This is a genomic window from uncultured Clostridium sp. (assembly GCF_937920395.1).
Taxonomy (GTDB): domain Bacteria; phylum Bacillota; class Clostridia; order Clostridiales; family Clostridiaceae; genus Clostridium_AD.
In genome coordinates this window covers 1-57671 of sequence record NZ_CALEVF010000036.1, presented here as the reverse complement: position 1 = coordinate 57671, position 57671 = coordinate 1, and the positions used below count along the sequence as shown (strand labels likewise).

50 protein-coding genes and 1 riboswitch (1 of these 51 running past the window's edge) are annotated in these 57671 nt (G+C 31.0%); of the genes, 12 read left to right on the top strand and 38 right to left on the bottom strand.

Annotated features, from left to right (window positions below; genetic code table 11):
• Window positions 1–111, bottom strand: the 5' portion of a protein-coding gene (locus Q0649_RS02725) for an enhanced serine sensitivity protein SseB (RefSeq protein ID WP_298836977.1). It extends 657 nt beyond the left edge of the window; 111 of the gene's 768 nt are visible here — the first part of the coding sequence; the start codon lies at window positions 109–111; the stop codon falls past the left edge of the window.
• A 271-nt stretch (window positions 112–382) separates the two neighbouring features.
• Here Q0649_RS02725 and Q0649_RS02720 point away from each other — a divergent pair, with 271 nt between their 5' ends.
• The 8 genes from Q0649_RS02720 (at window position 383) to Q0649_RS02685 (ending at window position 10343) form a co-directional block, all read left to right on the top strand.
• Window positions 383–1069, top strand: a complete 687-nt coding sequence (locus tag Q0649_RS02720; protein WP_298836975.1) for a response regulator transcription factor — start codon at window positions 383–385, stop codon at window positions 1067–1069.
• On the top strand, window positions 1066–2457 hold the full coding sequence (locus Q0649_RS02715) for a HAMP domain-containing sensor histidine kinase (RefSeq protein WP_298836973.1): 1392 nt from the start codon (window positions 1066–1068) through the stop codon (window positions 2455–2457). Before Q0649_RS02720 ends, Q0649_RS02715 begins: the two co-directional genes overlap by 4 nt.
• Before the next feature lie 228 nt (window positions 2458–2685).
• Window positions 2686–4833: a glycosyltransferase family 39 protein gene (locus tag Q0649_RS02710; protein ID WP_298836971.1), complete on the top strand. Its 2148-nt coding sequence runs from the start codon at window positions 2686–2688 to the stop codon at window positions 4831–4833.
• Window positions 4834–4939: 106 nt separating this feature from the next.
• Window positions 4940–5200, top strand: a complete 261-nt coding sequence (locus Q0649_RS02705) for a hypothetical protein (RefSeq protein ID WP_298836969.1) — start codon at window positions 4940–4942, stop codon at window positions 5198–5200.
• A 21-nt stretch (window positions 5201–5221) separates the two neighbouring features.
• Window positions 5222–6373 carry a hypothetical protein gene (locus Q0649_RS02700; RefSeq protein ID WP_298836967.1) on the top strand — a complete coding sequence of 384 codons (1152 nt, stop codon included), beginning with the start codon at window positions 5222–5224 and terminating at the stop codon, window positions 6371–6373.
• 528 nt (window positions 6374–6901) lie between these two features.
• Window positions 6902–7987: a glycosyltransferase gene (locus Q0649_RS02695; RefSeq protein ID WP_298836965.1), complete on the top strand. Its 1086-nt coding sequence runs from the start codon at window positions 6902–6904 to the stop codon at window positions 7985–7987.
• A gap of 229 nt (window positions 7988–8216) precedes the next feature.
• The gene (locus Q0649_RS02690; protein WP_298836963.1) at window positions 8217–9107 is read left to right on the top strand and encodes a collagen-like protein; all 891 of its coding nucleotides are present in this window, start codon (window positions 8217–8219) and stop codon (window positions 9105–9107) included.
• 207 nt (window positions 9108–9314) lie between these two features.
• Window positions 9315–10343, top strand: a complete 1029-nt coding sequence (locus tag Q0649_RS02685; protein ID WP_298836961.1) for a glycosyltransferase family 2 protein — start codon at window positions 9315–9317, stop codon at window positions 10341–10343.
• 214 nt (window positions 10344–10557) lie between these two features.
• Here Q0649_RS02685 and Q0649_RS02680 read toward each other — a convergent pair whose 3' ends face one another.
• From Q0649_RS02680 to Q0649_RS02670, 3 genes are all read right to left on the bottom strand, one after another.
• Complete coding sequence (locus Q0649_RS02680; protein WP_298836960.1) at window positions 10558–11847, bottom strand: homoserine dehydrogenase; 1290 nt, start codon at window positions 11845–11847, stop codon at window positions 10558–10560.
• 51 nt (window positions 11848–11898) lie between these two features.
• Window positions 11899–13389 (bottom strand): threonine synthase, encoded by a 1491-nt coding sequence (thrC, locus tag Q0649_RS02675; protein ID WP_298836958.1) that lies wholly within the window; start codon window positions 13387–13389, stop codon window positions 11899–11901.
• Between the two features lie 62 nt (window positions 13390–13451).
• Window positions 13452–14669 carry a cofactor-independent phosphoglycerate mutase gene (locus Q0649_RS02670; RefSeq protein ID WP_298836956.1) on the bottom strand — a complete coding sequence of 406 codons (1218 nt, stop codon included), beginning with the start codon at window positions 14667–14669 and terminating at the stop codon, window positions 13452–13454.
• 317 nt (window positions 14670–14986) lie between these two features.
• A riboswitch (SAM riboswitch) is annotated at window positions 14987–15095 on the bottom strand.
• A gap of 147 nt (window positions 15096–15242) precedes the next feature.
• Between Q0649_RS02670 and Q0649_RS02665 the strand changes: the two genes are divergently transcribed.
• Together Q0649_RS02665 and Q0649_RS02660 are read left to right on the top strand one after the other, a co-directional pair.
• Window positions 15243–15905 carry a vitamin B12 dependent-methionine synthase activation domain-containing protein gene (locus Q0649_RS02665; RefSeq protein WP_298836954.1) on the top strand — a complete coding sequence of 221 codons (663 nt, stop codon included), beginning with the start codon at window positions 15243–15245 and terminating at the stop codon, window positions 15903–15905.
• Window positions 15886–18267 carry a homocysteine S-methyltransferase family protein gene (locus tag Q0649_RS02660; RefSeq protein ID WP_298837105.1) on the top strand — a complete coding sequence of 794 codons (2382 nt, stop codon included), beginning with the start codon at window positions 15886–15888 and terminating at the stop codon, window positions 18265–18267. The genes Q0649_RS02665 and Q0649_RS02660 overlap by 20 nt, the downstream gene beginning before the upstream one ends.
• A gap of 164 nt (window positions 18268–18431) precedes the next feature.
• Here Q0649_RS02660 and Q0649_RS02655 read toward each other — a convergent pair whose 3' ends face one another.
• The 19 genes from Q0649_RS02655 to Q0649_RS02565 form a co-directional block, all read right to left on the bottom strand.
• Window positions 18432–18806 (bottom strand): DUF956 family protein, encoded by a 375-nt coding sequence (locus tag Q0649_RS02655; protein ID WP_298836952.1) that lies wholly within the window; start codon window positions 18804–18806, stop codon window positions 18432–18434.
• A 276-nt stretch (window positions 18807–19082) separates the two neighbouring features.
• A complete protein-coding gene (locus tag Q0649_RS02650; RefSeq protein WP_298837102.1) occupies window positions 19083–19994 on the bottom strand; it encodes a PTS system mannose/fructose/sorbose family transporter subunit IID in 912 nt (303 codons plus the stop codon).
• Between the two features lie 63 nt (window positions 19995–20057).
• A complete protein-coding gene (locus Q0649_RS02645; RefSeq protein WP_298836950.1) occupies window positions 20058–20864 on the bottom strand; it encodes a PTS mannose/fructose/sorbose transporter subunit IIC in 807 nt (268 codons plus the stop codon).
• A 41-nt stretch (window positions 20865–20905) separates the two neighbouring features.
• Window positions 20906–21883: a mannose/fructose/sorbose PTS transporter subunit IIA gene (locus Q0649_RS02640; protein ID WP_298836948.1), complete on the bottom strand. Its 978-nt coding sequence runs from the start codon at window positions 21881–21883 to the stop codon at window positions 20906–20908.
• A 115-nt stretch (window positions 21884–21998) separates the two neighbouring features.
• Window positions 21999–22472 (bottom strand): mannose/fructose/sorbose PTS transporter subunit IIB, encoded by a 474-nt coding sequence (locus Q0649_RS02635; RefSeq protein WP_298836946.1) that lies wholly within the window; start codon window positions 22470–22472, stop codon window positions 21999–22001.
• A gap of 246 nt (window positions 22473–22718) precedes the next feature.
• Window positions 22719–25514 (bottom strand): sigma 54-interacting transcriptional regulator, encoded by a 2796-nt coding sequence (locus tag Q0649_RS02630; RefSeq protein WP_298836944.1) that lies wholly within the window; start codon window positions 25512–25514, stop codon window positions 22719–22721.
• Between the two features lie 175 nt (window positions 25515–25689).
• Complete coding sequence (locus tag Q0649_RS02625) at window positions 25690–26856, bottom strand: M20 family metallopeptidase (RefSeq protein ID WP_298836942.1); 1167 nt, start codon at window positions 26854–26856, stop codon at window positions 25690–25692.
• Between the two features lie 105 nt (window positions 26857–26961).
• On the bottom strand, window positions 26962–28251 hold the full coding sequence (locus Q0649_RS02620) for a homoserine dehydrogenase (protein ID WP_298836940.1): 1290 nt from the start codon (window positions 28249–28251) through the stop codon (window positions 26962–26964).
• A gap of 71 nt (window positions 28252–28322) precedes the next feature.
• Window positions 28323–29639, bottom strand: a complete 1317-nt coding sequence (locus tag Q0649_RS02615) for an aspartate kinase (RefSeq protein ID WP_298837099.1) — start codon at window positions 29637–29639, stop codon at window positions 28323–28325.
• Between the two features lie 283 nt (window positions 29640–29922).
• On the bottom strand, window positions 29923–30816 hold the full coding sequence (locus Q0649_RS02610; RefSeq protein ID WP_298836938.1) for a cation diffusion facilitator family transporter: 894 nt from the start codon (window positions 30814–30816) through the stop codon (window positions 29923–29925).
• Window positions 30817–31063: 247 nt separating this feature from the next.
• Complete coding sequence (ygiD, locus tag Q0649_RS02605; RefSeq protein ID WP_298836935.1) at window positions 31064–31840, bottom strand: 4,5-DOPA dioxygenase extradiol; 777 nt, start codon at window positions 31838–31840, stop codon at window positions 31064–31066.
• A 305-nt stretch (window positions 31841–32145) separates the two neighbouring features.
• Window positions 32146–32898 (bottom strand): NYN domain-containing protein, encoded by a 753-nt coding sequence (locus Q0649_RS02600; RefSeq protein WP_298836933.1) that lies wholly within the window; start codon window positions 32896–32898, stop codon window positions 32146–32148.
• A 154-nt stretch (window positions 32899–33052) separates the two neighbouring features.
• The gene (locus Q0649_RS02595; RefSeq protein WP_298836931.1) at window positions 33053–34210 is read right to left on the bottom strand and encodes an AI-2E family transporter; all 1158 of its coding nucleotides are present in this window, start codon (window positions 34208–34210) and stop codon (window positions 33053–33055) included.
• Between the two features lie 51 nt (window positions 34211–34261).
• The gene (locus Q0649_RS02590; protein WP_298836929.1) at window positions 34262–34672 is read right to left on the bottom strand and encodes a hypothetical protein; all 411 of its coding nucleotides are present in this window, start codon (window positions 34670–34672) and stop codon (window positions 34262–34264) included.
• A gap of 191 nt (window positions 34673–34863) precedes the next feature.
• Window positions 34864–35970, bottom strand: coding sequence for an alanine/ornithine racemase family PLP-dependent enzyme (locus Q0649_RS02585; protein ID WP_298836927.1), 1107 nt, complete (start codon window positions 35968–35970; stop codon window positions 34864–34866).
• Between the two features lie 312 nt (window positions 35971–36282).
• On the bottom strand, window positions 36283–36672 hold the full coding sequence (locus tag Q0649_RS02580; RefSeq protein WP_298836925.1) for a TM2 domain-containing protein: 390 nt from the start codon (window positions 36670–36672) through the stop codon (window positions 36283–36285).
• 53 nt (window positions 36673–36725) lie between these two features.
• Entirely contained in the window at window positions 36726–37169 is a 444-nt protein-coding gene (locus Q0649_RS02575; RefSeq protein WP_298836923.1) for a DUF2628 domain-containing protein, read from the bottom strand.
• 21 nt (window positions 37170–37190) lie between these two features.
• Complete coding sequence (locus tag Q0649_RS02570) at window positions 37191–37931, bottom strand: hypothetical protein (protein WP_298836921.1); 741 nt, start codon at window positions 37929–37931, stop codon at window positions 37191–37193.
• 2 nt (window positions 37932–37933) lie between these two features.
• On the bottom strand, window positions 37934–39088 hold the full coding sequence (locus tag Q0649_RS02565; protein ID WP_367179340.1) for an SPFH domain-containing protein: 1155 nt from the start codon (window positions 39086–39088) through the stop codon (window positions 37934–37936).
• 468 nt (window positions 39089–39556) lie between these two features.
• Here Q0649_RS02565 and Q0649_RS02560 point away from each other — a divergent pair, with 468 nt between their 5' ends.
• Complete coding sequence (locus Q0649_RS02560) at window positions 39557–40186, top strand: ATP-binding cassette domain-containing protein (RefSeq protein WP_298836916.1); 630 nt, start codon at window positions 39557–39559, stop codon at window positions 40184–40186.
• Between the two features lie 2 nt (window positions 40187–40188).
• Window positions 40189–40959, top strand: coding sequence for an ABC transporter permease (fetB, locus tag Q0649_RS02555; RefSeq protein ID WP_298836914.1), 771 nt, complete (start codon window positions 40189–40191; stop codon window positions 40957–40959).
• Between the two features lie 76 nt (window positions 40960–41035).
• On the opposite strand, the gene Q0649_RS02550 is transcribed toward fetB, so the two are convergent.
• The 15 genes from Q0649_RS02550 to Q0649_RS02480 all read right to left on the bottom strand — a co-directional run.
• Window positions 41036–41782, bottom strand: a complete 747-nt coding sequence (locus tag Q0649_RS02550; protein WP_298836912.1) for a hypothetical protein — start codon at window positions 41780–41782, stop codon at window positions 41036–41038.
• Window positions 41779–42657 carry an ABC transporter ATP-binding protein gene (locus tag Q0649_RS02545; RefSeq protein WP_298836910.1) on the bottom strand — a complete coding sequence of 293 codons (879 nt, stop codon included), beginning with the start codon at window positions 42655–42657 and terminating at the stop codon, window positions 41779–41781. The genes Q0649_RS02550 and Q0649_RS02545 overlap by 4 nt, the downstream gene beginning before the upstream one ends.
• Window positions 42645–42986, bottom strand: a complete 342-nt coding sequence (locus Q0649_RS02540) for a GntR family transcriptional regulator (RefSeq protein WP_298837095.1) — start codon at window positions 42984–42986, stop codon at window positions 42645–42647. The genes Q0649_RS02545 and Q0649_RS02540 overlap by 13 nt, the downstream gene beginning before the upstream one ends.
• A 212-nt stretch (window positions 42987–43198) precedes the next feature.
• Window positions 43199–44620: an NADP-dependent phosphogluconate dehydrogenase gene (gndA, locus tag Q0649_RS02535; RefSeq protein WP_298836908.1), complete on the bottom strand. Its 1422-nt coding sequence runs from the start codon at window positions 44618–44620 to the stop codon at window positions 43199–43201.
• Window positions 44621–44702: 82 nt separating this feature from the next.
• Window positions 44703–47882 (bottom strand): FtsX-like permease family protein, encoded by a 3180-nt coding sequence (locus tag Q0649_RS02530; protein ID WP_298836906.1) that lies wholly within the window; start codon window positions 47880–47882, stop codon window positions 44703–44705.
• Window positions 47883–47884: 2 nt separating this feature from the next.
• The gene (locus Q0649_RS02525) at window positions 47885–48589 is read right to left on the bottom strand and encodes an ABC transporter ATP-binding protein (RefSeq protein WP_298836903.1); all 705 of its coding nucleotides are present in this window, start codon (window positions 48587–48589) and stop codon (window positions 47885–47887) included.
• A gap of 206 nt (window positions 48590–48795) precedes the next feature.
• The gene (locus tag Q0649_RS02520) at window positions 48796–49623 is read right to left on the bottom strand and encodes a Cof-type HAD-IIB family hydrolase (protein WP_298836901.1); all 828 of its coding nucleotides are present in this window, start codon (window positions 49621–49623) and stop codon (window positions 48796–48798) included.
• A gap of 200 nt (window positions 49624–49823) precedes the next feature.
• The gene (locus tag Q0649_RS02515; RefSeq protein ID WP_298837092.1) at window positions 49824–50228 is read right to left on the bottom strand and encodes a dihydrodipicolinate synthase family protein; all 405 of its coding nucleotides are present in this window, start codon (window positions 50226–50228) and stop codon (window positions 49824–49826) included.
• The gene (locus Q0649_RS02510) at window positions 50200–50355 is read right to left on the bottom strand and encodes a hypothetical protein (RefSeq protein WP_298836900.1); all 156 of its coding nucleotides are present in this window, start codon (window positions 50353–50355) and stop codon (window positions 50200–50202) included. Before Q0649_RS02510 ends, Q0649_RS02515 begins: the two co-directional genes overlap by 29 nt.
• Before the next feature lie 143 nt (window positions 50356–50498).
• Window positions 50499–53111, bottom strand: coding sequence for an ATP-dependent chaperone ClpB (gene clpB, locus Q0649_RS02505; protein ID WP_298836898.1), 2613 nt, complete (start codon window positions 53109–53111; stop codon window positions 50499–50501).
• Window positions 53112–53164: 53 nt separating this feature from the next.
• Window positions 53165–53467: a hypothetical protein gene (locus Q0649_RS02500; RefSeq protein WP_298836896.1), complete on the bottom strand. Its 303-nt coding sequence runs from the start codon at window positions 53465–53467 to the stop codon at window positions 53165–53167.
• Between the two features lie 252 nt (window positions 53468–53719).
• Window positions 53720–54712, bottom strand: coding sequence for an NADH:flavin oxidoreductase (locus Q0649_RS02495; RefSeq protein WP_298836895.1), 993 nt, complete (start codon window positions 54710–54712; stop codon window positions 53720–53722).
• Between the two features lie 239 nt (window positions 54713–54951).
• Window positions 54952–56244: a TRAP transporter large permease gene (locus tag Q0649_RS02490; protein ID WP_298836894.1), complete on the bottom strand. Its 1293-nt coding sequence runs from the start codon at window positions 56242–56244 to the stop codon at window positions 54952–54954.
• Between the two features lie 50 nt (window positions 56245–56294).
• The gene (locus Q0649_RS02485) at window positions 56295–56774 is read right to left on the bottom strand and encodes a TRAP transporter small permease (protein WP_298836892.1); all 480 of its coding nucleotides are present in this window, start codon (window positions 56772–56774) and stop codon (window positions 56295–56297) included.
• 92 nt (window positions 56775–56866) lie between these two features.
• Window positions 56867–57671 (bottom strand): TRAP transporter substrate-binding protein (locus Q0649_RS02480; protein WP_298836890.1); only part of this gene is annotated, 805 nt, incomplete at its 5' end.

Genomic DNA, 57671 nt, shown 5'->3' with positions numbered 1-57671 from the left:
ATTTATTTTTTCAATAATATTAAGTTCGTTATCTGCATTTTTTTCATTTATAAATTTATTCATACTCTCAACTAATTCTGGATTAGTTACTGGCTTATTTACTTCTATCATACATTTTCATCCCCCTATTAACCGAATAACTTCTATTATACTCTGTAGCCATGCAAATTAACATGTCTAATCATAAAACAACTTTATATTTTGAACTATCTAAAATCAAAATTTAGTTTGTTAGTTCATAAACACATAATCTTTACATAAATAATTAGAAATGTTTTGAGAATTGTATGATAAAATGTAAACTATAAGGTATTATATTGTGTACTTAATCTTTTTTGTAAATTTTATGACTTAGTGATTAAAAATTCGTGAGGTGATTCACTTGGCAAAAAAAATATATCTTGTTGAAGATGAAATAAGTTTAAATCTTTTGCTTGAAAAATACTTAGAACGTGAGGGTTACGACGTGACTACTTTTTCTACTGGTAATGCAGCTATAGAAAGAATTGAGGATATGCCAGATCTTTGGATACTGGACATAATGCTCCCAGATATTGATGGTTATGAAATTATTAAGGCAGTTAAAGCTTTTAATAAAAACACTCCTGTTATTTTCATGTCTGCAAGAAATGAAGAGCTTGATCGTGTAGTTGGACTTGAACTTGGTAGTGATGATTATTTATCAAAACCTTTTTTACCTAGAGAGCTTGTTATTAGAACTAATAAGCTTTTGGAGAGAATTTCTGGTTCAACTAAATCAGATGTTTCCTCAATAAATGATGACCTAAATATGGGTGGATATAGAATTAGCAAAAAACAAAGAACAGTTTTCATAGGAAGCGATGAGGTTATTTTAACTAAAAAAGAATTCGAACTACTTTATTATTTTATTGAAAATAAAAATAATTTGGTATCTAGAGAACAGATATTAGATACTGTATGGGGCGATGATTACTTTGGCTCGGATAGAGTTGTTGATGATGTTATAAGACGCCTTAGAAAAAAAATAGATAAATTCACAATAGAGACAGTGTATGGATATGGCTATAAGTTAGTGTATAAATCATGAATATATTCAAATATAAATACAAATCACTTACTATGCGTATATGGACAACATTTACAGCAATAATACTTATAATAATTTTCAGTATTTCGTTTTTCTATCTTGTTGCTTTTAAAAATATAACTGAAAAGGCTAAAACTAAAGATTTAAAATTGTCTCATGACTATTCATTAACAACTAAAAATTTTACCCAGCCTAATAGATTGGACGAGATAGGTAATTTAAGGGGCAGCGATTATTATATCTTAAATGTAGATGCAAATAATAAGGCTGAAATTATAAATATAAATAAAGCACACGGTTTACCACCAAATGTGCAGAGTAATATTAACTCACCTTTTAGAATTAATGAAAATAACATTAAAATATGGATGGCAAGTTTTATTACGCCAGGTAATCTTTATGAAAAACAATTTAAAGAGTCATACGATAATATAAAGTATATTTTCTTTATAAGTTCCATTAAATATGGAGATTCTGGAACATCATATTTAATAACCTATATGCCTGAAAAACAAGATAATAACTTGCTTTATATGGTTCTTGGGATAGGTGTTTTATTTATAGCTATTGGTTTTCTTTGTGCTAAACTAGTTGCGAACTACATTTCAAAACCGCTTAAAGAACTAGAAAATTATACTATTAGAATAGCTCATAAAGATTGGGAAGAACCTATCACTGTTAAAAATGAGGATGAGATTGGAAGGCTTGCAAACTCTATGAATATGATGCAAAAGGAATTAAAACGTGGAGATGCAGAAGAAAAACTGTTTCTACAAAGCATATCACACGATTTAAAAACACCAATTATGGTTATTATGAGTCATGCCGAGGCAATTATCGACGGTGTATACGTTGAGTCAGTTGAGCAAAACGCTCAGATAATAAAAGATGAGGCTCTTAGCCTCGAAAAGAAAGTTAAACAAATGTTATATTTGAATACACTAGATTATGTTTTAGAGAATAACTTTGAAAATATTGAAATAAATATGCACCGTTTACTTTACCATATCACAAATAGATTTGAGGTAATAAATACTAATATACAATGGGATGTAAACATTGGGGAAGCTACTATTAATGGAAATGCAGATAAAGTTCAAGTATCTATTGAAAACATATTAGATAATAGTCTTAGGTATGCTAAAGAAAAAATTAACGTGACATTAAAAAAGGAAGGTAAATTTGCAGTAGTTGAGATTTATAATGATGGTCCGCATATTCCTGAGGAACATCTATCTCACATTTTTGATAATTTCTATAAAGATAAGACTGGTAAATTTGGTCTTGGTCTTGCTATTTGCAAAAAAATTATAAATTATTATAACGGAGAAATAGAAGTTACAAACAGAGATGTCGGTGTTAGTTTTTCAATTAGATATCCTCTATAAACAGGAGCGATCAACATAAATGTTGATCGCTTTTGTTATGTATTTTACAATCACATAAAGCTCACATAATTATTTGATACTACTAATACATTTTATGATTATAATCTTATTTATAGAGAAGTAAGTAGAGCACTTATAAATAACATTCAATGTATAGTTTAATAAAAAATCAAACTAGTTATGTTTGGGCCTAAAACGGCCAACTCATTTTAAAAAGGGGCAAATTAAATGAAAAAAATAAAACTTTCTAAAGAAAAATCTTTACTGTCATTAATATTATTATTATCCGCAATATTAAATTTTACTAATCTAGGCATAAATGGGTACTCAAATTCCTATTACGCTGCTGGTGTTAAAAGTATGACTATGAGTTTGAAAAATTTCTTCTTCGTATCTTTTGACCCGGCAAGCTTTGTAACAATTGATAAACCTCCTCTAGGTTTTTGGCTTCAAGCTATTTCTGCTAAAATATTTGGATATAGTGGATGGAGCATTGTTCTTCCACAGGCTCTTGCAGGAGTGATCTCCGTTTGGGTAATATATAAAATTGTTAACAGATCTTTTGGAAGTACCGCCGGTCTTCTCTCAGCGCTATTCCTTGCAACAACTCCAATTTTTGTTGCAGTAAGCAGAAACAATACTTGCGATAACTTACTTGTTTTAACTCTATTGCTTGCATGTTGGGTTATTTCTATAGCAGCCGAGAAAGGTAAATTTAAATATCTTCTAATAGGACTTGCTATTGTGGGTATTGGTTTTAACATAAAAATGCTTCAAGCTTATATGGTTATTCCAGCTATATACTTGGTTTACCTTTTATCAAGTGCAATTTCTCTTAAAAAAAGAATAATTCATCTTATCTGCGGAACACTTGTATTACTTGTTGTTTCATTCTCATGGGCAATAGTTGTAGATTTAATACCTGCTGCAAACAGACCTTATGTTGGAAGTAGTACAAATAACTCAGAACTGGAACTTATAATTGGCCATAATGGACTAGAACGACTTGGACTTGGAAGTACTACTGGTAGTGGTGGCAGTATGGGTACCAATAAAGGTCAATTTAAACCAACCACCACAGCAAATACAAACACAACTAATAATTCTACTGTTAAATCTACGACGCAAAGTGCTTCTAGTAGTGCAACCTCTCAGGATGGAATGCAAGGTGGTACACCGCCTACAGGTACTAGACCTAGTGGGATGCCAAGTGGCGGCGGTCAAGGACAAGGCGGCAAATCCGGCGGTGGAGGTAATAGTAGCTTTGGTGGCACCGAACCAGCTAGTTTTTCAAGATTGTTTTCTAATAACGGTCTGTCTACTCAAATAATTTGGTTATTTCCTCTTGCAGTTTTCGGAATTCTCGCAGCAGCATTAAAGGAAAAATTCAAATTTGCTTTTAATAACAATAGAAAATTGGATTTACTATTATGGTCAATGTGGTTGTTACCTGAATTTATATATTTCAGTTTCACAACGGGTTTATTTCACCCTTATTACTTAACTATGCTTGCTCCACCAATTGCAGCGCTTGCCGGAATTGGAATTGTTTCTATGTGGGAGCTTTACACTGAAAATACCTTAAAATCTTGGATTTTACCAGTAACACTTATTGTAGATGGAGCACTTCAGTTATTGATTTTATCTTACATGTACAGTACCTCTAGTATAACTAAGATTTTAATGATATCTCTATCTGTTTTATGTTTTGCATCTTCAATAATACTTATTATCATTAAAATAAAGAAAAATAATAATTTGAAGCTTTCAAAGATATTAGTAGCCACTGCTTTAATAGGACTTCTAATAACCCCTATAGTTTTATCTGTAACTACTTTATTTGGTGCAATGGGCTCAATGCCAGCTGCAGGACTAAGTATAATTTCTAGTTCTAAAAATGGAAATTCAAGCATGGGTGGATCAATGGGCGGCTCAGATAATTCTAGTTATGCGAAATTAACAAAATTCTTACAAGCTAATAAAACAACTGAAAAATATATTCTTGTGACTTCATCAACAAGTGGTGCAGCGGCGGATATAATAATTAAAACTGGCGAATCTGTAATGACTTGGGGCTTCTTTGGAACTGACAAAGCAATAACACTTGCTCAGTTTAAAACACTAGTTAAAAATGGAGAAGTTAGATATGTAATGGTTGGCGGTCAAGGTTCAACTAATGATGTCATGACATGGGCTAAAAAAGTTGGCACACTTGTTGCAGAAAGTAAATGGAAAGATACTACTACAACTACTATTCCAGCAGCAACTACTACAACTAAGACAACAACTTCTACTAAAAATGCAATGACTCAAAAATTTGGTGGTCAAAACTCTGAAGCACTATATGATTTAAAAGGCGTCGATACAACAAAATAATATTAAACTCAATTAACCTTATTTAAAAGCAGATTCTATATGTCCACATATAGAATCTGCTTTTATTAAAAAAATATAAAGGAGCAAGAAAGATGAGGGTATATCGATGAAAATAAAAAAGAACATATCAATATTAGTCTTAACACTTATAATAACTCTTTCAGGAATAATGGGAACCTTTGTATATGCATACAAATATACCGCAAGCCATGCAACAAGTAACAGTTCTTCTAAAATGGTAAATGGTAAAATGCAACAAGGTAATTTTAATAAAAAAGGTGATACAAGACCTCAAGGTAATTTTAAAAATAAAAGTGGTACTAAACCTAATGGAAATCCTCCAACTGGAGATTTCAAAAATAAATAAACTAAGCTCAGGAGGAGATTTATGGATAAGAATAAAGAATTTTTAAAAAAGTTTATTATATTAGCATGTATCATATGGCTTGCATTAATTGTTAGAATTCACGGCCTACCTTTTGCAAGTCAGGACTATACTGCCTTTGTAAGCCGCTGGTTTGATACTATAAAAACAGGTGGTGGTTTTAGCTCTTTAAAAAACTCAATGGGTGATTACACCCCGCCATATATGTACTTATTAACACTAGGCACATACACAAGTATAAATAAGTTGTTTTATGTAAAAATGACAACTTTTGTTTTTGAAATAATGACTGCTTTTTTCGTTATGAAAATTGTTAATATTAAATATAGAAATGAAAAAGCTAACTATCTAGCTTTTGGACTTCTACTTTTTATCCCAACAGTTATATTTAACGGATCTGTATGGGCTCAATGCGATATAATATTTACTTCCTTTGTTATTGGTTCTATCTATTATATTTTGCGTGAAAAACCAATCACATCATTAATATTTTATGGCATTGCAGTATCCTTTAAACTCCAAGCAATCTTTTTACTACCATTATTCGGTATTTTGTTGTTTAAACATAGGATTAAAATATATCATCTACTACTTTTACCCATATCCTATTTGTTTCTAAGCATACCCAGTTTAATTGTTGGCAGACCATTAAAAGATATTTTGCTTATTTATATTAATCAATCCAGTGAATATAAAAATCTAACCTCTAACGCACCTTCAATATATCAATGGTTTCCTAGCAATTTATTTAGCAATACAACCCTTATAAGTAATATTGGAATTATATTTACCCTTGTGGTTGTTCTTATTATCTTTTATGTAAGCATTAAATATATAAAAGTTATTAAGTATGATAATATTATAGAATTATCCCTATTATTTTCTATAATTATTCCATTTTTGTTACCACATATGCATGAGAGGTATTTCTTTATGGCAGACATAATTTCACTACTATATGCCTTTTCTTTTCCAAAGAAATTTTATATAGCTATAATAATACCTTTAGCTTCATTAGTATGTTATCTACCATTTTTATATAACGCATCAACTAATTTTATAATTGCAGCTTCTGTAGTGTTGTTTCTAGTTATAATCGATTTAATTTACTCATTTAAAATTCATTTAGTTAATGAGCAAGGAAATTATAAATAAAGTATGTATACCACAATCTTATGTTCACATTGTGTTTGCAATTGCCACAGCTTTCCCACATTATTGCCACATATCTACGGTATACTTAGACAATCTATATTAGGTAAATAAATGCTATTAGTTCAAGCAAGGATGATGAAAAAACAAAAACGGCCAAAGCTTTAGTTATTGAAGCTAAAATACAGCAAATCGAATCACAAATTGCTCAAAAGCAATCTGGAAAAACAGAGCAAACATCTAGTACGGAGCAAACATCAAAAACTAACGATAGTAGTTTAAACCTTTTAAAAAGTAGTTCTACAAAATCTACTAATTCTACTAGTGATAACATACTTGATGTGTACGCTTAATAAAGATAAAGCATCTAAAAAATAACCAACAAATTAAATTGTTGGTTATTTTTTCTTTTTGATAATATTCCTTATTTATTTGCATTATTATACTATGAGCAATTCTATGTAACCCATAATTATTTCTGACCATATAATATACTGTGCCATAAATACTTGTTTATTAGGAGGTTTTTACATGAAAGGTAAATATAAAATTTGCGTATATGCAATCTGCAAAAATGAAGAACAGTTTGTTGACCGCTTTATGGATCATGTTAGTAACGCTGATGTTGTTATAGTTGTAGATACTGGCTCTACTGATGATACAATTAATAAGCTAAAAGAAAGAGGTGCTGTTGTTTATTCTATAAATGCTACCCCCTTTCGATTTGATTACTCAAGAAATGAATGTTTAAAATTTATTCCAGAATATATGGATATATGTGTATCTTCAGATCTTGATGATGTAATTGAGGATGGTTGGAGAGAGCATTTAGAAAATGCATGGACAAAAGAAACCACAAGAGGATCATATCTATATAATTGGAGCATTAATGCTGATGGTACGCCCGCCGTTCAATATACTTGGTCAAGAATTCACTCAAGGCATGGTTATAAATGGATATATCCAACACATGAAATCTTAGAATATATAGGTGAAGGTGAAGAAAATCAAGTATATATTAAGGGACTAGTGTACAACCATTACCCTGATGTTAACAAAAATAGAAGTTTAAATCTTCCATTATTAAAATTAGCCGTGGAAGAAAATCCTAACAATAGTAGAAATTTGTATTATCTTGGTCGCGAGTATATGTTTGCTAATAGCTGGGATGATTGCATTTTAACCTTAAAAGAGTATTTAGCATTACCAACATCAACTTGGGAAGATGAAAGATCCTCTTCCATGAGATTTATTGGAAAATCATATTTTGAAAAAGCTGAAATAATAAATGCTAAAAAATGGTTCCATAAAGCAATAAGTGAATCTATTTCCTCAAGAGAGCCTTATATAGACCTCTCTTTACTAGCATACAGCGAGGAAGATTGGTGTAGTGTTTATTATTATGCCAATGAAGCATTAAAAATCAAAGAGAAATCATTTGACTTTGCTAACGATGCAAATGCTTGGGACTATACACCTTATGATTTGGCAGCTTTAGGCTGTTACCATTTAAATATGCTAGATAAAGCGATAGAATTCTCAAAGCTTGCAATTAATCTTTCGCCTAATGATGAAAGATTATTGAATAATCATAAAATATATTTAGATAGCTTATAAACTTATTTATTTTACTTTCATCGTTTAGAAATATAGATTATAATTTAATCTATATTTTTTTGAATTGATTAAATTCTTACTATCTCTGTTTAACACAAAAACGAAGTATCCGCATACTATGTATAGAAAGTACAAGCTTTATATAAAAAAGTACAAGCATACTAATAAAAGAGAATAAAACGTTTTAAATAAATATAGAAAATATTATCAATAAGGAAGGTGTCTAATATTGATTAAAAATAAATCAGATGAAACTTATGACTATTTTACTCCGCCCAAAAACGATTGTTATGACAAACAAGATTCTTGTAAAAAACATGATCCTTGTAAAAAACACGATCCTTGTGATCCTTGCCATCCAAAATGTATAGTTGGACCAACTGGCCCGACTGGTCCAATTGGACCTACTGGACGAACTGGCCCTACTGGTCCTGCTGGAGAAACTGGTCCTACTGGACGAACTGGCCCTACTGGTCCCGCTGGAGCAACCGGTCCTACTGGACGAACTGGTCCTGCTGGTCCTGCTGGTCCCGCTGGCCCTAATGGTACTAACGGAACTAATGGAACTAACGGAGCCACTGGCCCTGCTGGCCCTTCTGGCACTAATGGTGCTACCGGACCTACTGGTCCTGCTGGCCCCGCTGGTCCTACTGGTCCTACTGGTCCTACTGGTCCTGCTGGCCCCACTGGAGCTACTGGTCCTGGTTTTAATTCGTATTTAAATGGTGTTATAACAACAAATAAAATATCTATTCCAGTTGGAGGCACTATTATTTATGATACTGTAAATGTTGTAGGTACAGATTTAAGCTACAATTCAACAACAGGTATATTTACAGTTAATAAAACAGGCCTTTATACAATCGACTGGAAGATGTCTGTTACTCCAAATCCTTTAACCACTGCTATAGAAATTGATTTGCAAAAATCACCTTCAACCTTTATTGCTGGTATATCTATTACAGTAACAAATCCAACAGTAACTGGTTCTAATGTAATTTATCAAGCAACAGCAGGAGATAATTTTAGATTTGTAAACAATTCAAATGGCCCAGTTAGTATAGTACTTGCAGGTTTAGTTGGACCTATTGGAACATTATCTATTTTAAGAACTGCTTAATAAAATCAATTTTTGTTTAGTCCTAACAATTTATAAATAATTTTATTACCTTAAAAGGTTGCCTATTATCGGCAACCTTTTATTTGAGTTATCACATAAAGTTCACATATTGATTTGATACTGATTCTACAATTTACCCTTATAATTTTAATTATAGAGAAACATTAAAAGCGAATTTAAAAATATAATTTGAAGGGAATGATAACAATGAGTAATGGGATTATTTATTCAGTAGTAGTACCTTTATATAATGAAGAACTTGTTATAGATGAGAGTTATAAAAGATTAAAATCTGTTATGGATAATGCAAACGGAAATTATGAAATTCTATTTGTTAATGATGGTAGTCATGATGCGACAAGAAATAAAGTCGAAAACATATGCAGAATAGACAAAAATATAAAACTTATAAATTTTTCAAGAAATTTTGGACATCAAGCTGCCATCACTGCAGGAATGAAGCAGGCAATAGGTGATGCTGTTGTAGTAATAGATGCTGATCTTCAAGACCCACCTGAAGCAATACTCGACATGATATCAAAATGGAAAGAAGGTTATGATGTAGTCTATGGGAAAAGGGTCAAAAGGGTTGGCGAAACCTTTTTTAAAAAGTTCACATCTAGTGTATACTACAGACTACTAAAAAGCATGACAACTATAGATATTCCAGTTGATACTGGAGATTTTAGACTTATTGACAGAAAAGTATGTGATGCTCTTAATTCATTACCAGAAAAGAACAGATATATAAGAGGTTTGGTTAGTTGGATTGGGTACAAACAAACATTTGTAAAATTTGTACGTAAAGAAAGATTTGCCGGCGAAACAAAATATTCTCTTAAAAAGATGTTTACATTAGCATTTGACGGAATAACTTCATTTTCTTATAAGCCATTGGTAATTGATGGATACTTTGGCGTCTTCAGTGGCTTAATAGGAACTGTTTTATTAATTAGCACTATCGTAACCTCTATGATCAATAAAAGTGCTATATTAAACTTAGGTTTAATCCTTTCAATTAGCCTTATGATGTTTGGCTTAATGTTCTGCTTTATGGCTATTATGGGACAATATATTGCAAGAATTTCTGATGAGAGTAAAAATAGACCTTTATATATTGTGTCAAGCACATTAAGCTATAAAGAACTTAAAAACACTGTGACTTTTAAAGGAAATAGATCACCTGAAATATACGATTTGAAAATAACTTCAAAAGGTGAAGCCATAGGTAATTAAGTAGACCTCATATTTACAAGAATCCTCCTATAAATGATGTATGCATCATTTATAGGAGGATTTTTTTACTCAATATGTTAAATCATCTCCTGCGGAGTTGCATATTAACGACTTCATAAGGAGATTTATACTCCTACTTAAGTTTTATTTCTACTAATGTATTTGACTTCAACTTATAGAAGTAGGAGACTTTCCTTCTGAAATCTCGTTAAAACTAATTAAATGATTCTATTCTTATTATACTTTCCACATTGTTTACACTATCTAATTGTATTATTTTATTAAGTGAATTTCTGATATTCTTTTCTGCACTTTTATGTGTTATAAATGCAAGTGAAGAATGGTAAACCCTCTCGACATCTTGAGTAATTGATACAATACTAACATCGTTTTCTCCAAATATATTGGCCGCGTCTCCTAAAACCCGCGCTTGATCTTTAAAATCGAGTCTTATATAAAATTCAGATTCATTTTCCTGTTCTTTTTTCACTTGTTTAAACTCAAAGGCTCCACCTAATTTTTTTATCTCAGCTGGCTTTACATTATTTCTAAGTATTGATATTATATCCCCAACAACGGCACTCCCTGTTGGCAGATCCCCTGCACCTTTTCCGTACAGCATTAATTCTCCAACTGCATTTCCTTTTATCATAATTGCATTATATGCATCATTTACATTTGCCATAGGATGAGTTGACGGAACTAGAGTTGGATGTACTCTTAGCTCTAACTTGTTATCTCTCTCCTTAGCTATTGCTAAAAGTTTTATAGTATAACCAAATTTTTTAGCATATTCTATGTCTACTGCACTTATATTTCTTATCCCTTCTCTATATATACAATCATGGTCTACTTCAGTTCCAAAAGCTAATGAAGACATTATAGCAAGTTTATATACGGCATCATAACCATCAACATCAGAAGTTGGATCAGCTTCTGCATAACCCTTATCTTGGGCCTCTTTTAATGCCTCATTGAAACTACTTCCATCTATAGTCATTTTACTTAATATATAATTAGTTGTCCCATTTATAATTCCTATTATCTGCTCAATCCTATTCGCTGTAAGACTCTCATTAATTTCACGTATTATCGGTATTCCACCAGCTACGCTTGCTTCATAACAAAATAATACATTTTCTGCGTCAGCTATTTTGAATAATTCCTTGCCCCAGTTTGCAATTACTAATTTATTAGCAGTTACAATATGTTTTTTAGCTTTCATCGCACGTATCATATAATCCTTAGCCTCATTACGTCCACCTATAAGTTCAACAACAATCTTTATACTCTCATCGTTAATAATATCATCAATATTATCTGTTAATATTCCAGGAGCTATTTTAATATCTCTCTTTTTATTTATGTCTTTTACAAGTATTTTAGCTACCTCTATTTCATAATTTGAACGTTTCATAATTTCTTTTTTATTCTCATGTAATATTTTCCATACACCTGTACCTACATTACCAAACCCTAAAATAGCTATTTTGACCTTTTCCATGTCTAATTCTCCTTTCCCAAACCCTTATATAAATCACCATTTGAAATGCCATTAAATATTAAGAATCTTTTCAATTTCCATTTGCATTTCATTCTTTTTACAGACAATTTTATGAAGTATAGGTCTTGTTTCTAAATCCTTAATACCCACTGGAATATCTTCTTTTGTTAATTTACTAAGTTCTTTTATTAATTTAAAATCATTTAAACCAAAGTACTTTGAATCTATTGATTTCATAACATCAGGCGTAAATTTATATGGACTTGCAGTAGATACTATAATTGTCTTTGTAGTATCGTTTGTTTCTTCTAAATATTTTTTATAAACAGAATAAGCAACCGCAGTATGAGTATCAATTACGTAATTAGTATCTTTATAAACCGCAGTTATTGCTTTTGCTGTATCCTCTTCACTCGCATATCCTCCGAAGAAGTCTTTTAACTCTTTTTTCATATTATCATCTATCTCATATTTACCATCTTTTTTAAGCTTATCCATAAGATCTTTTATCTTAGATGTATTTTCCCCACTAATAGCATATAAAAGTCTTTCAAGGTTACTTGAAATTAATATATCCATTGAAGGAGACATTGTAATTACAAAATCACGCACCCTATCGTATGTACCTATATTTATAAAATCAAATAAAACTTTATTTTCATTTGAAGCACAAATTAGCTTTTTAATTGGAAGTCCCATTTTCTTTGCATAATATCCAGCTAATATGTTTCCAAAATTTCCAGTAGGAACACAGAAATTTATCTCTTCCCCTACTTTTATTTCACCCTTGTTACAGAGCTGAGTATATGCATAAAAATAATAAACCACCTGAGGTATTAACCTTCCAATATTTATTGAATTTGCTGAAGAGAACATCATATTGTTAGATTCTAATTTTTCAAGAAGACTGTCATCTGTGAGCATCTGCTTAACTCCATTTTGAGCATCATCAAAATTCCCTTCAATTCCTATAACAAAAGTATTATCTCCAGTTTGAGTTAGCATCTGTCTTTTTTGAATCTCGCTTACACCCTCTTGCGGGAAAAATACTATTATCTTTGTTCCCTCTACATTTGCAAAACCTTCAAGTGCTGCTTTTCCTGTATCGCCAGATGTTGCTGTAAGAATAATCATTTCTTTATTTATGTTTAATTTTTTTACCGCGTTTTTTAATAAATAAGGTAAGATTGATAAAGCCATATCCTTAAATGCTAAAGTTGGTCCATGATATAATTCAAGGAAATATGTTTCTCCATGCTTTACAAGTGGTGCAATAACTTCTGTATCAAATTTTTCATCATATGACTTGTCAATTGACTCTATTAAATCTTTTTCATCATAATCAGTTAAAAATTCCTTCATTATAGTAAATGCTAATTTTTTATAATCCATTTCTTTTAATTCTTCAAGGGATGCAGTAAGTTTTGGTATTAATGTTGGTACAAAAAGTCCACCATCCTCGCTAAGCCCTCTTGCAATAGCTTCTGCTGATTTTACTAGTTTTTCATTTCCACGAGTACTCTTATAATATATTTGATTCATAATATTATTCCTCCCATTTCACATTTTATAAACTACATTCACAATTTTTATATTAATATCTATTATTTTTCGCCTTTTATAAAATAATCCATTAACTTATGTCCTTGTGGAAAATATAAACCAGTATCTTTCGCCGTAAATTCATCATAAGTGTCATTTCCACTTTCTTTTTCATCATTGCTCTGATATATTAAAAATGGTACAGGATCACTTGTATGTGTTCTAAGAGATAATGGAGTTGGATGATCTGGAAGTATTATCATTTTATAATCTTCACCTAATTTCTCCATCTCATCTTTAATAACCTGTACTATCTGGTTATCTATAAACTCTATAGCTTTGTATTTATTTTGTATTTCACATCTATGACCACATTCATCAGGAGCCTCAATATGAACATAAACAAAATCATTGCCCTTTTTCAATTCTTCTATAGCAGCTTTTGCTTTACCTTTAAAATTAGTATTAATATTTCCGGTAGCACCTTCTACCTCAATAATATCCATTCCTGCACACATGCCAATTCCTTTTACTAAATCAACAGCAGAAATTACTGACCCTTTTAAATTATATTTTTTATAAAAACTAGATAGGAGTGGTTTTTTTCCTTCTCCCCAAATCCATATTGAATTAGCTGGTTTAAGCCCTCTTGCAACTCTCTTTTTGTTTATATCGTGATTTGATAAAAATTTATTGCTTTTTCTTGTCATAACATCGAATATTTCGCTACCTGGCCCCTTAGGCATATATTCTTTTACCTTTTGGCCTAATATATCGTGAGGTGGTGTAAGTGTCCATGAGTAAGGCCCCTTGTCCCATATTATTAAATGCCTATAACTAATCCCTGAATAAAACTTTATAGACTCAGTCCCTAAATACTCACCTAAATCTTTTATTAATACCCTTGCCTCGTCAGTTGTAATTTCATCTGAACTATGATCAATCATAATCTTTTCCTCATATGGCTCATCCTCTGACACTGTTACTAAATTACATCTAAAAGTAACATCTGTATCTAACATTGGTATTCGCATACTTGCTGCCTCAAAAGGTGAACGTCCACTATAATACACTGCTGTATCATATCCAAAGACAGTCATATTTGCTGTATCGCTTCCTGCAGGCATACCCTTTGGAACAGTTTTAACCAATCCTTGCATGCCGTGCTTTGCCATATAGTCCATAGCAGGTGTCTTTGCATATTGAAGAGGTGTTTTATTATCTAGTTCCTTAATTGGGTAATCCGCCATTCCATCACCGAGTACTACAATATATTTCATTTCCACTCTCCTTTTATTCCTTTTGTAGACATTATTTAAAATTATTCAAATTTTCTAATAATTTTTTTTATTTTTAATTCTATTAAATCATCTCCGGCGGAGCTGAATATTAATGACTTCAGAAGGAGATTTACCCCTACGTAGTTCTCTGGAGTAGATAACAATTCTCAATTGTTATCCCCCTTCTGAAGTTTTATTTCCACTAAGGTAGTTAACTTACATTTATAGATGTGGGCGACTTTCCTTCTGAAATGTCATTAAAAAAACTGCCTTCGGGTAAGAAAGCAGTTTTCTATATTACTATAGGTAAAACTGATTTCTTATTATTCAGAACTACGTTCTGCAGGAATTGACACCAATACATCCAAAATAAATGTTGGTTGTCGGGTTTCATAGGGCCAGTCCCTCCACCTCTCTAAATAAGAAATTTATTAAATTATTGTTTTTTATTGTAACTCATGTATGTATAAATGTCAATGCAAACATAACCCTATTAAATGTAATTAATAAATAATATATTTGCAATTATTGTATTTATACCTTATTCTAGTATAAAACTAAGTGGAGGCTCCTATGGAAATCGATAAAAACGAGGTTTTAAGATATTTGGGATATAAGAACCAAAAAATAGATACAAATATGATAAATTTAATTGATGAATGTATTCAAGAAATAATTGGTATAATCGAATCTAATTCTGTATATGAAATCTTTGATATTGAAAGAAAAGATGATAAACTTTTTCTATTAGGAAGCACTTTAGTTTTAAAAGATAAAGATATAAAAAATCTTTTAATAAACTGTGATAAGTGCATCGTTATGGCTGCGACTCTTGGAACTGCTATTGACAGCAAACTAGCTTACTACTCAAGATTTGATATCACAAAAGGTGTAATTATGGATGCCTGTGCAAGTACCGCTATAGAGTATATATGTGATGAGTTGCAAGATAAATTTATGAAAAATGCATTAAAAGAGGAGCTATATATTACAACTAGATATAGCCCAGGTTATGGAGACTTTGCTATTGATAATGGATCCGAAATACTAAATGTATTAGATGCATATAAAAAAATAGGACTATCAATTACTGAAAATAGTATAATGCTTCCAAGAAAATCGGTAACCGCACTTATAGGCCTTAGCAAAATTAAAAGTTCTAAAAAACATACTGGATGTCAAGTTTGCAAAAACATAGGCTGTGAATTCAGAAAGGATGGTGGATGTTGTGAATAAAAAAATAAATTTTAATAATTTTTTACTGTTTGATGGTGCTATGGGAACAATGCTCCAAAAATATGGAATTAAAAGGGGTGAATTACCCGAAAGTTATAATATATTGCACCCAGAAATCATAGAAAAAATTCATTTAGAATACCTAGATGTAGGTAGTGATATAATAACTACTAATACATTTGGTGCAAATAGATATAAACTTAAAAATACATTATATAGCGTTGAAGATATTGTGGGAAGTGCTGTAAGAATAGCAAGAAATGCTGCTAAAGATAAACTTGTTGCACTTGATATTGGACCTATAGGTCAATTGATGCAGCCACTTGGAACCTTGTCATTTAGTGATGCCTATGACACTTTTGCTGAGCAAATAAAAATTGGTGCAAAAGAAGGTGCGGATATAATCATTATTGAAACAATGTCAGATATTTATGAGGCTAAGGCAGCTATTCTTGCAGCAAAAGAAAATAGTAGTCTTCCAGTAATATGTACAATGTCTTATCAATGCAATGGACGAACCTTAACAGGTACAGACCCACTAACTATGGTTAATATAATTCAAAGCCTTGGGGTGGACGCTCTTGGGGTAAATTGCTCTCTAGGTCCAAATGAGATGCTTCCAATAATTACAGAAATACTTAAGTACTCAAGCATCCCAGTTATAGTTCAACCTAATGCAGGTCTTCCTAAACTTAAAAATGGAGAAGCATTTTATGATGTTCATGCACATGAATTTGCAGAGTATGCAAAAATCATGGCAGAAATGGGTGTTACAATATTCGGTGGTTGCTGTGGAACTACGAGTGAGCACATAAAAGATATATATGAAATGTTAAAAGAATTGAAACCTGTAAAACGCAACGTTAAAAAAATTACAGCAGTTAGTTCACCTTCATTAACAGTAGTACTTGGGGAAGATATAAGAGTTATTGGTGAGCGAATAAATCCAACAGGCAAAAAAAAGCTCAAAGAAGCATTAAAAAATAATAATCTAGACTATATACTTAAAGAAGGTATAAATCAAAGAGACGCTGGAGCAGATATACTAGATGTTAATGTGGGACTTCCTGAAATTGATGAACTTGCAGTTATGGTTGAAGTCATTAAAGAACTACAAAGCGTTGTTAATCTCCCTCTTCAAATTGATAGTGTACGGCCTGATGTAATTGAAGCAGCAGTTCGAATTTATAATGGAAAACCACTAATAAATTCTGTTAATGGTAAAAACGAAACAATGGACGCAGTATTTCCAATAGTTAAAAAATATGGAGCTTGTGTAATAGGCCTCACCATTGATGAGTCTGGCATTCCCTCAACAGCTGAAGGTAGACTTAAAGTAGCCAAGAAAATTGTTAAAAGGGCGGCTGAATATGGAATAGATAAATCAGATATTATCATAGATTGTCTTGTTTTAACTGCCTCTGCTCAACAAAGTGAGGTTAAAGAAACTATTCGTGCAGTTCAGCTTGTTAAAAACACACTAGGTGTTAAAACCACGCTTGGAGTAAGTAATGTATCCTTTGGTTTGCCTCGTCGAGGAATACTAAACAGAACCTTCCTCGCTGCTGCATTAACTGCTGGACTTGATGCTCCAATACTCAATCCTCTATCTGAGGATATGATGTCTACAATTAATGCATTTAACGTTTTATGGAATAATGACATAGCATCAAAAAAATATATAGATGGTTACTCAACCTTTGAAGGAAATACAGCAACTAAAGAAATTGTCGCAAATAAAGATTTAAAGAGCATAATTATTGATGGTATGAAGGAAGAAGCTTCAAAAATAACAAAAGAACTTTTAAAAACAATGACTGAAATGGAAGTTGTGAATACCTATTTAATACCATCACTTGATATTGTAGGTCAAAAATATGAAAGTGGAGAAATATTTCTTCCTCAATTATTACAATCTGCAGAAACAGTAAAAAAATCATTCCAGATAATTAAAGAAAGAATGATGGAAAGTACTGATAAAAAAATAAGCAAAGGCACAATTGTTCTTGCAACAGTTAGGGGTGACATTCACGATATCGGTAAAAATATAGTTAAAATTCTACTCGAAAATTATGGATTTGATGTAATAGATCTTGGAAAAGATGTCCACGAGGATGTCGTTGTTGAAGCAGTACGTAGTGGTAACATTAAATTAGTTGGTTTAAGTGCACTTATGACCACCACTGTTAGAAGCATGGGTGAAACAATAAAAGCACTTAGGGATAATAACCTTGATTGCACCGTTCTTGTCGGAGGCGCAGTTTTAAATGAAGAATACGCAAAAATGATAGGCGCAGATTATTATGCAAAAGACGCAACTCAAACTGTTAAATTTGCACGCAAATTATTCAAATGTGAATAATGGCATTACCTATGAAGCTTTTCCTGCATGACTCCAAATAAGCGGAAGTTTTAACTAAACACTAACTTCTGCTTATTTCTATTTTTAAAATCTTCGTTATTCAATAAATAATAAAAAATAACATGCTAATTATAGTATTAATTAACATGTTAAATATTATTTGATCAACTCTTCTTAAATCTCGATTGAAACGATCGCTTTACAACATCAAAAAAGCTTAATGAATTAACCATATTACTTGGCTCAACATATTTTCGAATAGCACGAAGCACTTTTTTGGGATCTTTAGAAGAAAAAATATAGTTAACATTTTTCTTGTTTTTAATCGCATATCGTGGAATCCACTTTCCTTTTAGCATTACGGATGCAATGACTTTGTCAACCTCTTCCCAAGGAATTTGAACATTTTTGCGAGAATCACGAGAACAATAAAACTCAAACCCTTTGTCGCCAATCATAATTTTCCCATAATCTGTAGCGCCTGTAAGCCATGTTGCATCAATTACTAGATCCACCTTTGTATTGAGTGATTGAACCATACGATCTACCTCTTTTCTATTTATAAATACAATTATTTATGTTAAATGTATTTCAATTATATGTTTCTTATTTGTTTCCATTACTCAATTATTGTACTTATTGACTATAGTATATAATATACCTTCTTATGATGCAATGATCAAGTGCCACAAGATACAACCGTCAAAAACCAGTTTTAATAGACCTAAAATTAAATCATCTCCTGGCATGCTACAATATTAATATAGAGGTAATAAAAAAAACCCAGGCCGAAAGCCTAGGTTGAGTAAAAAATATTACATTAAGCCGATTAAGTGGAAAATAATACCCACTGCGAACAACCCAAAAATAATTGTAATTGGATTAACTTTCTTCTTAAGCAACCACATACAAAGTAATGTCAATCCTAATCCTGCAATTCCAGGGATCAAAGAATCTAAGTTATTTTGTAGTGTAGTAACCTTATCAGGAGTTAATGACATACCACTTCCTTGTTGCAAAAGTGCTTCTTTAATACCTTGTGCTCCAGCAGGAAGTTTGTCCCAAACAATAAATGCACCCTTAGCTAACTTAACGGTTGATACTACAGGTGTAAATACAACAGTTACCCATCTGTTAACTAATGATCCCAAAATGAACATACCAAGGATGGATGCTCCTTTTGTAACATCTTGTAGTAAATTACCTGATACATCATCAGTAATTTTAGAACCTGCTCTGTAACCAAACTCTTGTGTATACCATGTAAATGACATACGGATGGCATTCCAAACAACGAAAAAGATAATTGGTCCAAGTATGTTACCAGCCATAGCAAGAGAACCAGCTAATGCCCCTAAAATCGGTCTAACAGTAAACCAGAACACTGGATCACCTACGCCTGCTAAAGGTCCCATCATACCAATTTTAACACCTTGAATAGTTACATCATCAATTGGTAAACCATTTGCACGGTCTTCTTCTAATGCTAATGTTACACCAATGATTGGTGAAGCCACATATGGATGAGTGTTAAAGAACTCCAAGTGACGTTTTAGTGCAGCTGCACGATCTTCTTTAGTCTTATATAATTTTTTGATTGCGGGTATTAATGTATATGCCCAGCCACCGTTTTGCATTCTTTCGTAGTTCCAAGAACCTTGAATGAAAGTTGAATGCCACCAAACAGAAATACGATCTTTTTTTGTTAATGATACTTTCTTTTCTATTTTTAATTCTTTTATTTTCTTTTCTAATTTTAATTTTTTCTCCATTTTGTATTCCCCCCCTTCTTAGTAAGTGTCAATAATATCGCCTAATGGATCACCAGTATTTGAGCTTCCACCATTACCTGAGCCACCTTGTTTCGTAAGCTTCAAGTAAATAAGAGCCACACATACACCGATTGCCCCTAGTCCGATAAGTGTAATTTGTGAAATAGTTGCTAATACAAAACCAATTGCAAAGAATGGCCATACTTCTTTTGTAGCCATCATGTTGATTACCATTGCATAACCAACAGCTACAACCATTCCACCACCAATTGCGAGTCCACCTGTGAGCCATGTAGGCATAGCTTCAAGTACTGAACGAATTGGACCAGCGCCAACTGCTAATATCAAAGCTGCTGGGATTGCAATACGTACACCTTGCATGCAAATAGCAATTATATGCCACATTTCAACTTTTCTGATATCTCCTTGTGCAGCAGCAGCATCCATAAAATGTACAAACACTGTAGCAATGGTACGACAAATAATTGTTAATAATAGCCCTAAAACTGCTAGTGGAACAGCAATAGCGATAGCTGCTGGAACTCCTGCTGTGCCTTGGCCACCAAGAACTAGAATAATTGCAGATGCAACAGATGCAAGCGCTGCATCGGGTGCTACGGCAGCACCTATGTTTGCCCAACCTAAAGCAATCATTTGAAGAGTACCGCCTAAAATTAGGCATGGTAATAAGTTACCTGTAACTAAGCCGATTAACGTACAAGCAATTACTGGTTGATGGAAATCAAATGCATCCAAGATACCTTCCATACCAGCTAGAAATGCCACGATAACGACTAATATCATTTGGATTATATTTATATCCATGATTATTAATCCCCCTTTTTCATTTTAATAGTTTAATTAAATTATTTTAATTTATTTAATTCAGCTTGTGCTTTTTTAAGGATTTCGTCCATATTTCCCTTTGAATCATTAGGAACTTTACGAACATCAAAAGTAAGTCCAGCTTCTTTAAGCTTCTTGAAGGTATCAATATCATCTTGATTAAAAGCAAGTACTTTGTTTGGCTGAACTTTTCCTACAGCGTGAGCCATAGAGCCAATATTGATTGTCTTAAGTGGTACTCCACCTTCTACTGCGCGAAGTACATCTTGTGGATTTTCAAAAAGAAGTAACGCACGTTGTCCGCCAAACTGTTTATCATTTTTTGCAAGTTTAATCATTTGACTAACTGGAACAACATGAGCTTTAACACCTGGAGGAGCAGCTTGAGTTATTAATTTGCTACGAAGCTCATCTTTGGCTACTTCATCTGACACAACAATAATTCGTGTAGGTAGCACATCTTTTGACCAAGCAGTGGCTATTTGTCCATGAAGTAAACGAGAATCAATACGAGCTAAAACATATTCGAATGATCCAGGTGCACCAGCACTCGAAACCCCTGCGTTCGCCTCTGAAGATTTACCATTATCTGCTGGTTCTAATTCTTCAGGCTTAACTTTAATGCCTTCTTTAGCTGAATTTAAGATAAAAGCTGCAATTTCATGTGCGGATTCCATTGAAGAACGTGAAGAATAAGCTTCAATTACCATTGGTAAATTCATACCAGCTACGATTGCCCATTTGTCTTTGTGTTCTTCAAATAGACTATTTGCTTGGTTAAATGGTGTACCACCCCAAAGATCAACTAAGAATAAAATTTCATCTTGGTTGTCAAAGGATGCGATTGCATCTTTCATTTTTGCTTTAACATCATCAGGGCCTTCACTAGGCATCAACGTAACAGCTTGTACGTTTTCTTGTTCTCCGAAAATCATTGCACCAGATTGCAAGATGCCTTTAGCAAATTCTCCATGACTAGCAAGAATAATTCCTACCATCTTTTATACCTCCTATTTTTTATTTGTTACAGTAAAATCTATATAAAAGTTTTTGAAAAACCTGTAACCAAAATCAGTAAATAATCGTAACGATTACAACTAAAAGACATTAATTTTATAGCTTTGACATTAAATCTACTTTTGAATCTGAAGAAATTTTTCTTATTTCTAGTTCAATACCTATTTCATTTAATTTCTTAAAAGCTTTAATATCTGTGTCATCTACTGATACCACACTAGTTATTTGTTTCTTTCCTTGTTTAAATGACATCCCACCAATATTTACACTCTTTATTACTACCCCGCCCTCAACCATTCTTACAACATCAGTTGGATTAGTGAATAGAAATAGTACTCTATCGTTTTGATATCTTGGATTATTATAAACTCTTATTGCCTCATCAATTCCTACAACACTTGATTTAATTCCTGGAGGTGCAACTTGCTCTAAAAGTGTCTTTCTAATTGAATCCTTTATTACATCATCATTGCATACAATTATTCTTTGACATTTTGTGTCTTTTGACCAAATTGTCGCTACTTGACCATGTATTAATCTGTCATCAATTCTTGCTAAAACTATATTCATTATAAATCATCCTCCTTATCAGCACTTTCACCTAAGTTGTCTTACTATTACATATAGCAATTGCCGTGCCAAAATAGTGTATTGTTTTTTTATATTTGTGTTAACTCTTTTAAAACAGTCATTTTTTATTTCAAACTCTTTTTTATTTTTTTATATTGATACACTTTTTCTTTAATTTTAATACTGTTCTTAATTTTGGGCTGATAAAAAGTGTATCAATATAGAAGTGTATCAATATATTATTTTCTATTCTACCATTTCTGCTAAAAACAATATTTCATCTTCGCTTAAACTTACATTTATTGCGTCTTTAAACACTTTATTTGCCTCTGTTATAATCTCTACCAAATGTGAATTTAGTTTGGATTTTTCCCTCTTGTACTTTAACCCATCCTTTATTATCATTCTCTCTAGCGCACAACCTACATGCACCATTATTCTTATTTTGGTTGCATTATTAAATCTTATTTTTGTATTTTCTTCCAAAATATTTACAAATTGATACAATACGCCTATTATTTTAGAAGGATTTAAATAAGTTAAAAATTGATTTAAACTGTCTTCACATAGATCCTTAACTACTGTATTTTCATGACCTTTTTCAATTTTAAAATTTTTCTTCTGTATTATGCTCATTAGAATACTTTCACCATTGCCACTAATTAGCTCTTTAAGGGAGATAAATGTCGCTTCAATTTTAGGATTTATTATACCAACAGAAGCTATAATAGTATGGTTATTTTTTATTTTTATTATTTCCCTTTTTATGTCTTTTATGCTTATCGGGAAAATATCAATTTCTTTTTCATCTGTGCTTCTAACAATATTTTCCACAAGTTCTTTTAGCTTTAATGCAGTCCCCTCACCTGTTGCGCATATTGTTATTATTGCCCTTTTCTTATTTTCATCATCTTCATTAATAACTTTCTCTTCTTCCTCAATCTTTGAATACCCCCTAAATTGCTTTAGAGAATTATATAACCCATCTAAATTCATATCTAGAATAGTTGCTTTCCTTATGGCTTCTAATACTAATGAGGTAGTAACCATATCTAGTGTCTTAACCTTTATATCTGTTTTTTCCATTATTATAGACTCAAAGTTAACAAGCGAACCCATATCCACAAGTAATAGAACTCCCTTACCCATATCTATTTCCCTAACCTTCTCAATAACTTCATCTAAAGTTTTAGTAGGACTAACTTCGAGTGGCATATCTATTGCTTCGATTACACCCTCCCCTAGAAGCTGTTTTGCCACATTAACCATACTACTTGCTGTGCTGCTTCCATGCGCCGCTACAATTATTGCCACATGCTGATTTGTTTGTTCCTCTGTGATGGAACTTATTAACAATGTAAGATATATAACTTCAATCTTTGGAACAACCACATTATATTTTTTTTCAACCATGCCCTTTACGTCTACTGCAATATTGAATTCTGTACGTTTATTATCTATTATACCTTCTATATTTTTATACTTAAGATTTTGATGATTACTTAATCTATTTAAAAATGAGCTTAAATGTAGACTTAATGCATATAAAAATCTATCAGTTAGTGTTTTATCAAGCTTTTTTTCAATCATATCCATTATTTCTTCTGAAAATTCTAAAATATCTTCATCTACTATTTTTAATATTTTACTTCTACCATCCTCATCATTTTTAACCTTATTATAAAAGGATTTAATATGCACATTAATGTCAGTTGTAATAAAATTGTTTATATACTCCTCATCTGCACCTCCTTCTTTTAAAATTGCTGCCTTATCCTCTATTATCTTGTATAAATTAAAAGGTGGATCATAAGGATCTTTTTCAATTAATACACTGTGACCTTCTGGCGTAACTATCAGTTGCGAATCTAAATAGCCAGATATTTCTTCCATCTCTTTACGTTTGCCACTTAGATAAAATAATCCACTTTTAATATCTGAAGGCAACGAATTAAAATCTATTTCTATAAACTCCTTATTATTGATACTATTTAAAAAACCCTTAGCGCAAATAAGTTGAATATTTGATTTCATCTGACCAATATTCCCATAAGATGTGCTTCCAATAATCGCCTTAACCGCTTCATCTTCAATTTTTATTACTTTATTTACTCTATGGGCCTCATTAGCTAATAAAAATTTTATAAAATCAACTTTATCACTAGCTGTCCTTTTATCAAAGTTAGGAATAGTTATAATTATTGGTATTCTTCTTACAAATGTCTTTAGTAGTGATGAATTGGGGTCCTCTGTAGTGGCTCCAATTATTAAAACGCAAGATTTTCTGTTTCTCTCTGTCTCACCTAATCTATTAAACATACCTGTATCCATAAAATAAAACAACATTTCCTGTCCTTCTGGTGGTAATCTATGTATTTCATCTAGAAATAATATACCTGTATCTGCTTTTTCTACAATTCCAGCCTTTTCGCTGTCAGCGCCGGTGTATGCTCCTTTAATATGTCCAAACAAATGTGAAATTAAAAGTTGAGGATTGTTATAATAATCAGCACAATTAAATACTATAAATGGTGATCTCTCATCCAATTTTTTCGAATACTTTGCTTGTTTGTACATCATATTTGCAAACAAGGTTTTTCCAACTCCTGTTTGACCAACAATTAATGTGTGCAGACCATTTGGAGGATAAAGTATTGCAGCTTTTGCCTGTTCAATTTGATTTTTAAGACTAGTTTGTGCTCCAATAAGTTTATCAAAAGGACATTCTTCCTTGCTGATTTTATTTTTTTCAAAGAATAACTCACTTAAATTTTTTACTTCTATTGGTCCAACTGGCAACTTTTTATTCAAAATTCTTTCTAAGCAAACATTATCAACATATAACACAGGTCTAGATTTTATTTTTATAATTTTATCTCGCCTGAGTAATTCATTTAATTCCATACTTACGTTATTTCTTAAAATATTTAAACTTTGAGATATTTCAGCTGCGCTAAAACCGATTTTTTCCTCTAAGTTTTCACGATTAAACTTTTCTGTTTTCCCAGAAATATACTCATATATTTTTTCGCTTCTCTTCAAATTAGACCCCCCCCAAAGATTAATACACTTAATACATCTTGTAATACACTTTCTTTATTATAAACTGTATTGAAATAAATATTCAAGCTTTAAATGTAAAAAAAAACTCCTTAGCATCAATTTTTTAATTTCAATGCTAAAAAGTATCAATTTAAACTATTAAATATAAATTTGTTTATAGATCTGTTGTACTCTGAGTAAATTCTTTTTTTATTTTAGAAAGCAACTCACTATTTGTAATAACATCATATCCTGTAAGTGCAAGTGCCGTAGCTCCTATAATTAAAGCATTATGAGCCTTATCAGTTATTGTAGCTTTTGCCATTTCCTTAGTATGTAAATTTAAGTTTGGATCGCCTATTCCAAGTAGTGGATGAATTGATGGCACAATATAACTTACATTCCCCATATCTAAGGATCCAATATTCTCTGATGGATTAATATCTGTTATACCGAGACTTCTCAAATTATCATTAAAAGACTTAGATAGATTTTCATTTGTGTTCATATCATCAAACGGAGATTCATATGAACTTACTTTAAGATTTGCCCCAGTCATAAGTGCCGCTCCACTTGCAATGTTTTTAACCTTTTGAATTACTTGCTTTAAGTAACTCTTTTTAAGAGCTCTTACATAAAATTTTGCAACTGCTTTGTCAGGAACTATATTAGCAGCAATACCGCCTTCGCTTATAATCCCATGTATTCGTACATCCGATGTTACATGTTGCCTTATAGCATTTACCCCATTAAACATTAATATAACAGCATCCAAAGCATTAATTCCATCTTCAGGTGAACTTGCTGCATGACTAGACTTTCCAGTAAATTCAAACTGTAAAGCCTCCATTGCTAGTGCCGGACCACTTCTACATGTTTTCCCATATGGATGCATCATCATAGCAACATCAACATTGTCAAAAACGCCTTGCTCCACCATGTCACTTTTCGCACCATTAGTTTCCTCAGCAGGTGTTCCATAAACCTCTATCTTACCACCTACTTCGCCTAGTACCTTACTTAACCCTATAGCTGCTCCTATACTAATTGTACCAATCATATCGTGCCCACAACCATGCCCTATTTCTGGCAGTGCATCATATTCACATAAAAAAGCAATAGTTGGCCCTTTTATATGGCTGTCATATACTGCCTTAAATGCTGTTTTTCTATTTACTATCCCATTCTCAATTTCAAAAGAATATTCTGATAATAGAGAAGTTAATTTATAAGCAGCCTTAAATTCTTGATTACCCAGTTCTGGATTATAATAAATGTAATCATTTATTTCCCATAGTTTTTCTTTTATACTTTGAACTTGATTAATAATTTGATTTTTCATTTATTTATACTCCTTTTTACACAAGCAACTAACAAATTGTTAGTTGCTTGTGCTTTGTTCATCTTATATAATTTTCTTATATTTACTTTTTCAGCTACTTCCTAATTAATTAAATGATTCTATTCTTATTATGCTTTCTATTTCATTAACATTTTCGAGTTCTTCTATTTTCTTAAGTGACTCTCTTATGCTTTTTTCTGAGCTTTTATGTGTAATAAATGCTAGCAATACATAATCTTTATGGACTACATCTTGAGTAAGAGATGTAATACTAACGTTATTTTTTCCAAATATTTTTGCCGTATCCCCTAAAACTCCTGCCATATCTTTAACATTAAGCCTTATATAAAATTCAGATTCATTTTCCTCTGAGTTTTTCACTTCTTTAAAATCTTCTTCACCACTTATAGCCTTTATATCAGAAGGCTTTACATTATTTCGAAGTATTGATATTATATCACCTACAACCGCACTCCCAGTTGGAAGATCCCCCGCTCCTTTTCCATATAACATTAATTCACCAACTGCATTGCCTTTTATTAATATTGCGTTAAAAACATCATTCACATTTGCCATTGGATGGTTAGAAGGTATTAATGTTGGATGTACTCTAAGCTCTAACTTATTATTTTTTTCCTTAGCTATAGCTAAAAGTTTTATTGTATAACCGAACTTTTGTGCATATTCTATATCTACAGCGCTTATATTTCTTATACCTTCCCTATAAATACAATCATGGTCAACCTTAGTTCCAAATGCTAATGATGCCATTATAGCAAGCTTATATACTGCATCAAACCCATCAACATCAGACGTTGGTTCTGCCTCTGCATACCCCTTATCTTGAGCCTCTTTTAAAGCCTCCTCAAAACTAATTCCATCGTTTGTCATTTTACTTAATATATAATTAGTTGTTCCATTTATAATTCCAATTATCTGCTCAATTCTGTTAGCTGTAAGACTCTCATTAATTTCTCTTATTATTGGTATTCCACCAGCTACACTTGCCTCATAATAAAACAAAACATTTTCTTCTTCAGCTATTTTAAATAACTCTTCACCCCAGTTTGCAATAACTAATTTATTAGCAGTTACAATATGTTTTTTAGCTCTCATAGCTCTTATCATATATTCCTTGGCCTCGCCACTTCCACCAATAAGTTCAACTACAATTTTTATACTCTCATCATTAATAATATCATCGATATTATTTGTTAATATTCCCTTAGGCAGTTCAATTTCTCTCTTCTTATTTATATCACTAACTAATATTTTAGCTACCTCTATATCATAATTTGAACGTTTCATTATTTCTTTCCGATTTTCTTGTAATATCTTCCATACTCCTGTTCCAACATTTCCAAAACCTAAAATTGCTATCTTTATCTTTTCCATATAATTCCCTCCTAAAAAGCTTTAGTTTTTTTTAGCTACGCAACTAATGATTGTAACACTTCAACTTACTATTAATTCTCAAAGGCCTTATAAACTGCCCTTATTGCATTTTCAAAATCTTCGTTTTCTACTCCAACAATTATACTTAGCTCACTAGACCCTTGATTTATCATTCTGATATTTATATCATTTACTGCTAATGCACTAAATACTTTGGCAGATATGCCTTTGGTCCTTATCATTCCTTCTCCAACAACAGCAATTAATGCCATATTAGGATGTACTATTAATGAATCTGGATTACACTGGTTTTCGATTTCTTCTAATATTTTATCTGTTTTATTTTCTAGTTCATCGTCATCTATTACTAGTGAAATCGAATCTATCCCTGATGGCATATGCTCAAATGATACACCATTACTTTCAAGAACTGTAAGAACCCGTCTACAGTATCCTATATCTTTATCCATAAGTGTCTTCTCTAGAGCAATTACAGTAAAATCTTTTTTTCCTGCTATTCCTGTAATATTGCCAGATTTCGCTTCTGTTTTATCATTTAAAATAAATGTTCCCTTTTCTTCTGGTTTATTGGTGTTTTTTATATTTATCGGAATTCCCTCATTTTTAACAGGAAAAACTGCTTCTTCATGAAAAACATGTGCACCCATATATGATAATTCTCTAAGTTCTTTATATGTTACCTCTTTAATAGGTTTAGGATTATTTACAATTCTTGGATCAGCCATCAAGAAACCTGATACATCAGTCCAATTTTCATAAACCACTGCACCTACACCCTTAGCAATTATTGCCCCAGTTATGTCAGATCCTCCTCTTGAAAAGGTTCTTATTTCCCCATCAGAGGACGCACCATAAAACCCTGGTATTACTGCTTTTTTAACTTTTGATAATCTAACATCTATTGCAGCGTATGTTGCTTTTTCATCAAATCGTCCACTTTTTGTAAAAACAATAACCTCGGCAGCATCTACAAATTCATACCCCAAATACTCAGCAAGCATTAAAGCATTTAAATATTCTCCCCTGCTTGCAACAAAGTCTGCAGTTGCTCCATCAATTATTTTTTCCTTAAGGACTCTTAAATATTCTAACATATCAATAGAAAGCTTTAAATCCCTACATAAACTAATATATCTCTCTTCAATTAATTTGAATAATTCATCGAATGGTAAAGATTTACTAACATGTTGTTGACACAAATACAAAAGATCTGTAATCTTATAGTCACTTTTGCTCCTCTTACCTGGAGCTGATGGGACAATATAGCACCTCGTATCATCTGATAATACAATGTCTTTCACTTTTTGAAATTGTTTACTATCACATAATGAACTCCCACCAAATTTTGAAACTTTAACTTGCATAATTTTTACCCCCTACTGTCTTAATTTAAAAAGTTATGAATTACAACTTATAGAAGGCAACCCTATATTACCTTTTATAAAAAAGTCCATTAATCTAACCACAACTTGAACTTATTTTATAACTATATTAACATCGTAAATTAGCATTGAATTAATTATACTCGTTTTTTTCAAAATGTCACATGGTTTTTACGTCTTTTGGCGAAATATTCTGTTTTTATCTATTCTTCAACTACAAGTTAAAGCTAAGTCTCCTTTATTTAAATAAAAAAAAATGGCGTAGATTTTATTCTACACCATTTTGAGCTAATTTAATTTCTGGTTCTACATGAACCACTGCTTCAGTAATATCAAGCTCACTTCTCAATTTCCCTTCAATCTCTTCCGTGATATTGTGCCCTTCAACAACACTTAAATCTGCACTAACTACTACTATTATATCAAGGAAAATATTGTTTCCATTAACCCTAGCCCTGACATCCTTTACTTTTCTAACTCTCGTAACCTCATTTATGCATTCAGTTATATTATCTAATTGCTTCTTATCGAAACCATCTGTTAAGTTAAGTGTTGCCTCCCTAAAAATATCCCAACCAGTCTTTACTATTAATATGCCAACTAACACTGCAGCCAATGGATCTACCCAAGGTAATCCAAATTGAGAAGCAATAATACCTACAGATGTACCTATACCAACCCAGGCATCTGAAAGATTATCTTTAGCCGCAGCCATAAGCCCTGAGCTGTTTATTTGAATTGCAATCTTTTTATTATAACGGTAAACAAAATATATTCCTACAGCACAAACTATACCAACTAAAGCTGCCTTTAAGTCTGGTACCTGCGCTTTAAAAAAGATAATAGAATTGGCAGCATTATATAAAACATTTAGACCTACTGCTATCATAATTAAGGAAGCAATAAGTGATGCCATAGTCTCCGCTCTAAAATGACCATAAAGATGATCATCATCAGCAGGCTTTCTAGAAATCTTTAATCCAATTAATACTGCTAGTGAAGAAACTATATCTGTTGTATTGTTTAGTCCATCTGCTGCTAGACCCTTTGAATTAGATAAATACCCAATGCCGAGCTTTAGTGCAGCAAGAAATATATAAGCAATAATACTTATACGAGCACCTCTCTCTGCAATTTTCAAATTATTATATTTTTCTTCCATATTTTCCACTCCTAGATTTATATACTATTACACAAAACTGATATTATTATTGTCTATATAGACTTATTTTTACGGTTTTAAACCTTTTCGAGAGCCTAATTACTTAAAATAAATCAACTTACATTATATCATAAATTTTCCTAATTATAAACTTTATTCTATAATAACCTAAAAAATAACCATCTTAATTAAAAGAATGGTTACCAAACAAGTTATTTATATTTTTTCACTTATTTTTCCCTTGGTTTCATCCTATTTGTACACTTGTCATAGACATAGAACTATGTTGTACCCCCTTATATATAAACTTAACTTCATCTTCTTCATCCTGCATTCCAGCTATATAGAGTAATGGTAAATAATGTTCCTTTGTAGGTACAGATAATTTGGCACTTGCCCCTATTTTTTGATAATTTATAATATTATCATGCTTTCTATTTACAATAGCATCACAAATGTAATTATCAAATTCAGACGCCCATTCAAATGGAGTTACATTCATATCATAATCCATTCTTCCTAAATTATGCACAATATCTCCACTTCCTATTATCAAAATTCCTTTCTCACGGAGTATCGAAAGTTTTCTACCAAGATCATAATGGTACTGTTCATTTCCTAGTTTATTCAGACTCATTTGAAATACTGGTATTTCAGCCTTAGGATACAAATGTGATAGCACTGACCAAGCACCATGATCCAATCCCCATTTTTCTGTTAGCATCACGTTTGAATCCTTAAGTTCCGCGGCTACCATCTGTGCATATTTTTTTGATCCAGTAGGCTTATATTTAAGATTATATAGTTCCTCTGGAAAACCATAAAAATCATAGATCTGTTCTGGTTCATCTGATGATGTAATAAATGTACCTTCAGTCTCCCAATGAGCCGAAATTACTAAAATTGCTTCAGGCTTTGGGATATTTTGGGTTGATTTACTAATCGCCTCTGTATATTCATTATTTAATACTGCATTCATAGGACTTCCGTGACCAATAAATAATACTGGCATTTTTTTATTCATTATCAAATCCCCCTATTTATATCCATTTATTCATATTAACCCTTGTTTTAACAAAATAATTTAACACTCTTACTTATTTACAATTTTAACTAATTTAATATTATTATTCAAACATAAAATAAAAAAGAGACCCTTAACATAATTCAAAAGAATTATGTTAAAAGTCTCGTTACCTTTAAGGTCATAAAGCCAGGTGTTATATGCACCAGTATGTTGACTTTATTGTTATAACTACTCCCTTTTAACAATTTAATTATATAAAAAATATCCGTACTTGTCAATAAAATCTATTTCAACACAAACTTTTACTCTTTGTTTCTAATATATTTAAGACTTATACTTGGATTACTTGTTTTTGTTGACCTAATCTCAAAAATATTTAGAGATGCAACAAACGGTGTAAGTTTTGTATAACCATAATTTCTAGTATCAAAATCTGGATATCTCTTATTAAGCGTACTACCTAGTTCTCCTAAAAACGCCCAACCATCTTCATCTGAAATCTCAGTTATAATAGTTTTAATAGCCTCTACTAATTTAACAGAACTTATCATGCCACCCTTTAAATCTTCCTGAGCTTGTGTTCCCTTAGTACTAGGCACCTCAGTATGTTTTGGTGCCATAGATGCTAATACTTCAAGATATTTAAACTTCTCACAAGCAGAAATGAATGGCGTAGGAGTCTTTTTCTCTCCCATTCCAATAACATACATACCAGCTTCTCGAAGCCTAGCTGCTAGTTTAGTAAAATCACTATCACTAGATACTATACAAAATCCATCAACATTATTAGAATAGAGTATATCCATAGCATCTATTATAAGTGCTGCATCTGTTGAATTTTTCCCTGTTGTATAGCTATATTGTTGTATTGGGCTTATAGAATAATTAAGCAACACATTTTTCCATGAAGCTAATTGAGGTTTAGTCCAATCTCCATAAATTCTTTTATAAGTAGGTGTCCCATGATTTGAAATTTCATCAATGATATATTTTATATATTTATCAGATACGTTATCAGCATCAATCAAAACTGCAATTCTCTTATCTTTCTCCATTTATTTCTCCTTCACACTTTAATAGACTTAAGCTATTTCACACTTAATTTATAGTTGTAATATTAAAATAGCACACTCTAATATAAGATTCTACAACATTATAAATATTCCTTCTTTATTTATAAAATCTTCTATAAGTACAAAGATAATGTCATCAATGTATTCTTCCTTCTGTATGCCTTATTACAATCTTCATTAGGAATAATTTGATTATACCCGCAATGGGTACAGATAAAAGCATCCCAAGTATACCTGCTATTGAACCACCTATAGTAATTGCCATAATTACAAATATAGGATGAAGTCCCATACTATCACCTACAACCTTTGGCGATATAACAGCGCTATCAAGTTGCTGGACTGCAAGTAATAAAAGCACTGCCCATAAAGCAATAATCGGATTTGGACTAAGTAGGCCAATAATAATAGCTGGAATACAACCAATTATTGGGCCAACATATGGAATTATATTTGCAATACCTGCAGTTAACCCTATAAGAAAAGCAAAATCGAGTCCCATAATGGATAATCCAATACTACTAATTAAGCCAACTATTAAACCATCAAGCAATTGCCCTCTTATAAAGCTAAATATAATATCATTAATTTCAAAAATGGTTTTGTTAAGCCTCCTAAATTTACTTTCCTTCATTACAATACCTACAGAGTTAATATAAAGTTTCTTAAAAAACTCATGATCTTTTAATAAATAGAAGGAAATAAACAAACCAATAAAACCATTAAGCACTACGTTTCCAATACCTGCAAATAAAGCGATAATACCATTTATAGAAACTGATAGATATGCATATACTTGCTTTATAGCTTGAGATAAATACCCTTTTATATCAATTGAAAGACCACTTTGTGTAATTTTCCTATTAATATAATCAAAAAGTTCGTTATATTGTTTTATATAATCTCCAATAGTAGCAAACATAGCTGTTAATGTTTGATTACTACTTATTTGTCCACCAATCATTGCATAAATACTATAAATAAGTATAACAAATAATATAATCACCACTAAATATGTTAGTACAATACTAATTAAATGAGGCCTATATTTCAGTTTTAGCTGTTTAACAAGAAAAGTATTTATAATTTTTGATAACGGATATAGTAAATAAGCAATTACGCAACCAACAATAAGTGGAGATATAATTGAAACTATAACCCCTATTATACCGATGATATTTGTAAATAATGCTTTAAAATTAAAGACTACATTATAACTTATAAATATTAGGGTTGCCCCTAATGCAACATATAATACCCACTCAAGATATCTTTTATCTAATTTATCTTTCAAATTTATATTCTCCTTAGTAATTATTTTAAAAAGTTATGTTATAATTCATATTTATATAATATGAATCACTATAGCTAGTAATAAAACAAATGCCATAGTACGGTGAATTTTAAGCCACATTCCTTTACGATTTTTATTTATAAACGCACCATAAACACCTAAAAAGAATATGGTGACCATAAATGATGCTGCAATTATACCAGTTATACTAATTCGAATTGATGAAAAAGCAATAATAAAATGAGTAAGTACAGTAAATATTGCTATTGTACCTGCCAACTTATGATATTTAATAATTATTTTCATTAATTTTCTATATAAATCAACTATTTGTTTTTTTTCTTTTCCAAGTTTGCTAATATATTTTTTATTAATAAACTTCACAAAATAATTTGAAATTGCTATACCAAAACATATAACTGTCACCCAACCTAAAAATCCAAATAAAGCTCTTAATTGCATAATACAATTTCTCCCCCTTGTAACCTCTTTAATATTTCGTCCTTATTACTAATAACTTAAGCAATAAATTCTTCCACCATCTTTTATTGTGTCCACAATCATTTAAAATTTATCATAATTAGGATTATATTTGCATTTATATTAAAAATGAGTATAAAAAAAGCCGTAACCATTTACTTTAGGAACTATTTTCATATAAAAACTTTTGGTATACTATCATTCACAGTTAAGTACATCATTGGTGGGTAATACATTAAAAAGCCAAGAATATCTCCTAATTTAGGTTCAACTTCACAATCTTCAATATCTACAATTAAGTGATCTGAACTACTTCCTATAATTTTAACACCTTGTTTTTGTGGAATTAGCTTATCATGTAATCCAAAATCCTGTTTTCCCACTGCAAGTAGTGCCCTTTTTCTTATACCTTTATCATCATAAGTTGGTTTAGTCCCAAAAGCATCAATAAACACCTCTCCAATAGGATGCGTAGGTTTATTTTTTATTTCAACAATCTGTGCCTTTAGTACAAATGTATCCTTATGCATATGGTTCATATCATATCCCCAAAATTCTTCTAAATCCTCTGCTAACAGTATTCCTTCTCCTACTCTTAAATTATTTATTCTCTTAGGCATTTTACCATCTAATATTAGTGGTAACGAACTTGTAGCCCCTCCAGAAATTATATCAAGTCTTCTATTTATCTTACTTTCAATTATTTCGGCAATACTACAAAGCCTCCCTAAATTCTTAACAGTTGGGACTATAGACCCATAACAACCTAGATTTGTTCCAACCCCATACAATTCAACATTTTTAAGATGACTTTCTACGTGTATAGCTAAGTTAATAAATTTATCTTGATCATATACGCCTTCTCTTAAATCTCCAAGGTCAAGCATTAATATTACCTTATGCTTTTTCCTTTGCAATTCGCATTCCTTTTCAATCATATTCAATGTTTCAATTTCAGAATTTAAACTAACCTGTGCAAATTTAACTAGTTTTTTTATTTCACTAAACATTGGAATTCTAAGCATCATAAAAGGCTTGTTTAAACCATATTCCTCTAGTTTAATTATCTGATCCATTCTTGAACTTGCTATATATGTGCATCCTGCATTTACGAATTGCATAGATACCTCAGGTATTGCATTAAATCCCTTAACTACTCCAGCAATGCTTATACCTTGGGTTTTACATAAATCTACCATACTTTTCACATTTTCATATACTTTTTTTAGGTTTATTTCAAGTATTGGATATATAATATCTGAATAAGTTTTCTGATTCATACCTGTTCTCCCTTAAAAGTTTTTATATTTAAAATATATTCTATAACTCTAATCATGTGATTTTCTCTTTTTCATATTTTTTAACTTACAATAGCAGATTCCAAACTAAGATATATTTTAACAAAATTATAATATTGCTATCTATTAATGATAGCGATATTTATAAAATCATAAAATAAAAATATAGTTAAGATGAGTTTATTACACCTTAACTATATCTCTTAGAATTTAATTTTAAACAAAGTCTGATATAACAAAAAAATGTTGTATATTCTTACTTTTTTATCATTAATAATAATTTAATAATAATTTTTATTTATTAACATAATTATTATAAAACTTTTCGTCACTTGCCGTTAGATAAATAATTCCTTCTATTATACCAATAAAAGCAGGTATATAAGTCCAACAAAAAATCAAATATAAAATTCCTATTTTAATCTTCCCCAAATAGAATTTGTGTACACCTAGACCTCCAAGTAAAATAGCAAGTATTCCAGCTGTAGTTTTGCTCTTACCTATAATAGGAACCCCTGTTGGCGTGTAAATTGGAGATTCTTGATATTGTGGTGACTGGCGTTGGTGTACTTGATTTGTATTGTATTGTGGTGCCTGTTGGCTTATAGCTTGCCCGCAGTACTTACACTCAGTTGCATTTAAATCTATTGATGCCCCACATGCTGAACATTGTTTTTCACTCATTAACATCTCTCCCCTAAAAATTAATTTTTACTAAATAATATATTAATAGCAAATTAAAATTTGTTAGGAAATTGCTTCTTATTTTTTTCCAAATTATAATACCAGTAATTACCTTTAAGTCCCCAAAGCACAGAAATTACTAAAGCTAACCAAGTCAATTTCACGCTTGAGAGTAGAATATTTATTCCTAAAGTTACTAAAGCTAAACCCCATAATCCTTTAGTAAATGCCCAAATCCATGTAAAGAGAAATGAACACCAATTCCACTTTCCTTTATATACTTCATTACTATCACTTATCTTTTGAAATTCTTGTTGATAATATGGTTTAATATAGTTGTTTTGACTATAAGAATTTTGTGCATTATTATTTATGCTTTGTTGTTGAGGTACTTTATATTGTGGTGCTTTAGCTGTTATTGCTTCACCACAGTATTTACATTCAGTCGCATTTAAATCAATTGATGCCCCACAAGCAGGGCATTTTTGCTCGCTCATTAAAATCACTCCCTATATTCTTTATTTAATATTTAATATTTCTCTATTTACAACAAGTGTTCGTGTATCTTCAAGTAATCCTTTAAGCTCTGACAACATGTTATCTGTTAAAGTAACTTCAAGACCTGCTTGCACTGCTACTAAATTATCCTTAATCTGCTTTTCTAATTCTAAAACAGCACTGTTTTCAGTAATTCTACCAAAAGGTGTGGAAGCCTGAATACGTTCTTTTAAAATTTTAAAAACATTAATAATTGATAAAATAGACTTTTCTTTTTCTTTCTTGTTAAGTGTCGCTTCAATTTTTAATAATTGTAACATAACCAAAGATTTATCTGTCTTTTCTTTTTCTATTTTCATAGTATTTTCTATTTCACATTTTAAAAATCTAGAAATTGTAGAAAGTGCAATAAGTAAAACTGCAAAAATAATTAATTCCCAAACCATATACCACACGGTACTTCCTGTTATGAAAAAAAGAGAAAAAACATTAGCTATAATTACATACAATAATAGTAAAGTTACAGTTGACGCTAAATAAGGCATTCCTATGTTTTTAAATATCATACTTGGAAATATAACTACGCCATTAAAGATTATAATCCCAACAAGTAAAACGCCTAACATAAAAATAGATTTACCAGGTGCAATAATAAAAAATAAGCCATATACTTTAAAAAAAGCTAATATTACTGCAATATCAAAAATAAAACATCCTGAAATTTTCAATCCGCCAATAGATGACATTTTGCTATTTTTCATTATTAACCCTCCATTTTAGTACCGCATTCACAGCAGAACTTGGTTCCATTCAAGTTCTCAACATGACAATTTGGACATATTTTTTTCAGCATTGAACACCCACAGTTAGGACAAAATTTTGTATTAGCCTCAACTAATGTTTTACAAGAACTACATTTAATCTTTTCAATTGCGAGTCTTTCTCCACAATTGGAGCAGAATTTATCTCCTTGTAAATTCATCATCCCACACTTTTTACACGCTATATTTTTTCCATGTGTATCCATAACACTTCCAGCCGAAGAAGCGAAACTGTTTCCCACAGCAATACCTGCTCCAGCACCTATCCCAAGTCCAATACCTGCTGTAGCCAAATTTCCTCCACCTTCATTAGATGCTGCAGATTCCATAACATCAAATGACCGCTTAACATTATAACGGTTATCTCCAATAATATCAAAAGCTGCTTTTTCTCCTAGTATTTTATTTACAATATCAAAATCTTCATCTGGGAAATTAACCGAGGCAATATAGAAATTAACAATGTTTATTCCGAACCTCTCGAATTCAAAAGCTAACTTTTCCTTTGATACACTTGATATTTCTTCTAATCGCGGAGTTATTTCAAGTACCGATATCTTCTGATTAATTATTATATCTGCAATAATAGTCTTAACTTTTGTTACTATAACACCTTTGAAATATTTAATTACAAGATCATATTTTACAATTTGACTATCTCCAAGAGCACCAATTAATTCTGTTAAAAACACACGATAATCAGAAATTTTAATTGCAAATTGACCAAATGCACGTACCCTCAATCTAACAGCGTACTTCGGATCAATTAAACTAATTGGGTCTGTGGTTCCCCATAAAATGTCTAACTTTGCAGTATTGTTTATAAAAAACACTTCTGCCGTAAATGGAGTTCTTCCTCCAAATGGAATATTAATTAAAGTCTTCAGAATAGGTATATTCTGAGTACTTAGAGTGTATGTGCCTGGAGAGAAATAATCTAATGCCTTTCCACCCTTAACAAAAACCGCAACTTGACCTTCGCCTACAATAAGTTGTGTACCAAATACAAAACTGTCTCCTGGGTAGCGATAAACTAACCAATCTCGATTTACTATGCCATTAAATTTTATAACGTCTATAATAGCCAAAATTATCACCTCTCAATTTTTAAGAATACATATTAAGCACACTGTTCCATATAATATACGTATTTTCTATATTCTCTAATAATTCTATTATTCCTTTATTTTATATGTATAATTTGGCGAAATATATGTCTTTTTGGTGTTCATGCCAATTAAGTCTTAAATTAAACTTTTTTTAAATACATATATACTTTTAATATATTCCATTGAATGTGATATTATTATTAAATAATTATAGCCAGGTTGTACTATTACAATAGACTATTTTTTCTGGTTTTAACCACATTATTAGTTTATCTTATAACAAGATATTCTACATATTCCTCTTCTTTCCACTCTCCCCAATTTATTATACACCTAAATGACTGCACTTATATATGTTAATATGTATGTTACATAAATGATGTTATAATAAAGCAGTAGAAAATAACTATAGAAGAAGAAAAAAACTATAAAAATACGAATAAAGAAGGAATTATAATGAATGAATTATTATTTAAGGCAAGTAATATTATATATAATATTAATCTAACTTATAATGATATAAAAATTAAGAAAGGTAAAATTAATTTTATTGTTGGAGAAAGTGGATCAGGTAAAAGCACTTTTCTAAAATTATTGAACCAGTCTATTAATCCAGATTCTGGTGAACTGTTATATAAAGGGCTTTCAATTGATACATATGACCCAATTGCTTTACGCCGAGAAGTAAGCCTCGTTTCTCAAGAACCATTTCTTTTTAATGCGAGCATATTAGACAATTTCAAAACATTTTATTCATTAAGACAAAAAACTATGCCTAGCAGTGATTACATAGATTACATAACTCGACTTTGCTGCGTAAATGTTTCCCTAGACCAACCTGCGTCTACACTTTCAGGTGGAGAACGTCAAAGAGTTTATATATCAATTTTTTTATCATTATGTCCAAAAGTTATATTGCTAGATGAACCAACATCAGCTTTAGATGAAATAACTGGGCATAGGGTAATGAAAAATATAATAGCTTTCTGCAAAACTAAAAATATTGAGCTTGTAATTGTAAGTCACAATAAAACTATAGTTAACGAATTTTGTGAAAATAAAATTGAAATAATTAAGGAGGTTTAAATATGGAAGGCATTGTGAAATTAAGCATTTCTCATTTTCTGCTTATTTATCTACTATTAATTATAGTACTTTTAATTATGAAAAAATCAAAAGTTACTCAAACAAAGCTTCTTCTAGTTGCTAGTTTAAGAATGACGATTCAACTTATAATTATTGGATACATACTTCAATATGTCTTTAGTAATCCAAATCCTATATTTACTGTTGCTTTTTTAGTTATTATGATAATTTTTTCTATACATAGAGTAATTACAAGTAGAAAGGACTTAAACAATAATTTTAAAATTGCAATTGGGATTTCTTTAACATTTTCCGGACTTTTTGTTTTAATCTTCTTTGTTACAATAGTTGTTGGTAAATCTATTTCTAACCCCCAATACACTATACCACTCGCTGGTATGATTATTGGTAACGCTATGACCGGAGTAAATATTGCGATAAAAACCTTCATGGATGATATAAGCAAAGAAAAGGATAAAATTAACACTTTGCTTAATTTAGGCGTGGAGCCAAAAAATATATTGAAGCCATTTGCTAATAATGCTTTCGAAACCGCATTAATTCCTACTATAAATTCAATGCTTGGAATGGGTATAATCTTTTTACCAGGAATGATGACTGGGCAAATGCTCTCTGGTACATTACCTACCACCGCAATTATGTACCAAATATCTATTATGATTGCAATTTGTTGTTCTGTTTGTACAACCGTTTTTCTATCATTAAACTTAGGATATAAGTCTTTGTATAATAATAGGAAACAATTTTTATAAGCTTTACATTCTGTTAGTACTATTAAATTAGTACAAGCTGTGAACCCTAATTTCACAGCTTGTATATTTCTTGTTTTTATGCTTTTTTAACCACTACTCTTCTAACAATTATATAAACAAAACACATTGTTATTATGAATAAACATATAAATGTTAATACACAAATATATGAGTTTTTTGCACTTATCCCCAATATATTATCAATAAAAGCTGTTAATTTTCCTCCGATTTGTGGAGAATTATATATAACATTTGCCAATATAGCCTGAATTGCTATAGGACTTAAACATATAAGAATCCTCATTGTTTTATTACACTTATAAAATATCATAGTTATTAATAATCCTATAGCAAATGCAATGATATACAAAGTAAACAAAAATGTGATTGTTCCAATTAGTATTCGTATACTATTATTTTGTATCCATGCATTCCCATTTATATATATATGTGCACTTTTAAAATTACCATAACTCATATCATAGATTGTTGGACCTACATCAAATATATTATAAATTCTATTTAATATTATATCTATTATTGACATAACTAAAGCTATCGGGAAAATAGTTATAACTATAGATTTAAAATAATCTATTCTAGGTATATTATTAGCTTGACTAAAATAAAAATTTTCTTTGAAAGAATTTAGCCCTAGAACAAATAAAAATATTACAGATGAAAACTCTATTCCCCGAATATGACTACTTTTTCCAGCAGTTATAGATATGAGTATTATTACAACTATAAAAATACAGTAAAATATTAGTATAGATTTAAGACTACTTTTAATATTGTATTTAGCAAGTTTATAACTTTTCATTGTTTTATTCCCCCCTTATTCGTCAAATCTATAAATAGTTTTTGAAGTTCAACCTTTGAAACTTCGAGTCCAAGTTTTTTCTGCTCGCTCTTTTCAACATCTCCATTTTTCCCATTTATAACTACTGATTTAAACGCTGCCATTTCATCTACACTTATACAATTTTTATCTTTAATGTACTCATCTATATCTACATTTAATCCAGATACGTTATAATACTGCGATATTAGTTTCTCTACATTTACGTCATTAATTATTTTTCCATCCTTAAGAACAATTACCTGTTCTATTAATTGTGATACTTCTTCAATAATGTGAGTAGATAAAATAATAGTCTTAGGCTTCTCTATATAACTTTTGGTAAGTTCTTTATAAAATAATTCTCTATGACTCGCATCTAGTCCTAAAACTGGCTCATCAAACATTAAAATTTCAACACCTGATGCCATTGTGTTTATAATTTTACATATGGATGAATACCCTGTTGATAATTCATTAATCCTTTTATTTATATTTAATTCAAATTTTTTAGAAAGTTCAATAGCATATTCCATATCAAATTTCGGATAAAATTCTTTACTCCACTTAAATAAATGTTTTACTCTCATAGCTTGTGGATATAAGTTTTTCTCTGCCATAAAATATATATTGCCTAAAGCATTTTTATTTTCTGATAAATTTTTACCATCTATAGAAATAACACCATTATCTGCAAAAATTCTATTGTTTATAACATTTAATAGAGTTGTCTTTCCAGCTCCATTTCGTCCGAGTATCCCATATATTTTATTTGACTCTATAGTTAATGATATATTGTCTAATGCAAAAGTATCCCCATATCTTTTACTTACATTTGAAAGTTTTATTGTGCCCACATTAAACCCCCCCCTTCAATCATTTTAATAATATCTTCACTTGAAATTTCTAATTTTTCAGCTTCTTCTATTAAAGATACTATATAGTTCTTATAAAAATTTTCTTTCCTTTTCTCCATTAATTTCACTTTACTTCCAGCTACTACAAACATACCTACACCTCTCTTTTTATATATAATTCCTTCGTCTACAAGTAAATTAAATCCTTTAGCCACTGTAGCCGGATTTATCTTATACTTAACAGATATTTCTGTTGTAGATGGAATAGCTGTTTCTTCCTGGAAAATTCCTTTAAGAATGTTATCTTCAATAGTTTGAGCAATCTGCATATATATAGGTACATCATTATTAAAATCCAAATTAACACCTCCATTATCTAATTAGTTAGTTACTTATGTAACTAACTATATAACCAAATAACTTTATTGTCAATAGCTGTATAAAATAAAAAAAGATAAAGAACAGTTTAAGATTCAAACTTCACTTTATCTTTTTATATAACATCTTGATACCTTCAATGTTTATTCACTCTTAAATTGTACTATTTTGAGTTTGTCTCATTTACCCATTCATGATGAAATATTCCTTTCTTATCTACCCTTTCAAATGTATGCGCTCCAAAATAATCTCTCTGAGCTTGAAGCAAGTTTGCTGGTAATTTTTCACTTCTGTAACTGTCATAGTATGTTAAGGCACTTGAAAATGTTGGTACTGGTACTCCCAAATTTACTGCTGTTGATACTACATAACGCAGGTCCTTTTGATAACTATTGATAATATTTTTAAAATATGAATCTAACATTAAATTCTTAAGATTTTCATCATTTTCATATGCTTCATTTATCTTATTGAGAAATTGTGCACGAATTATACATCCACCCCTAAATATTTTAGCTATCTTCCCATATTTAAGATCCCAATTATACTCTTTTGCTGCAGCCATCATAAGTGCAAATCCTTGAGCATATGAACATATTTTGCTTGTATAAAGGGCCCTCCTTATAGCTTCTATAAACTCTTTTTTATCTCCTTTAAATTTAACATCCGGTCCTTTTAAAACACTGCTCGCATAAATTCTTTCATCTTTTAATGATGACATGCAACGTGCGAAAACAGCTTCTGTTATTGTAGGTATAGGAACTGCAAGATCTAGGGCACTTTGACTAGTCCATTTCCCCGTCCCCTTTTGGCCTGCTTTATCTAAAATAATATCAACCATGTACTTTCCTGTTTCATTATCCTTTTTAGCAAATATATCACTAGTTATTTCTATTAGGTAACTATTAAGCTCTCCTTTGTTCCACTGCTTAAAAACATCATGTATTTCATCATTTGTTAGACCTGCAACCCTTTTTAAAAGTGCATATGCCTCACAAATGAGTTGCATATCCCCATACTCTATACCATTATGAACCATTTTAACATAATGTCCTGCTCCATTAGGCCCAATATAAGTACAGCAAGGCTCACCATCCACTTTCGCAGATATAGCATTGAATATAGGTTCAACTGTTTTATAAGCATCAAGTTCTCCGCCAGGCATGATTGCTGGTCCTTTTAAAGCTCCCTCTTCTCCACCCGAAACCCCAGTACCTATAAATTTAAACCCTAATTCCTCAAGTTTCTTGCTTCTACGTATTGTATCCATAAAAAACGAATTACCACCATCGATTAATATATCCCCCTTTGATATATACGGTATTAATTTATCTATAGTTTCATCAACAGGTAATCCTGCTTTAATCATAATAAATATTTTTCTTGGGGTTTCTAAAGAATTCACAAATTCCTCAATAGAATATGCGCCCTTTATGTTTTTTCCTTTTGCCTCTACCAAAAACTCATCTATGGTAACTTTATTCCTTGAATATACACTAACGGATGTCCCTCTGCTCTCAACATTTAATGCTAAATTTTTACCCATGACCGCTATACCTAAAACTCCAAATTGTTGCTTCTCCATTTAAAACTCCTCCCTTAGAACAATTACTCTTCCCGCCTCTTTCTATATATTATACTAGTATATGCCATATATTATTCAGTTATTATTCTGCACTTTTAAGTGATTCTATCATATCTATTTTACCAAATTCCTTATACATAGCTAAATTTACAATTACAGAAAATAAAATTGTAAGTAGAACTGAATACAGAAAATAAATAGGATCTATATTCCTCATAAACATCATTACATTGGTTTCTGATGTAGTAATAACAAAATTATTAAGTAAAATCCCCACGACTATTCCTACTAAACTTCCAATTACCGTTAATATAATATTTTCACGGTATATATATAGCGCAAGTTCGCTATCATAAAATCCTAGAAGCTTTATTGTGGACAATTCTCTCCTTCTTTCATTGATATTTATGTTTGTAAGATTATATATTACAACAAAGGCAAGCACTCCTGCAGATACTATTAATACCAGTACCACTGAATTTATACTCTTTGTTGTTTTGTTAAAATCAAATTGTGATTTATTCTTATAACTTACAGATCCTACATCCTCTATTTTGGTTAATATCTTCGTTGTTTTATCCTCTGAACTATCTGTAATGCTTTTTAGCAGTCCATAAAATCCATTAAATTTAATGTTTTCACTAGTTAATTTTTTATAATAATTAGGACTCATATAAATGTAATGTTGCAAATAGTGCTGCGTTATATCTGATATCGTAGCCTTTACCACCTTATCATTTATAGTTACATCAAAAGTATCTCCAATTTTTTTATTCATAAGTTTTGATAACTTTTCAGTTATTATTACGCCTCTATCATTAAGTTTAAGCTCCTCACCTTTGGTTGATGTAAGCTTAATATAATTATTAATTTCGTTTTTATCTTCTGTAACAACTACATATGCATCTTCACGTCCAGATTTATAAAGATTAACCGTTGCATTTTTAGTATAAGAAAATAGGACTGATTTTACATTGGAATTTTTCATTATTTTATTCTTTATAGTATCTGTTTTATCGCCCTCAATATCCCCTCTAAATGTTGATAACATATCATATTTATATATATCTGTAAATTGACCCTGCGCTGCCCCTATTATTCCAGATTTAAGTCCAAATCCAGTTATCATAAGCCCTGTACAAACTGCAATTCCTATAACTGTCATAAAAAATCTTTGTTTATATCTAAATATATTTCTTGCTGTTACTTTATTTGTAAAACTTAATCTTTTCCATATAAATGTTACTCTTTCGAGTAATATAGTTTTTCCCGCCTTTGGAGGCTTGGGCCTCATTAGTGATGATGGTGCTTCTCTTAATTCTTCAAGCGATGCTGCAACCGCAGCAAGCGAGGTGAATATTATAGCTATCAATGAAGCCTGAAGAGCTAGCCCAGAGTTAAAGGGCGTTAAGGAACTAGGAATAGCATAAAGCGTACCATAAGCATTCATGATAAGTGGTGGGAAAAGTCTAAAACCAAAAGATATACCTATTATTGTTCCTGTGATACTTGCTAAAAGCGCATATATCAAATAATGTGTAGTTATAGCTATCCTTGAGTATCCTAAAGCTTTAAATGTTCCTATTTCAATTCTGTTTTCTTGAACCATTCTCGTCATAGTAGTAAGACTAACTAAAGCTGCCACTAAGAAAAATATAAGTGGAAAGGCTTTCCCAATATTATCTATCCTATCACTATCTTGCCTATATGTTTCGTATCCAAGATTAGTGCTTCGCCCTAATACAAACCACTCAGGTGATTTAATAGCCTTAATTTTATCTTTATTTTTACTGATTTTTAATTGTCCCTCTTTTAATTTATTGTTGACTTTAGCTTGTTCTAATTTAACTTTTTCAACATTTTCATTTACTTCTTTTTCTCCGCTAGCAAGTTTTATTCTTGCTGCGTCTAATTCAACTTTTCCATTTATTATAAGTTTCTTACTCTCATTTAATTGTACTCTTCCCGCATCTATTTTTGATTTTGAAAGATCAAAATTATTTTTTAAACTCTGTATATCAAAATAAGGTTTCATTTGAACTATAGCTTCACTATTTTTTAATGAAGTATACATAGTTTCAAAATCTTTTCCTTTAATGCTTCCTAAATAAATCTGATTTATCCCCTTATATTGAGTAATAAAAACCTCATTTTTAGGATCAGAATCTACTTGTTTTTTTGCCTGTGAAACTTTTAGTGCAATCGACGACGTGATACTTGCTACCGCTTGCTGCTTTCCTGCATTAAGCTTTGCCTCGCTTTCCTTAAGCTTGCTTGTAGCATTTGCAATTTGTTTTTGCCCTTGCAATTTTTTTTGATTATAAATTGTTTGATTTTTTGCAAGTTCTACTTTACCGTCATCAATTTTAGTTTTTGCATTGTTTAACTTTTTATAAACCTCGCTAAATTTATCTACTGCTTCTTTTTTTGACTTATTCAACTTTTCCTGTGCTATATTTATTTTGCTACTAGCATCTGATACTATTTGTTTATATCGTACTTTGCTTCTTATAACTCCGAAGTCTTTAAGGCTTTTCTCCATGTTCTTTGATTCAACTTTATACTCGTCATTTGAAATAAGACTGTCTTTTGATAAACTATTATCCATTTTTAAATACATTTCTGTATAATAATCACTTTTAAATACCTCGGGAAGTATGTATAAAAAACCTTTAACTGATCCATTCCCCACAGAACTTAATTGTCTTTGAGCTGATAGATATAATGGCGAGAGTGCTTCTCCAACTATTTTAAATTTACTTATTTTTAAGGTATCACCTATTTTTTTAGAATCGTTTCCAGATTTAAGCTCTATAAAATCGCCAATTTTGAACTTGTTCGTTTTTAAGAATCCTTTTTCAACTACAACTTCATTACTCGCTTTTGGTAACCTTCCTGTAATAATTTTCATCTGATTTATTCCATTGCCAGGTGGAGTCGAATTAACATTAAGAACTAATGAATGTTTATCCTTTTCAACTACAGCATCTATCGAATATGAACCTTGTGCCGTTTTTACGCCTTTAATTTTCTGAGCCTGTACTATATCATCTTTTGTAAGGCCAAGTGTTGAAATCAATTTAAAATCCATAAATCCAGTTTTATTAAAATAAGCATCTGCTGATTTTTTCATATCAGGACTTGTAGCCCTTACTCCTGCATAAAAAGCTACTCCAATTGCAATAATTATTACTATAGACAAAAACCTGGATAAAGTTTTTTTTATATCTCTAAATAAATTTTTGAAAAATGTCTTTTTCATTTCTACCACTCCAAGCTTTCAATGTCCATTGGATTATCATTTTTGACGACGCTCTCAACTTTCCCACTTTTAACTGTTATTATCTTATCAGCGATGGGAGTTATAGCCGAATTATGTGTAATAACCACAACAGTCATGCCATCTTTTTTTGATGTATCAGATAATAATTTAAGTATTGACTTACCAGTATTATAATCTAGGGCCCCAGTAGGCTCATCACAAAGAAGTAATTTAGGATTTTTTGCAAGTGCTCTTGCTATTGAAACTCTCTGCTGTTCTCCACCTGAAAGCTGAGATGGAAAGTTTTGCATTCTATCCTTAAGTCCAACATTTTTTAATACTTCTACTGGATTCATTGGATTTTTACATATTTCTACTGCCAGCTCAACATTTTCAATTGCATTTAAATTTTGTACCAAATTATAGAACTGAAATACAAATCCTATATCGTCACGCCTATATTTTGTAAGCTTTTTCTTATTATATTCACTTATATCATTTCCATCCACAATTATATTTCCGGTAGTAACTTGATCCATACCACCTAAAAGATTAAGTATTGTAGTTTTACCCGCACCACTAGCACCAATAACTACAACAAATTCACCCTTTTCTATTGTAAATGAAACATCATCTACTGCTTTAATTATTACTTCTCCCGTAGTATAAGTTTTTTTGACATTTTTTAGTTCTATAAATTTTTTCATTATAATCTCCTATCTTCTACTTTATATTTTCATAATCTAATTTGCTTATAATATTATTATAAAATATATCAATAATATATTATACCCGACTTGCGAGTAAACTTAAACTATATCATTAAAAAAACACAAATTAAGCCTAGAGCAAAACCTTTACGATTCACTCTAGACTTAATCTTACATTTTTTTGCTTGTTTTTTACATTATAATCACTCTTTTAATATATAATTGTTTATAGCATACGCTATTCCAGACTCATTATTAGATTTAGTTATATATTTTGCCGCAAGTTTTATATCCTCTACGGCATTTTCCATAGCTATAGGCATTCCCGCACATTTAAACATTTCCATGTCATTGTAATTATCTCCAAAAACTATAATTTCATCTAACCCTACATTTAATTTTTTTGACAATATTTCTAAAGCATTTCCTTTAGAAATATCTGATGCCATAATATCTAAAAGCCCTTTTGCCGAACTCACTACCGTAAGATTATCATATTTTGAAAAATGTTTTTCGAGTAATATGATCTCCTCGTGTTTTTCACAAACTAACAAAACTTTAAAAGCATCTATATCATTAATATTTTCCATTGTTTTATCATCTATATATTTTATAGGTATCTGTTCATCTTTTAATAAAAACTTATTACGGTCTTCATATCTTTTACCTACTGAATTATTTTTAGTGGTATATACAATATCTGCAGTGTATATAATAAACTCTATTTTATTATTACTACAGTAAGTTGTAACCTCTTTTACTGCAATTTTATCCATTAACTTCGAATAAAGAACTTCGCCTGTTTTAATATTCCTAACGAGTCCCCCATTACAAGATATAACAGGTCCTTTTAACCCCAACTGCTTTATATAAACCTTCACCATAAGATCCAATCTTCCTGATGCAATAATTACTTCTACACCCATCTTTTGAAGCTTTTTTAGTGCAACCTCATTATCCTTTGATATAGCATTATCTGAATTTAATAATGTTCCATCCATATCACATACACACCATTTATATTTAATCATATATACTTTCTCCTTTAGTAACTTGCTTTATTTAAATGATATAAAAAATCATATTATATCTAATTATCTACCTTTATAGATTTAATTTCAACCTTAATTTTTATGTACAAAAATTAGTATACTTATATAATAAAACAAAAGCCTCCAATTGCAATCCTAACTTATCATTAGATTTACAATTGAGAGCTATTTTTTATATATTAATAAACAAGATTAGATTCAAGTATGTCTTCAATATATTTCTTTTGAACATCATTAAGTTCAGAAAATGGCTTTCTTAATACTCCAGCATCAATTCCACGAAGAGTAAGAATATACTTTATTGCTGGTATTAATCCTACACTACATAATGCCTCCATTATATTATTTGCTTTAACTTGAAGATTTCTTGCCTCCTCATGATTTAATGATTCAAATGCTTCTTTTATCTTTTTATAATGTGGATACATAAAATTAAATGTACTTCCTATTGCTCCATCTGCACCCATAGCAAGACCTGCCACCAAAATTTCATCAAATCCATTATACATATAAAGAGAATTTTTTAAATTTTTTATTCTCTCGAGTTGATATAAATTAAGATATGTATGTTTTACTCCTGCAATTGCAGGACTTTTGAATATTTCTTTCCATAAGTTTTAGTAAAACTTTATCATTTATTCTGTTCTCCTTATCAAAAGGAGTCACTGATGCCGCAAATATTCCTTTCATATCTATCGTCAAACCATTCATATGATCATCTCCTGTTATTCAGTTCATTAATTTCATGTAAATCAAAGTCTTTTATTTACATACTCAAGAACAATTTTTATTAGTTTTTTATAAAAAAAGGATGCCTTTATGACATCCTTTTCCCAACCTATTTTAAATTAATACTATTTTATAGAGTTACTTATTTTTTCTATAACAATTTGATCATCTTTAGCATCAACACCAATGACTGAACCGTCATTTATGTCTCCTTTAATAATCTTTTTAGAAATAGATGTTTCCAAAACATTTTCAATATATCTCTTGAGTGGTCGTGCTCCATAAACTGGATCATATCCTTCATCTGCCATAAGCTTCTTAGCCTCTGTCGTAACTTTCATAGTTATATTCTTATCCTTAAGCCTATTTTGAATATCTGCAAGGAATATATCAACTATCCCTTCTATTTCCTTTGTTTCTAAAGGTTTAAATAATATGATATCATCCAACCTATTTAAAAATTCCGGTTTAAATTTAGCCTTGAGCTCACTCATAACTTTATCACGAATACTCTTCTCAATGCCACCACTTTCTTTATTTTCTAAAAGATAATCGCTCCCGATATTTGAAGTCATGATTATTATACAATTTTTAAAATCAACTACCTTGCCTTGATTATCAGTTAAACGACCATCATCTAATATTTGAAGGAAGATATTAAATACATCCTCATGTGCTTTTTCTATTTCATCAAATAATATTACACTATAAGGTTTTCTCCTAACAGCTTCAGTAAGTTGTCCACCCTCTTCATAACCTACATAACCAGGTGGAGCTCCTATAAGTCTTGATACAGAATACTTTTCCATGTATTCTGACATATCTATCCTTATTATATTATCTTTACTTTCAAATAATACCATAGCTAAAGTTTTAGCAAGCTCTGTTTTACCAACCCCAGTAGGTCCAAGAAATATGAATGAACCAATAGGTCTCTTAGGATCTTTAAGTCCTGCTCTTGCTCTTATTACAGCATTTGAAACAGCAGTTACTGCTTCTTTTTGACCAATCACTCTCTTCGATAATTCATCTTCAAGCCTTAAGAGCTTTTGCCTTTCGCCTTCTTCTAGATTTGTTACAGGTATACCCGTCCACTTTGACACTATCTGTGCTATTTCCTTTTCAGTTACCTCTTCTTTAAGCATAGACGTTTCATTATTATTATGGATTGCTCCTTCTTTTTCTTTTATCTGAGCCTCTAGTTTTGGAATTACTCCATATTTAAGTTCTGCTACCTTATTTAAATCATACTCTCTTTCCGATTTTTCTATTTCGCCCCTTGAATCATCTAACTTAGCTTTTAAATTTCTGATTTCAACTATCTTAGATTTTTCTTTCTCATATTTTGCTGTCATTTCATTGTCTTTATCTTTTAAATTGCTTAATTCTTTCTCAAGTGTAATAAGCCTTTTCTTTGATGCATCATCATTTTCTTTAGACAATGCCTTTTTCTCAATTTCTAATTGAAATACCTTTCGTTTAAGCATGTCCATCTCAGTTGGCATGCTATCTATATCAGTCCTTATCATAGCACATGCCTCATCTATAAGATCTATTGCTTTGTCTGGTAGAAATCTTTGTGTTATATATCTATCTGAAAGTTTTGCTGCAGCTACTATTGCTGAGTCATGGATTCTTATACCATGGTAAACCTCAAATTTTTCTTTAAGTCCTCTAAGGATTGACACAGTATCTTCCACTGTAGGTTCATCAATTGTTACTGGCTGAAATCTTCTCTCTAAAGCTTTATCTTTTTCTAAATATTTTCTATATTCATCAAAAGTAGTTGCTCCAATGCAATGAAGACTTCCTCTTGCAAGAAGTGGTTTTATCATGTTACCAGCATCCATAGAACCCTCTGATTTACCTGCACCAACAATATTATGAATTTCATCTATAAATAAAATTATTTTTCCTTCACTAGTTTCTACTTCTTTAAGAACTGCTTTGAGTCTTTCCTCAAACTCACCTTTAAATTTAGCACCTGCAATAAGAGCTCCCATGTCTAAAGAAAATATTATTTTATTCTTAAGACCTTCCGGTACATCTCCCTTTACAATTCGTTGAGCCAAGCCCTCAACTATAGCAGTTTTACCAACTCCAGGCTCTCCTATAAGCACTGGGTTATTTTTAGTTCTTCTAGAAAGTATTCTTATAACTCTCCTAATTTCCTCATCACGTCCGATTACTGGATCTAATTTATGTTTTTTCGCTTGTTCTACAAGGTTTGAACCATATTTTACCAGTGCATCATAAGTACCTTCAGGGTCAACATTATCCACTCTTTGACTGCCTCTTACGGTAGAGAGTACACTTAAAAATGCATCTTTAGTTATATTGAATTTTTTTAATATGTCTGCAATCTCTTTAGTTTTTACATCCATAAGTCCAAGCATAACGTGTTCAACACTTATAAATGAATCTTTAAATTTTTTAGCTTCAGCTTCAGCTTTCACAAAAACCTCATCAAGTCTTCTAGTAGCGTATACGGATCCACTATCAGCGCCACTACCAGTAACTTTGGGCATCCTTCCAAGTTCATTTTTAATATCGTAATTAAGCTTAGTTATATCCACTCCCATTTTACTAAATATATTAGGAATGAGTCCATCATCCTGAGCTATGAGTGCTGCAAATAAATGAATCGTATCTACCTGCTGATGATTATTTTTAACAGCTAATGACTGTGCCTCATTTAATGATTGTTGAACCTTTACCGTTAATTTTTCTACATCCATGTATATAATCCTCCCTTTTTTATTTAATTATTATCGTATTATAGAATTTTATATTATTTAAGCACTGCTTGTGTTATCTTAATAAGTTGTTCTTTGCTTAGTGCTTCAAGATACCTTTGACGTTCCGAAAATGTACACTCCTCTAGAAGCTTTCTTTCTCTGCGAGTTTCTATATAAATACCTGAAACCATCAGGTCTTTACTATTTGAATCCATATAATGTCTTCTCCATATATTGTAATATTTAATTGAAGTACCCTCACTATAGCCTTTATTTATTAATTTCATAATACCTGTTTTTCTATCTTGTTTCTCAAAGCATTCACAAAGTTTATATATTTTCTGAAGCATTATCATCGTTATTTTCCTTCCTTCTTAAGCATCCAGGAAACATATAAATAAAAGTTGCTCGTTTATTTTATCCATCCATGCACGATTTCTATTCATCTTATATTATACCATAATTTAGCTTAAATAGCTGTTATTTGTATACAATAGACTAAATTGTTTGACAATATATAAAAGAAAACACAATTTTCTAAAAAAACTGTGCTTTCTTTTATATCATGTAAATATATGGTTTATTATTGTTTTTTTATTTTAATATTTCTATTTAAAACTATTTATAGCCTTTTCTGCCCACTTAGAATCTTTATATATAGCTCTACCTACTCCAATAAGATCAGCTTTTCCAGAAGACAAAAGTCTTTCAGCAGCCTCTGCCTTTGTAATTCCGCCAGTAAGCAAAACTGGGATAGACACAGCCTCCTTTATAGCCTTGCTTAAAGGTGAAAAATACCCTTGGCTAGTGTTACCTGGAATTATAAATCTACAAAAGCCTCCAGAAATATCAAGAATATCTATACCCGCCTTCTCAAAAGATACTGCTGCAATTTTACTATCTCCAATTGTAATACCGCCCTCCATATTATCACTAGCACCAAGCCTTAAAAGTATAGGAAAATCCTCACCAACAACATCACGTACAGCTTTAATAATATCTAAATGTATTTTAATTCTAGAAAGCAAATCTCCGCCATATTCATCATTTCTCTTGTTAGTCAAAGGCGAAAAAAACTGATTTAGAAGATATCCATGAGCAGAATGAATTTCTACACCATCAAATCCAGCTTCTTTAACACGCCTTGCAGCATTTCTGAATTCTAAAATTATATTTTTAATTTCCTTTATTGAAAGTTCATCTGGTACAATACTTGAATTTGGATTTATAATAGCTGTTGGACCTACTGGGTTAAGCCCTGTGATTTCTTTACTTGTTGAACTTCCAGCATGATTTATTTGCATTACTGTTTTAGATCCATTTTTATGAATAGTGTCAGATAATTTTTTTAAACCTGCAACGTTATTATCCTGTGCAATAGAAAGTTGTTTTTCACTAGCCTTTCCAGCCAGTGTAATAAAACTGTGTTCTATAATAATAAGTGAGATATACCCACCCTTAGATTTTTCATCATAATAATCTAACATAGCTTTGCTTACCATACCATTCTGATCTGATTTTGACGTAGCCATTGGTGGCATAACCAATCTGTTGTTTAAAGTTAATTTGCAATTTTCTAAAGTTTTAAGTAAAAAAGACATTTAATGACCTCCATATAGTTAATTATTTTTTTATTACATTGTATTTTCCTATAGTATAATCTTTATCACCCTTAAATTCTATATTACCTTTCAAAGTTACTAATTCATTCACATATCTATAAACTATTCTTAGGGTAGCAAAAAACATATAATCCCTATAGTTACTTATATCTAAGTTACTACAGGGATTATATTAATTTATCATAATTACAATATTAAGCTCACTTTTTTATCATTAATTATGAAAACATATGAGGAAGCATTAGTGACAATCCTGGAACAAAAGTCAAAACTAATAGAACTGCTACCATTACGCCATAGAATGGAAATAATGCTTTTGTAACTTTCTCTATTGATATGTTTCCGATAGAGCAACCTACAAATAATGTTGAACCAACTGGTGGTGTAAGTAAACCTATACCAAGATTTAACATTAATACAATTCCAAATTGAATTGGATCCATGCCGAATTGTATTACTACTGGCAATAATATTGGTGTGGCAATAAGAATTAATGGAGCCATATCCATTATGCATCCAAGGAAAAGTAATATAAGATTTATAAGTAAAAATATTAATATTCTATTATCTGTTATTGATATTAATCCATTTGTTACAAGTGCTGGTAATTGAACCATTGCTATCATCCAACCAAAAGCTGCTGATGCTGCTATTAGACCCATAACCATTCCAATAGTGTTCAATGACTTTCTAAGTATAGCACCCATCCTAGATAGTGGTACATCTTTATATACAAAGAAAGTGATGATAAACGCATAAACTGTTGCAAGTGCTGCTGATTCTGTAGCAGTACAAATACCTGACATAATACCACCCATAATAATTACTGCTGTGAATAATCCAAGAATACCATCTTTTAACATATATAGTTTTTGTTTAAAAGGTATTTTTGCACTTACAGGGTATTTTCTTTTTACAGCCATAAAATAACTGAACACCATTACTGACGCTCCTAGTAAAACTCCTGGTACAATACCAGCTAAGAATAAACTACTAATAGATATTCCACCAGCTGCTAGTGAAAAAAGAATCAAATTATGACTTGGAGGTACAAGTACTCCTTGAGTCGCTGATGCTACGGTTACACAAACTGCAAAGTCTTTATCGTAACCTTCTTTTTCCATCATAGGAATCATAATAGATCCAATGGATGTTGTATCTGCTACTGAGGAACCAGAAAGTCCTCCAAAGAATAAGCAAGCAAGAACATCAACCATAGCTAGTCCGCCTCTTATCCTTCCAACTATTACTCTTGAAAAGTTAACTAGCCGAGTCGAGATACCCCCTTGCCCCATAATCTCGCCTGCAAGTATAAAGAAAGGAATAGTAATTAAAGAAAAAGAACTAATTCCTTTTGCTATTTGCTGTGCAACTGCCATTAATGGGACTTGCAAATATAATGCTGTTGCAACAGCTGATAATCCTAATGAGAAAGTTATTGGTACTTTTGCTAAAAGTAATCCGAAGAATACTCCGAGTAAAATAAAAATCGCTATTGTGTTAGTATCCATAATTTACCTCCATTTTAATTTCCGCTAATTAAATTTAATTTTAACCAAACCTAATTTTGTTTATCTAAAATTAAATCTAAAATTCTTATAATTGTGTAGATAATAATCATTACTCCGCAAACCGGTAAAACCGCATATAAAACACCTGATGGAAGTTGAGTTGCAGGAAGTGTTGAGCTCATTGTATCTGCACTTAATTGTTTACCATAAATAAATATAATGATTCCGAAAAGCATTACTGCTAATTCATCGAAGTAAAATATTATTTTTTGTGCTTTTTTAGGAAATAAATTAACTACTGCACTAATGCTCAAATGTGTACCTTTTTTTACGCCAATAGCTGTAGCTATAAATCCTAGCCATATCATTAATATTACACAAGTTTCTTCAGACCACCGAGGTGTAAATCCAAGTATATACCTAGTAAACACCTGGTAGAAAACTATACAAACCATAATTACTAAGGTTGTCATACATAAGTATTCTATAGCACTATCTATTTTATTAAGTATCTTTTTAATTGTATTCAATTGCATTTCACTCCTTTATTTTATAAAGTGAAGGAACCTGCTTTATCTGTCCAACTTCCTTAATAAAGCAGATTCCCATGATTAATTCTTAATTATTTTGTAGCAAGTATTGCATCAATTGTTTCTTTCCATTCTGGATGTGCTGAATACATTGGTTTAACTGCTTTTTGGAATAATGCTTGTTGATCAGCAGTTAGTTTAGTAATTGTAACTCCACCTTTTTTAACTATTGTAGCTTGTGCTGCATCAGACTGTTTAAGCCATTCTGTTCTTTCTACATTTGCACCAACAACTGCTGCTGCTCTTACTATTTTTTGATCGCTTGCTGATATTTTGTCCCATGATATTTTACTAAATGCTATCATTTCTGGAACTCTTGTATGTTCATCAATTGTGATATGTTTTGCTACTTGGTAATGATTCGATGATAGATAACTTGGCCAATTGTTTTCTGCTCCATCTACAACTCCAGTTTGTAATGCACTATATACATCACCATAAGCCATTGGAGTAGCAGATGCGCCTAAATCTTTAACCATATCCATCATAGGTTTACTTTCTTGTACTCTAATCTTTAAGCCTTTTAAGTCAGTTGGAGTTTTTACATCTTTCTTTGTATTGTAGAAATTTCTTGCTCCAGAATCTACCCAACTAAGTCCTACGATTTTACTATCTGCTGCTAAACTAGCAAACATTTTCTCTCCTACTGGTCCTTCAAGAACTCTAAACATTTGATCTTTATCTTTATAAAGATATGGAAGAATTAAAGCACCTATTTGTTTATTAAACTCAGCAAGTGGTGCAGCACCTATACGTATTGCATCAATCCCACCGAATTGAACTTGTTCTATAGTACTTTTTTCATCCCCAAGTTGTGATCCTAAAAATACTTTTATT

Excerpts from the sequence above, each read along its gene's own strand:
- Q0649_RS02715 (WP_298836973.1), top strand. The coding sequence starts at position 1,066 with ATGAATATATTCAAATATAAATACAAATCACTTACTATGCGTATATGG.
- Q0649_RS02710 (WP_298836971.1), top strand. The coding sequence starts at position 2,686 with ATGAAAAAAATAAAACTTTCTAAAGAAAAATCTTTACTGTCATTAATA.
- Q0649_RS02705 (WP_298836969.1), top strand. The coding sequence starts at position 4,940 with ATGAAAATAAAAAAGAACATATCAATATTAGTCTTAACACTTATAATA.
- Q0649_RS02700 (WP_298836967.1), top strand. The coding sequence starts at position 5,222 with ATGGATAAGAATAAAGAATTTTTAAAAAAGTTTATTATATTAGCATGT.
- Q0649_RS02695 (WP_298836965.1), top strand. The coding sequence starts at position 6,902 with ATGAAAGGTAAATATAAAATTTGCGTATATGCAATCTGCAAAAATGAA.
- Q0649_RS02685 (WP_298836961.1), top strand. The coding sequence starts at position 9,315 with ATGAGTAATGGGATTATTTATTCAGTAGTAGTACCTTTATATAATGAA.
- Q0649_RS02680 (WP_298836960.1), bottom strand. The coding sequence starts at position 11,847 with ATGGAAAAGGTCAAAATAGCTATTTTAGGGTTTGGTAATGTAGGTACA.
- thrC (WP_298836958.1), bottom strand. The coding sequence starts at position 13,389 with ATGAATCAAATATATTATAAGAGTACTCGTGGAAATGAAAAACTAGTA.
- Q0649_RS02670 (WP_298836956.1), bottom strand. The coding sequence starts at position 14,669 with ATGAAATATATTGTAGTACTCGGTGATGGAATGGCGGATTACCCAATT.
- Q0649_RS02665 (WP_298836954.1), top strand. The coding sequence starts at position 15,243 with ATGGAAATCGATAAAAACGAGGTTTTAAGATATTTGGGATATAAGAAC.
- Q0649_RS02660 (WP_298837105.1), top strand. The coding sequence starts at position 15,886 with ATGGTGGATGTTGTGAATAAAAAAATAAATTTTAATAATTTTTTACTG.
- Q0649_RS02655 (WP_298836952.1), bottom strand. The coding sequence starts at position 18,806 with ATGGTTCAATCACTCAATACAAAGGTGGATCTAGTAATTGATGCAACA.
- Q0649_RS02645 (WP_298836950.1), bottom strand. The coding sequence starts at position 20,864 with ATGGATATAAATATAATCCAAATGATATTAGTCGTTATCGTGGCATTT.
- Q0649_RS02640 (WP_298836948.1), bottom strand. The coding sequence starts at position 21,883 with ATGGTAGGAATTATTCTTGCTAGTCATGGAGAATTTGCTAAAGGCATC.
- Q0649_RS02635 (WP_298836946.1), bottom strand. The coding sequence starts at position 22,472 with ATGAATATAGTTTTAGCAAGAATTGATGACAGATTAATACATGGTCAA.
- Q0649_RS02625 (WP_298836942.1), bottom strand. The coding sequence starts at position 26,856 with ATGAAAAATCAAATTATTAATCAAGTTCAAAGTATAAAAGAAAAACTA.
- Q0649_RS02620 (WP_298836940.1), bottom strand. The coding sequence starts at position 28,251 with ATGGAAAAGATAAAGATAGCAATTTTAGGTTTTGGAAATGTTGGAACA.
- Q0649_RS02610 (WP_298836938.1), bottom strand. The coding sequence starts at position 30,816 with ATGGAAGAAAAATATAATAATTTGAAAATTGCAGAGAGAGGTGCTCGT.
- ygiD (WP_298836935.1), bottom strand. The coding sequence starts at position 31,840 with ATGAATAAAAAAATGCCAGTATTATTTATTGGTCACGGAAGTCCTATG.
- Q0649_RS02600 (WP_298836933.1), bottom strand. The coding sequence starts at position 32,898 with ATGGAGAAAGATAAGAGAATTGCAGTTTTGATTGATGCTGATAACGTA.
- Q0649_RS02590 (WP_298836929.1), bottom strand. The coding sequence starts at position 34,672 with ATGCAATTAAGAGCTTTATTTGGATTTTTAGGTTGGGTGACAGTTATA.
- Q0649_RS02585 (WP_298836927.1), bottom strand. The coding sequence starts at position 35,970 with ATGAATCAGAAAACTTATTCAGATATTATATATCCAATACTTGAAATA.
- Q0649_RS02580 (WP_298836925.1), bottom strand. The coding sequence starts at position 36,672 with ATGAGTGAAAAACAATGTTCAGCATGTGGGGCATCAATAGATTTAAAT.
- Q0649_RS02575 (WP_298836923.1), bottom strand. The coding sequence starts at position 37,169 with ATGAGCGAGCAAAAATGCCCTGCTTGTGGGGCATCAATTGATTTAAAT.
- Q0649_RS02570 (WP_298836921.1), bottom strand. The coding sequence starts at position 37,931 with ATGAAAAATAGCAAAATGTCATCTATTGGCGGATTGAAAATTTCAGGA.
- Q0649_RS02560 (WP_298836916.1), top strand. The coding sequence starts at position 39,557 with ATGAATGAATTATTATTTAAGGCAAGTAATATTATATATAATATTAAT.
- fetB (WP_298836914.1), top strand. The coding sequence starts at position 40,189 with ATGGAAGGCATTGTGAAATTAAGCATTTCTCATTTTCTGCTTATTTAT.
- Q0649_RS02550 (WP_298836912.1), bottom strand. The coding sequence starts at position 41,782 with ATGAAAAGTTATAAACTTGCTAAATACAATATTAAAAGTAGTCTTAAA.
- Q0649_RS02540 (WP_298837095.1), bottom strand. The coding sequence starts at position 42,986 with ATGCAGATTGCTCAAACTATTGAAGATAACATTCTTAAAGGAATTTTC.
- gndA (WP_298836908.1), bottom strand. The coding sequence starts at position 44,620 with ATGGAGAAGCAACAATTTGGAGTTTTAGGTATAGCGGTCATGGGTAAA.
- Q0649_RS02530 (WP_298836906.1), bottom strand. The coding sequence starts at position 47,882 with ATGAAAAAGACATTTTTCAAAAATTTATTTAGAGATATAAAAAAAACT.
- Q0649_RS02525 (WP_298836903.1), bottom strand. The coding sequence starts at position 48,589 with ATGAAAAAATTTATAGAACTAAAAAATGTCAAAAAAACTTATACTACG.
- Q0649_RS02520 (WP_298836901.1), bottom strand. The coding sequence starts at position 49,623 with ATGATTAAATATAAATGGTGTGTATGTGATATGGATGGAACATTATTA.
- Q0649_RS02510 (WP_298836900.1), bottom strand. The coding sequence starts at position 50,355 with ATGAATGGTTTGACGATAGATATGAAAGGAATATTTGCGGCATCAGTG.
- clpB (WP_298836898.1), bottom strand. The coding sequence starts at position 53,111 with ATGGATGTAGAAAAATTAACGGTAAAGGTTCAACAATCATTAAATGAG.
- Q0649_RS02500 (WP_298836896.1), bottom strand. The coding sequence starts at position 53,467 with ATGATAATGCTTCAGAAAATATATAAACTTTGTGAATGCTTTGAGAAA.
- Q0649_RS02495 (WP_298836895.1), bottom strand. The coding sequence starts at position 54,712 with ATGTCTTTTTTACTTAAAACTTTAGAAAATTGCAAATTAACTTTAAAC.
- Q0649_RS02490 (WP_298836894.1), bottom strand. The coding sequence starts at position 56,244 with ATGGATACTAACACAATAGCGATTTTTATTTTACTCGGAGTATTCTTC.